Origin of the sequence: Peptoniphilus sp. HMSC062D09 (genome assembly GCF_001811425.1) — a bacterium.
Taxonomy (GTDB): Bacteria; Bacillota; Clostridia; order Tissierellales; family Peptoniphilaceae; genus Peptoniphilus_A.
This window is the reverse complement of record NZ_KV804738.1, coordinates 1-57,671: the sequence shown is the minus strand read 5'-3', so window position 1 is coordinate 57,671 and position 57,671 is coordinate 1. Positions and strand designations below refer to the sequence as shown.

Sequence of the window (57,671 nt, the reverse complement as noted above, 5' to 3'; positions counted from 1 at the left end):
CAATATATCCAGGGCGATAACTATCTAAATATTCTGATGCTGTTTGTAAATAATAATATCTTGTATATTGGTTTTCTTTAAGTCCTAAACGGTGAATTCTATCTCTAGATTGCAACATAAAAGTTAAATTGAAATTATATTCAAAATAAACTGCATCGTGAACTGTTTGATGTAATGAAATCGACTCCCCTAAAGTTTGTGGATTAGAAACTAAAACCTGTACATCTCCATCTCTAAATTCATCAATTAACATCGTTCTCTCAAGCTTATTGGTACCACCATACACTAGGTTAACTTTGATTCCTTTTTCTTTTATGGTGTTCGTTATCTTATAAAGCGTATCAACGAAGATACCCCATACTAAAACCTTTTTGCCTTCTTTAACAAGTTTTTCAACTAATTCAATTCCTTTGTCAAATTTAGGCGATCTCATATTTTCCAAATCTAGGTCTGAGTATAAATTTTCTGAATTCTTTTTCCCATTTTTATACAATAAAGAATTAAATTCCTTTTCTGTTATTGTGTGTATATCTCCGTCATCGTCATAAGACATTAACTCATTATAATTAATTTTTCTATTTACAAGAGCCGGATTAGTTGAGGCTTGAATAAGTCTTATCAATTTTGCTAGACTAGACTCCTCATTTGAATAAATAAGTTCAGCTAAAGCTAGTTGTTCAGGGCTTGCCCCTACTATTTCTATATAATCTTCTTCAGCCACTGGAACGTTTAAATCTTTTTTGTTTGTCCTCCAAAAAAACGGATATAACTTAGAGTTTATATCTTTAATTTGCCTTATTTTTGGATCATATAAATAACCAAGGTCCCATCCAAAATATGAATTGTACTCGTTACCATACAAAATGTGTAGAAAATTATAGATATCTTGATAGGTGTTAGGAATTGGAGTACCTGTTAATACATATTTAAATTTAGGTTTTTTTGATAACTCTAAAGCTTTTCCTGCTCTAGTTCCCTCTGGATTTTTTACTCTGTGAACCTCATCAAATACAAGCATTGTATTAGTATCTATATTTTCATTTAGCTTCGACAAATATTTTGGTAATGACTCGTAATTAACTAAAACCAAATTGCTCACGCCCCAATTAACTGATAAATCATATCCAAAATCTGACGAAGTTTGTGAATCGATTGATCTAAGAACCTTTTTATCACCAAAAACAGCTTTAAATTCTCTTTTCCAGCTATCAAAAGCATTCAATGGAGATACTACTAGCAATCTATCTATCTTTTCATTAAATGGTGCATTTTCTCTATTTAAATACGCAAATACTCCAAGTAACATTGCAGTTTTACCAGCTCCAGGGACAGAAAAGTTTGCAGCTCGGGCCATTTCGTACATAAAGTATGCAGATCTTAAGTGAATTTCATAAAGCGGCCTGCTGACCTCAGACTGAACTACTTTTGAAAATTCTTTATAAAAATCTTTCTTGTCAGTAGGAAAATCTACTAATTCACCTTTAAATACATCTCCTAAGATTTTATATTTTTCTATCGAATATTTATATTGTTGAAGATACTCTGAGACTGCTTTACTAACTATAACTTCTATATTTTTTCTTTCAGCTCTTTCTTCGGTAACTTTAATAATTCTTTCTATGTCTCTATAAGTTGTTGATTTTTTTATAGTAGAATAGTCTTCTTCAAAGAATCTTGATAAGTCACTACCTGGTTTTAATTTTCTGTCATTAAGCGATAATTTGATATCGGTGGAATCAATTCGAATTACAGTATCATTTAAATACTTAAATAATATTGCATTATCATACTGAGCTAATTTGCTATCCTGGTCATCAATCTTAATTATCTCTTTTATATTAGACTGTGATTGATATTTGGCTATTTCTTCATAGGCTATATCAGAAACTTCTACAACCTTAACTCCGTCCTCTTTGTCATTCCATAATCTTTCAAATCTCTCTTGATTAGAATTGATTCTATATTGAACATTCTCACTTGAGTCCCAAGAAGTATCAACACTTATACTCTCATAATTTATTTGCATGCCATTTTCCGTTTCATTGGCAGACCCATTAAAAAATACTTTTTCACTTCCTGACGTAATTATTCCAAATTTATCGTGGAAAAGTCCTTTGTTAGTTAGGGCTATTTTTATTCTAGCCCTTCCCATTGCAATCATAAAGGCTAAATTACCAAGTTGTTGTTGGGTTTTAGAGGTCAGTCGTTCATTTCTTTGTGCAAGATTAAGTGGTTTAATTTCTTCTAGCAAATCATAACCAGCCTTAATTCTGTCATAGTCTTCCTTGCTTATTTCCTTTGAAATAATAAATTCTAAGCTGCCGCCATTTTTTGCTAGTTCTTCTAAACTTTCTGAATATAAATCTAATCCTGATGTACTAAAATATCCAGAAACTCGTTGATATAAATCAGCCTCTCTTAATAAGGGTCTATAAAACTCTTCTACTAAATTAGAAGAATACTCAGGTTTTATTTTATTTTTTATATCACTTGAAAATGCCATAACTACATTTCCTTCTTTAATTTATATAAGATATCAGTAATTTCACTAATTATTTCTCTTACTTCTATATTTTCATCTTGTGTCAATTCTGAAAAATCTTCTGGGTCTATCTCTGATAATGAATCCCTTATATTTTCCAATTCTATTAAAGTCTTAGTCCTTTCATTTTCAATTTTTCCTTTATTGATAAGCCTATCTGTAGACCTAATTAGTTTAGCTGCGCTTTCTCTTGCTTCATTATTCTGCTCAATAACTGTTTTAAGCTCATTAGAAGATTGTATAGGATTATCCTCAAACGTATCCATAATAATATCAATTTTATCATCAGCAGAAGATAAAAAATATTGTAATCTATCATTATCTTTTATTATATTATTTTTTAGGTCTCTCATAATACGAGTAGAATCTTTTTGTTTTTCAATTGTCTTAGATGCTATTAAATACACCAATACAGCATCTTTTATCTCTTCTTTTCTATCAGATTTTAATTTGTTAATTTCACCTTCTATTTCTTCAATAGGTCCATCTAACTTCAAGTCTCTGGCTAAATAAAATTTATCAATAGGATTTCCTCCAGGAGAAACAATTTCTATAAATTTTATAATCAATTCTGCCAGCCTTATGTCTCGATTAATACCTCGAGTATTTTTTGCACCAGATGCCTTTTTATATTCTTCAACAGTCATTAATTTTTCGACTTCTATAGTATTATAGACATCAAAAATACGATCAATAGGATCATAGTTTACTCTTTCCTCGCGTCCTAATTGTAAATCTAACTCTAGTTCTTTAATTATTTTCTCATCAGTTTTTGACTTTTGGTCTAGTGGTAATATTACTGCATTAAAATATTGTGGAATATTGCGTTCTCTTTCAATCATTCGTAAAGCAGTAAATCTTCTATTTCCATCAATTACTCTACCATCTGGTAAAACAACTCCAGGTTCTTGTTGAGACTTGTCTTTAATAGATTGTTTAGTGTCTTTCATTGCTTGAGTGTTAGATTCAAAAATGAATTTTTCAAAAATTTTGTTGTATTCTGAATCTCCTGGTTTAGGACTTATTAATCCATGAGTAGAGCTGTATTTTTTATACAAAGTATTTATACGTCCATTTTGGTCGTTGTAATATAAAAGATATAATGGAATTTCATAAACATCGTATTTATCATCAACCTGGTTTCGTATTGTCAACTTTTTTCTTTCATTTGTTTTTTTTAACTCATTTGCAGCTGCTTTCTGTAACAAATTCATAATACTATACCTATCCTTTCATATCATCGCTATAATTCTATCATGTTTTTAAATATCCTTATTAATTTTTTACAGCCACTTAATTTGTTTTTGAAATTAAACTTATACATTCTGCGTGGCTTGAGTGGTCAGTATGGATAAAATTGTAATTTTTTAGGGAAGCCTCGTATATGGGAACATATCTAAAAATTATTTCTTACAATCCTTGACTTTAAGTATAATTCTGCTATAATTTACTTAAGGAACAAGCCCTTGCCATACGTGGCGGGGCGTTTTTTTATGAGGTGTGTATATGAGTAAACCGTTTAAAACTTATGATGAACAAATTGAAATACTCTCAAATAGAGGTTTAGACATTAATAATCCAGAATATGCTAAGATCATTTTATCACAAGTTAATTATTATAACCTTATCAATGGCTATAAAACTCCATTTTTAGACAATAAATCTTCTAATGAGGTAGAAGATGTATATAAAGCTGGTAGTAGTTTTGAAGAAATTTATGCCCTTCATGAAATGGATCGTGAATTAAAAGAAGTTATTTTTTCTTCTCTACTCCGTTTTGAGAAACTTCTAAAAACATCCTGTGCTTATCATTTTTCAGACTTATACAGAGATGGACTATATCCTTACTTACAAATTGAAAATTATTCTGCATCAAAGCATCAGCTAAATTATGTTTTGAAAAATATAGGGACATTATCCAATGCCATAAGTAGAGAAAATAAAAATTCAAATGGCAAGAAACCTATTAAGCATTATATAAAAAAGCATGACCACATCCCTCTTTGGGTTCTTGTAAATTTCCTTACTTTAGGAAATATATCTTATTTTTATAATTCCCTAGATGAATCTCTTCAAAATAAAATTGCTAGAGATTTTGGTGAAAGATATAAAGATAGTTACCATTCTAAAGAAAAAATTAGTAAAACTGAACTTATAGACATAATTAAAATCTGTAATTTTTTCAGAAATGTTTGTGCCCATGATGAAGTCATGTATTCTTTCTCATTGAATAAAGCTGGTCAAACCGCTATATTTGAAAAGTTTTTTGATGAGAATTATACTGGAAAAAATTTACACGATTTAATACTGGTCCTTAAACTAGTTATTCCCGAAAAAGAATACCAGTCTTTAATCTCATCAATTAGCTCCATCAAAAATAAATATGAGGGCAAATTTACCAGCATCTCAATTGATGATATATTTGAAATTTCAGGATTTTCTAATAAGTGGTTATTAACCTAGCTACTTATTTTTTATTTAATTACGATTATCCTCAATTGCTTATGATAAGATTATACCAATTATATTAAGTCTATTAAGTAAAATCAAAAGACCCGACTTGGTCCGCATTATACTAAGAGGCGTGTCGGGTACTGTTATTTTTATTGTATATTTACTTTTAATACCTGTCAATTTTCTATTTCAACTTCAAGTCCTGATTTGAATATCACTTTAAGACTTTCATCATAAACTATAATCTTCTCTATAAGTTTTCTTACCAATTCTTAATCATAGCTTTCTATTTCTAATTCTTGATTATCTAAAAACTCTTCTAATTCCTTTAGTCTGCTTAGTTCGTTCTTCTCTTCTGCCATATTTAGTAGTATCTTATCTTTTTCATTTCTTAACTCTTCCACCCTTTTTGCAAGGTCTGTGTAGTCTTTTTTGGCATTAGCTACTTTTAAAAGTTCTTCTTGAACCTTCAGCATTTCTTTGTCTATTTCTTCTATTCCACTACTTCTATCACCTATGATGGCTTTTTCTACATTCTCTTTTATTATTTCTTTTAATTCTGTGCTTTCAGCTATAAGTTGATTGATTGCTTCTACGACTGCTTCTTGTAGGTCGTCTTCTTTAATAGTTCTCGCATGGCAGGCATCTGGTCCATGGGTTACTCTTGTGCAGCACCTCCAAACGGTGTACTTTTTCCCTCTGTTATTCCATGCTATTCTCCTGTAAATATCGCCGCATTTTGAGCAGTAGACAATACTTGAAAGGGCATATTTGCTGGAATAAATTCTTCTTTTTCCTTTGCCACTTACCATATTAGCTCGTCTATCCATTTCTTCTTGGACTCGCATGAAGATTTCTTTTGGTATGATGGCTTCATGGCTATTTTCTACATAATATTGAGGTGCAATTCCATCATTTTTTACTCTCTTCTTATTCAGGAAATCCACTGTATAAGTCTTTTGTAAGAGGGCATCCCCCATGTATTTCTCATTAGTTAATATTTGATTGAGGTTCGATACATGCCATTTCTTATTTCCTGCTCCATTTATTATCTTATCTTTCTCTAGCCCTTCCTTAATATCTCGTAGGCTTGCTCCTTCTAAATATTCTCTGTAGATCCTTTTTATAATTTTTGCTTCTTCAGGAACAATGACAAGTTTTCCTTCTTCGTCTTTTGTATAGCCTAAAAACCTATTATGGTTTACTTGGACTTGACCTTGTTGAAACCTATATTGAACGCCTAACTTTACATTTTGAGATAAGGACTGACTTTCCTGTTGAGCAAGAGATGCCATAATGGTAAGGAGGACTTCTCCCTTGGCGTCCATGGTGTTGATGTTTTCTTTTTCAAAATAGACTGGGATGTTGTTTTCTTTTAGTTTACGAATATACTTTAAACAGTCTAGTGTGTTTCTGGCAAATCTCGATATGGACTTTGTAATGATGTAGTCGATATTTCCTTCCATGGCTTCTTCAATCATTTTATTAAAGCCAGCTCTTTTCTTGGTATATGTTCCACTGATTCCTTCATCAGAAAAAACTCCCGCAAATTCCCAATCTGGATTTTTCTTTATATAATTTGTGTAGTGGTCTACTTGAGTGTCATAAGAAGTTGCTTGTTCATCGCTATCTGTTGATACCCTCGCATAAGCTGCCACTCTCAGTTTCTTCTTTTCTGATTCCTTGATGGAATTTCCTTTTTTCTTCTTCGCTGGTATTACTATGACCTTGCTATTCATCATCTATCACCTTGATTAACCTATACTTATAACTCGCTCGTTCAAAGGGATCTAGTGGTAGAACTTCTTCACTTTTGTATCTAAACTTGCATGGAACTCTAATGATCTCTTCTTCCTTTTCCCAAACTCGTCCCATGGCCACTGCCCTTTCTTTTAACATTTGACCTGCTTTTTCAAAGCTTTCTCTATCTATTATCTTGGGATAGATTTCATTTCCTAAATACTTTTTATTGGTAAGGATTCTTTTTACACTGGAGCTGTTTTTCTTCACGCCTGCAAGGTCTGCTGACTTTATAAGGGCATTGCCAGCAAGGTAGTTTTTAAAGATTTTTCTTATATTCTCCGCTTCTTTTTCTTGAATTTCTAATCTTCCGTCTCTTATGGTATAGCCATAACATAACCTAGACATTATTTTTCACTTCCTCTCTAAGTACAAGTCCACACTTTAAATGAAAATCAAGGGTCTCTCTATTAACAACTTGAATGTGGTCAATGATTTCTTCAAACAAGTCATCTTCAAAGTGATCTATCATTTCACTTTTTCCTAAGATTCCTATTAATTTTTCAAGTTCTCTTATTTCTTCATCATTTCCAAGGATGGCTTTTTTAATTCTTTCCTTTTCCCTGAGTAGATAACTTTCTTCACTAGAAATTTCACTGCTTTCTTTTGCGTAAACACTTGCATCTAAAACTCCCGAAGTTATTAGTTTGCTTAGAACCTCTTTTCTTTCCTTTAGTTTTTCTAGTCTTTCTTCAATTCCATTTATCTTCTCGACTTCTTCCTTGCTGTCCACTCTCTTTAAGGATTCTAAGAGTGGTGTAAGGATACTATCTTTTCCAAAGACTAGCTTGTTTACTAAAGTCGCAAATGCCAGTTTTATGTCCTTGTCTTTAATAAACTTCATATAACATTTATTAATATCTTTAAGGTGTTCACTGCAAGTCCAAGCTATATATTTTTCTTTGCCATTATAGTGATGTCTTCTTTTAAAGCTTGAACCACACTCGCCACACTTTATTTTCCCCGATAGGCTATATCTATTTTGGTATCTTTTAGTGTTTTCTCCATTTCCTTTTGCTATAGCCCTTATCCTTATTAGGTCTTGAACTTTCTCAAAGTCCTCTCTACTTACAATGGCTTCATGGTTGTCTATTATCTTATACTGGTCTTCTTCTCCCTTATTCTTGTGTCTATTATAATTTTCATCTGTATAGGTCTTTTGGTAGATGACATCGCCTATATATTTTTCATTTTTTAAGATTCCGTTTATAGTCGATCCATGCCATTTTGCTCCTTTTTGTCCTTTAATCTTTCTTTTATTTAAGTCTTCTGCAATTTTATGTGTTCCCTTACCTGAAAGATACTGTTCAAATATTTCTTTTATGATTTTTCCTTCTTCTTCATTCACTACCATCTTTCCGTCTATATTCTCATAGCCATAGGGTGGACTTGATATGATAAAGGTTCCATTTTGAAATCTTTTCTTTATGGACCATTTGTTATTTTCTGATATCGACCTGGACTCACTTTCTGCAAGGGATGAAAGTATGGATAACATCAACTCGCTTTCCATGGTTCTTGTATCAATGTTTTCTTTTTCAAAATAGATACCAATGTTTAAATCGAGAAGTCTCCTTACGATTTCCAAACAATCTGTCGTGTTTCTTGCAAGCCTTGAGATTGATTTGGTTAGGATAAAATCTATTTTTCCGTCTTCACAGTCTTTTAGCATTTTTAGAAGACCGTCTCTACATTCTTTCTTTGTTCCAGTGATGCCTTCGTCAAAGTATAGGCCTGCAAAAGTATATGAATTGTTCTCTGCTATCATCTTTTCGTAGTGTGCCTTTTGTGTTTTAAGACTCACCAGTTGAGCTTCCTCGTCTGTAGATACTCTTGCATAGGCAGCAACTCTTAATGTAGATTCTTCTTTTTGATTTGCTTCTATTTTTGTTATCTTTTTCATCGTCTCACCTCTCTTTCTCTTAGTGCTATATTCCCGTACAAATGACTATATATCAAGTCTTATAGCAATAATTCTGAAAGAATAGGTCTGAATTTTTTAATGTTCTCTCTCCTAATTTTCCTATATTCTTCAAGGCTAATTTCATCTAAAAGAAAGAGGTCTTGGATGAACTTATCTGATAGATAGAAATTAAGCTCTGCCTTTAAATCCCTTTCAGTATATTCAGTCTTTACAACTTCTTTTTCACATTCAAGCTTCTTTACTCTCATACTCCACCTCCTATATCACAGGCAAAGAAATTAAGGCTATTTTTAACCCTAATTTTCTTTCCTCTATATTCCTTAGGACAAATGGATTAGTTTTGAGTAATGAATTTTCATGAATATCGAAATTCTTGAATAAACAAAAAAGACCTATTAGTATTTCAATTGAAATACTAATAGGTCTAAATAGCTAATTACATTTTTATTTGTTAATTTGTCACTATCAAATAATAGGTTTATATCATTTTTTTAATGCCTTTTTTAAATATAGAGATGCTAGAACCCCTATGAAAAAGAAAATTATACTTATGTAACTGGAAGGTTTACCATCGAAAAAATAATAAATAAAAAATATATTCCACGCTAATGGAAATAATAAAATATACTATCAATATAATTTAATTCCACTAAAAATCCATATAATTGATATTTACCTACAAAAAAGATCGGACTACACGCTAGTATTGTTATAAGTGAAATTGTAAATATTTTATTTTTCATTTGAAATATTCACTTGAATGGAATCTCAGTTTTCTGAATGTTTTGGTCAATTTTTTATGTCGTTTAAGATGTTATAATCCTGACTATTATAAAGTTTTTTATACAGTTCATTCTTTAAAAGCGTCTGATGAGAACCACTAGCAACCATCACACCATGATCAAGCAATATTATTTCATCAACTTTTACAAGATTTCTCAACCTATGCGATATTATAATATTCATTATTTCACCATTATTTTTATTTATCAGATTAAAAATATTTTCTTCAGTTAATGAATCTATAGATGATGTTGGCTCATCCAGAAGCAGAATTTCAGATCTGTTGTACAAGGCTCGTGCTATAGCCACTTTTTGCCATTCTCCTCCAGATAATTCAATCCCTCCAGCTACACTCTTATCAAGTACATTATCATAGTCAAAGTTCAGTTTATCTTTTTCATTATTATAAATATTAATTTGCGAGAGGATCTCATTTATACCATTATCAGAAATTAATTCATATTCTCCTGAATGCGAGCTTCCAATACTTATATTTTCTCTTAACGAAAATGGATACTTTATAAAATCTTGATGTACTGTATCAAAATATTTATAATAGTTATTTTTATTTACATTATTAATTAATACTCCATCGACTTTAATTTCTCCTTCCGTTGGGTCATACATACCTAAAATTAATTTTGTTAAAGTTGTTTTTCCTGATCCATTCAAACCAATTATTCCATAATTTTTCCCTATTTTAAAAGTATAATTAAAATTTTTCAAAGCAAATTTATTACTGTTTGGATATCGAAAACTAACATTTTCAAAAGTGATTTGTTCTACTTTTCTATTCAAATTAACAGTTCCTTCATTACTTTCTTTTAAATTCATTAAATCAAAATACTTTTCAATATATAAACAACTCTCATATGAACTCTCCACTGAACTAAATAAATTTGTAAGTGATTGCCTAACTAATTCCATGGTTTGAAAATACATTATTGCTGACCCAATACTTATTTTAAGTTTAGAACATCTTAATATTATCAAAATTATATTCACAGTATTTGTTATCTCTTCTAATACTGAAATACATATTGATCGCTTAAAATATTTTGATTTTATAGATTTATTATTCTTTAAATTATTGTCATATATTATTGTCATTTTACCTATTAGTATTTTGACAGAACTGTAAACTTTTGTTTCGACAATCCAATTATACTTTGTTAAAATAGACTTTAAAATTTCAATATATCTAATACTTTCTATTTGTTTATTATATTCATTATATAGTTTTTCTAAAGCATCAAATTCATTTATAATATTAAGAATTGAACTAACTATACAAACAAAAAAACATAACATACTAAACTTAATTATTATATACGATACACTGACCATTGTAATAAGATTTCGTATCATATCCATAACTATATCTAACATCATTTTATTTTTAGAAGTAGAGTCTTTGTATACCATTTGTATTAAATTATAAGTCTTCGAATTATCAAAACTCTCCATCTTTAATCTGCTAATCTTTTTACTTATATTTATAGTAAAAAATTTATCTAGCTCATTAAAGTATTGAAAACTATAATAATCATTTATTTGCGTAATAACACGTATTAATAACTTTACCATTGAATATACACAAACTGCTCTTACAAATATGTACGTATCAATAGTAAAGTGTTTGATATAAAATGAAATCCCATCTATAAGATATTTATAAGCAATAACTATAGTAGAATTTAGTATTCCCAAAAATATACTACTCACTAGTATAATCAAAAATCTGATTTTACTCGCCTTATACATAAGGCCAATACTTAAGTATACATACCTAATAATAAAAATGATTTTTTTATACATCTTCATAATATATCCCCCAAAGTCTACTATGAAATAATAATTATCTTTGCGTTTTTTATGTATTGAGACTGAAATAAATTGTAGGACTCTATAGTGATATTTTCAAGACGCAAAACAAATTTTTCTTTATTTATGTGATTTATCGGAATTAATCCATACTTATAAAATAACGAACATGAGTTAAACAAATAGTAAGTATCAGATAAATCCATCTTAAGAAAATCCCTTATATTGTTTAATCCTTTATCGAATTCCCGAATTCCCGCTTCATCATAGATGAGTGAATTTGCTTTTTCTAATATTATGGAGGACAAATCTATATCAGAACATATATTAATTTCAGTAAAAATATTTCCTATCATTATTGCCTTTATATTAAAATTTATAAAGCAATTTATAGTATTCAAATCTATATGTTTTAGCAATTTTTTTAATCGGTCCTTTAATATTTCTTCGTAAATTAAAAATAACAATTCTATCTCTTTATTACCTACTACAGAACCAATATCCAATAAGATTTTTAATTCAAAAAGTTCATCGTCTCTTATTTTATTAAAACTATAGACATCAATATTTTCCACTGTACAACCTCGTAATTTTTTCTTGTATTTTCTTACTTTCCAACACATCCTTCACAATTCCTATATAAAATATATCCACAATATTAAGTTGAAAATATTTTTTAATCTTCTTTAAACTACATGATCTTATTGAATTAGAACTCCCTATGGGCAATTCATCTAGTTTTTGACTTATTAAAACTTCATTAATTTTCAATTGTCTCTTATTAGAAAGAAACTTTTTTTCTATCTCCTTTAACACTTCCTTCTTAGATTCTATAAAACACATATTAGTCCTTATTGCTACTTTTCTTTCATAAAGTTCACTATTATTTATGATTCCAAGTGTGAAAAAAAAGGATTGTATTATAAATAACAAATCTTCAAATACATCAATCTTTCCTATAATTATCTCTATACTCACATAATCAGTCTTTCCTTCAATAAATAATGATTTATTGAAATATTCCTCACTTTCAATCATATTTATAATAAAATGTTCCAACAAATGCGCCCAGCCATCATGAGGTTCTCTAATTTTCATAATAAAAGAAATCCTATAGTTCTTAGATTTAGAATCTACAATAATTGACCCTTGGTTATCTAATATAAGCATATGATTATTTATAATTTTCATAATTTCTTATAGCAAGGATATTTAATATAATACTAAAAATAATTATTATTACTAAACATATCGGCACCATTGCATATGCTTGCAATATATGGATATTAAAAATCCTAAATATAGGCCTGTAATTTATCAATAAAGACTCCCCGTTGTATAAATTTATCATTGATACAGATAATATTTTCTTTAGAACTCTACCTGCCCCTTCATATAAGACTAAAGGGATAAAGTTAAGTGCTAAAACTATCGAAACTGAGATTAATGATTTTTTTGATATTATAGAAACAATCATATTTATTATAATTGAAAAAACTGTTATTAAAACTCCTAGCATCAGAATCAACAAATAAGCCTGTAAAAAAGTTAAATTATACACACTATTCCAATACGTTTGATATAGCTGTATTGGTGCATTAAATCCATCTATTCCAAATAATAATAGAATTACAAAAGCATAGAGTAAATGCGGTAATAAAAACATCAAAGCTCCTGTCCATATGCCTGACTTAATCTTATTTTTTATTATTCTTTTTTTACCCACTGTAGCAAATAAAATTTCATTCATATTATTTGAATAGTCCATTGTAAAGGTATTGGAAACCACCACATTACTAAATATGGCAAACAATATTGAACTTATAAAGAAATCGCTCAATAAAATCTCCCATCCTTTATAATAAGTGTATTCTATTGGTGTTTTTAATTTGTCATTTTCTTTTAATAAAAAATTTTTTTCTCCATCGGTAAATTTGTAATTTTTAAATTCTGTTTTATCTAAATAGGTATTAAGCTTAACTTTTCTATTAGTATAAAATGTATCAAGATCATCAAAAGAAAGGGTATCAGCTATATTGAGATCAAAAGAATTAAAAGGAGCATAAGACTTTGCTATTAAAATCATAATATCATTATATTTTTGTTCATACTTAACATATCTTGATGTATCATCTAAATTATCATATTTCCCACTAATTACATCTTTGTGTATAGAAAGATATTTGCTTAAAAATTCTTCATCAATAAATTTGCCATATATCGAACTTCTATCTTTTTTTTCAGCTTTCGTCGCTGATAATCCTGTCAAATAACTTAAACCATCATTTCTATATACATAATAATTTCTCGCATTTATGTTTTTAAAAGAAATTACAGCTATGTAAATTAAGAACAAAAAAATTGAAATTTTAAATAGCTTGTTTCTATATAGTTTTCTAAATTCAAAATTCATAACTATCATCCTTTTTTTCTGAGTAATACAAGTAAACATCTTCAAGATTTGCGTTGATTTTTATTGAATTATCTATCGGCTTTGATTCAGATAATAAAACTACTTCATAAAACCCACTTTCATCTTCTTTAATTTTTCTTATCGGATATTTGTCTCTAAGAACCTGCAATGTTTTAGCATCTGTTTTAACCATCCATGTCTTTCCGTTCATGGAACTTACAACCTTATTCACACATTCATTTAAAACAACTTTTCCGGAATCTATAATTACTACATTATTAGCAATATCTTCTATGTCTTGTATTATATGAGTTGAAACAATGATTATTCTATTTTCAGCTATATCATTTAAATAATTCTTTAAATTAATACGTTCACTTGGATCTAGACCAGCCGTTGGCTCATCAAGAATTAGTATTTTTGGATTGTTTATTAAAGCTTGTAAAACTCCAACTCTTCTTAAAGTTCCCCCTGACAAATTTTTTAATTTATATTTTAGAAATTTATCAAGAGATAATGTATCAACTAAATCTCCTATAACAGTATTATTTTTATTAGAGATATTTTTTGTCCTTTTTATATAATTTAAAAATTCGATTACGGTAAATTCACCAATCCCTCTAAAATCCTGTGGTAAATATCCTAAATTATCATAATACATCGTTTCATTATCGAATAAATCAGTATCATTTTCTAAATTGATTCTTATTTTTCCAGATGTTAATTTGTAATATTTTGTAATTAACCTAATTAGCGTAGTTTTTCCAGCACCATTTGCTCCTATTAAGCCATTAACCCCCTCTTTAAAACTGAAATTAACAGACTTTATTATAGGCTCATTTGATATTTTTTTTAATACTTTACTTCCTGTAATTTCCAAAACTAACCTCCTCAAAATATGTATGTATTAACCAAACAGAATTGCCTTTTAGGCGTTAAACTACTAAACTTTCAACTTAAAACTAATTGTGTTTTATCCAACTACAGCACTATTTGAATTGTGATTACGTACATTTCCAGGTGCACAAGCACACCCACAATCTCCAGGCCACCAAGCACCAGATTTACCAGTAGAGTGGTTTTGTGCCTGAACATTACAATAGCATCTGCATGAAAATGCTACATCATCAGTAACTTCTTTTTTATACATAGGATCTACAACTTTTAACATAAAAATCCTCCTTATCTAGGCAATATCTGTCTAGTTAATACCTTTTTAATACAAAAATTCATCTTTAAGAATAGAAAAATCCAATTCTTTTTCAAGAGCCTCATGATAAAAAGCCAATTGATTTTTTATTCTCAATCTATTTAAATCACATTTCTTTTCATGGTAATCTTTATCTATTCCATTCTCCAACATATTCACAGCATAACATGTTCCACATAATCTTATTGCCCAACAATTCTGACAATACTTTAGAGAACAGCTCTCATATTCATTTATATAATACTTTTCAATAGATTCATAATCTAAGCCATCATCTATATTGCCTATACTAGGGGACTTTCCAACCCTTTCACAGGGATAAAAAACACCCTTAGTATCTACATATAATCTACGCATACCTGGTAAACAGCATCCATTAAATGGATAGTTGGCCGATACATTGTCAGATATGTATCTAGTATTAATTCTAATTAATTGACTCTTGATATAGTTAAAATATAAATTATTCTTATTATTTGAGTCAAGTCCTTTGTTTTTCATGGTTTTTTCCTCAGACCATTGTTGTAGTGGATCTGAGTATACTAAATCTGATTCATTCACAAAGTACTTTATGTATCTATCGTCGTCTTTTAATGTTTGTAAAAAGCCACCATCATCTAAACTACCTTCATCTGGGTAAGTAATCATAATAGAGAAATCTTTAGGTAGAAAATTTAAACTTGAATAGAAATTATTGACACGATCTAATTTTTCAAATGTATACGGTGGAGTAAAAACCATATTTGCTGATAAAGAAAATGAACTATCAGGTTCTTTATTTGCCTTGTCACAAATTAATTTAAATTTTTCAAATACTACTTCGAATGTATTCGTTCCATCAGCGAATTGTCTATATGAATTTTGACTTTCTCTATCACCATCTAAACTACAAACCAAATTAAAGTTTGGTACACTTATAAAATAATCAATCATCTCTTCAGTTATAAGTGACAAATTAGATGTTAACGAAAAACTTAACATGTTTGATCTATCTCGAAACTTATAAATGGAGTAGTCAATTACTTCTTTTATTAAATCAAACTTTATTAAAGGTTCTCCTCCATAAAAAGTTATAGCTGTATATTTACTATTTGATGAATGATCATAATAGAAATCTACCGCTTTTTTGGCCATCTCTGAACTCATATCTTCATTTTCAAAATTACAATTATGCTGAAACTCTTCATTATATATACAATACTTACATCTAAAGTTGCATCTGCCTGTAACCTTTAATATCAACTGTTCCATTTCATTATTTAAAATTTTTTCTAATTTAAACTTCGAATGATTTTGATGTGAAAAACTACGAGGCTCTATTGCTTGTAATAAATTCTCTTGTTCAATAAAATCTAAAAAATAATTCAAGTAATTTCTATCTGTGTCAATTTTTTCTATTGAATCATTTGTAGACTTAAGTATGGAACTAAGAATATGCTTAGACTCTTTATCAAGTGTGATAACTTTTCCTGTTCCAGTATCATAAAAGTAGCTACTATTTCCAGTATCGAATATTGTACCTAATCTTTTTGCTGTATTATTATTCATTTCCTTATTAATAATTTGAATTAAATTATTTCTACACATGAAAAACCTCCTAAGACACATAATGTTTGTCATCTATTGTTGACATAATTATACACCAAACAATCTATTTTAATCAATAGTAGTTTTTAGTATTATCTAATTAATTTTTGAATAAACCAGATTATGAAAATAAATAATAAAAATATGTGAACTTCATAAATTTATAAATCAATATTATCTGATAGATTCAAAATTAAACGTAACACCATTAAAAAGTAAAAACTCATATTAATCTCTGTGAAATTTTCATAATTGTACGGAGATTAATATGAGTTTTTAATTTATTCCACTAAATACTCAAAATAATCTAGAGAATTTAATGGATATATATTTTTTTAATCGTGATTAATTTAAACTAAATAAGACATAACTGACCTATTTATACTAGATGTATATAACTTAACTCCAGGATAAATATTATCTTATATAAGATTAGCCTAAATAATAAAATAATTCGTATATATTGGATCCAAGTGCTTTTGAAATATCAAACGCAATCTTGACTGATGGTATTTTTTTTAGATTCTCCACATCACTTATATATTGTCTAGTAACGCCTACCATTTCTGATAAATCACCTTGTGTCATGCCCTTTTGTTTTCTAATCTTCTTTGTATTATTACCCACTTAGCTTAATTACCTCTTTCTAATTTTTGATGTATTTCTTTATATTTTAATATTTTAAGTTAATAAAACGGCATTGTCAACAATTGTTGCCTATAATAAAAAATAAGAATTGATTCCTCTAACTTTATATATTAAATTAATTTATTTACTATTTTCTGAACAGCATAATAATCATATCCAGCTTGAGTTAATCTTCTTTTTCTTTCTTCTCCATTTCCCCATTTCCCAATTATAACCTCTCTTGCTAACTCATCGATTGTCTTTCCAGTTGGATAAACTATCTTGCCATTAACATCGAATACTTTTAAACCAAATCTATCGGCACATCTTTTAGCATTTTCTAAATTCTTAAATGCACCTTTCTGACTTTTAACCTCAGACCAGGATTTTCTAACTCTATATAGTCCGCCAGTTTGTTTACTAACAGTTTTATTGCCTCTTAGTCTTTTATTGACTTCGTTTGCAATATATGGAAACTTACTGCCAAGGTATGGTCCTGGGCAGTTAGTACTTTTATACCATTCGTGTTTTTGAAGGACACCATCTTTGCCTCCAGTATAGGTACAAGGATAGATTCCATTTCTCATACAGATGTCTGTTACTAAATCAATTAGTCTATTTAAAACATAATCAGAAACCAACCACTGAGGTCCTCTCGTAGAGTTCCCTACTTCAATTGTGACTGCTCGATTGTCACACCAGGAAGATGAAGTTGTCCACGCTCTGTTCGATTCATCTACTCCTAAAACAATGACTCCATCGGATCCTAAATTGTAGTTAGCCGATGCTCGTCTTGACCTTGGCACAAATACTCCAGCAAGATTTCTACCATTTATAACTCCAGCTGCGTGGTGGATAGCTATTTTAGTAATCTTCTGATTTCTTCTTCCACTATGGTTAGGTGACAGAATTGTTGCTTGTACTAATGGGCTATTACTCATTTATTTCTCCTCCTTGAATTGTTCTAATACTCTTTTTAATTTTTCTGGTACTGGCAAACCTAGTGCTACAGAATTTTCCAAAATAGAAAGCCCTTCATTTGCTATATAAAAAAAGATGATGGCTGTTCTTATCATTGTTCCATCACCTTTAATTAAATTTACATCACATAGGTTTGCTATGCCTACAACTATAAAAATCATAATCTTTTTAGCTATCCCTTTAAATCCTATGGATGAGGATAGCTTTCTTTCGACTCCTGCTCTTAAAACTCCTGTCAAATAGTCAGCTATTACAAAAGCAAGTAGTGTGTAGATAAAAGCATCAACGCTTCCAAGATAAAATCCCAACCATCCTCCGATAGCTGTAAAGCATACTTTTAGTATTTCAAAGAATTTGTTCATTTCATTCCTCCTCAGTTAATGTATAGGTTATTTTCATTGTCTTATCTGCCGTTTTTAATATTGGACTTGCTAGGTTGTTAATTGTTCCAAGATATGGAGTATGAAGAAATAAAAGTTTGTAAAACCTCTCCTCATAACCTCCAAATCCAATGACCAATGGCCCGATTGTCTTTGGATCCATCATTAAATTTGGTATTCCCTCTCCGCTATAATCAGAAACACTGTTTACTATGACTTGGTCTTTTTTATCAATTGCAAATTCATAACCTAATATATAGTCTCCCCACTTATATAGGTAACAGTATTCTCCCCCATATTTCGAAGTCCTAACTTCTTTACCTAATTCTATAACAGAAATATCTACAGGATTATTGATATTAATTTTATAGATTTTATCCGCACTATATGAATTTATCGAATATAGGTAGCCATCTTTAATACAGCTATATACATATCTATGACAGTAACTTCTATTTTTTTCATAGTAACTTCCTAATTTACCTAATCTTATTTCATTTAATGCCCACTCATCTATTTTCGTTGAGTAATCATTTTTATTTATTTTTATTCTTATTAGCTTATCTCTGTAAGTTCCAAAACCATACCAATTTCCATCTTCTCCGTCATAAAAACAACATTCGTTCCAAGTACTCAATTTACTAAAAAACTCTGATACGTCAATTGTTATCCTTTCCTCATTTTTATATCCTTTAGTGTAAATTGGATCATTTAAACCTATATTCGTAAATGGTTCCTTAAGTTTAACTAATTCTATAGATTTGTTGTCTAAAGGCCATATTGAAACCAAGGTGTTGTTTTCAACATCTATTTCAACACATCCGTTATATGCGTCCGAGACTTCTCTGTTTTTCCATAAGCTAATTTTATTTAATAATAAGAAGGGATCTTTACCATGAGTGTCTCCATAAAAATGTTTCCCTCCTCTATAATGTGTTAATGCCAATGAAGAGATTCTTCCGTTTGCCTGTGATGTAGAAAAGTCCCAGACAAACTTGTATCCATTTTCAAGAGGGGTTGATTCATTAAGATTAGCTGAACCTCTTCTTGGGGCATCCGTTGAATTTACATCGTTGGATGCATAACCTATTATTTGGTTATCTGAAGGAGCAAATATTTTATTTGGATCTTCTTCTAATTTATCCTCAAATAAAAGGATTCCACCATAACATTTAGTTGCTATAGGAAATATTTCTTTTTCATATTGAGTAATTCTCGAATCACCCATAGGGTACATTAACCCCATAGGATTGAGCCTTAATAAATCTGGAACTGCATTCGTTATTAAGTTTTCATCTTCATATATCTCCTTCCTATTTGTCCTCACATCAGTTAGTTCAATGACTGATTTACCCTTGAGCATTTTCTTCTTCCCCCTTATCTTTAAATTCTGTAGTTATTTCTTCTTTATATTTTCCAAGCATTAATCCTTGATATTTAAATCTTCCTACCTTTTCATTAAATACTAGTGGCCTTGGGACTTGTCTTTCTACTTTGTATTCAGCCTTCAATTTCCTAAGCACAAATGAATGACTAAGTTCTATTCTCTTCCAAGATTCATCAATCTTAATCTTTCCATCCCAAGCCTCTGTAGAACCTAGAGATTGACCAGATATAGCTGCGATAGCATTATCTTTTCCAATCATTGCTTGACCAGACTCAAGTCGTATTAAAACTGAAAAATTGTTCATCGTCTTTTCCTGAAGTTTAGTTAACGGATAAAAAAGATTTAAAATGTGGTCACCGCTCAGGTAGGTTTCCTTTGGAATGTGATGTTCTATTTTCGTATCATTAAAAACGTAAGTAACAACTATCCTTGTTGGTATTTCTATATTTTCAATAAAGTCTAATTCCTCTACTTCTTCTTTTTCTTCAAACTTTGGAGGATCATAGGATTTTCCATCATTATTTAAAACCTCTACTTGCTTCTTAACCTTTCTTGATATCTTTCTAGTTTTTTCTTCAGTATCACAAATTATATTTAACAAGATAGATGCATTAAAAATTGCCTCTGTTTCTTTATTGGAGGCAAATTCTATACGAATTATTGGTGTATCTGTTGTAGAAAGACTAAAGGCAGAATAATTGGAGTAGGCATGCACTACTAATTTTTCAGATTCTATCTGGTTTAATAGTCCAACTATATTTTTATCATTCTTACTTTTAGCCTTTGATAGGTATGGATTCTTTCCTACACCAAGAATTCTGTGTTTTCCATTTATCTTGTACTCAATGTCAGTAATAAGCCCTTCAATCTTTTCTTCTTCGTAAGAAATAGCTATCCTATCTCCTACATCGAGGCTGGGGTCCCCTATGGTTACCATATCAAAAGGTGTGTGATGAATTTTACAAATTTCAGTAAGAAGAGCCTCACACATTCTTTTTCTTTTTTCTGGAAGTCCTAATTGCATTAAAGGATTTATTCCAAGGTTCATAGTTAATCCATCATCATTTTCTAAAGAATAGTATTCAGCTATTTTAGTCTTTGCATTTGTTGAGTTGATGGCTGTATATCTTGTCTTAAAATCTGATATTGATGAAGAAAATCTTTCTCTTGTTTTAATTTCAGTTGATATGCTTTCTGCATACTTCTTTAAAACCAACTTACCATCACGAGAAACCCCAGCAAAAGCACCAAGGGTCGATGCTATATAGTGAATAAAGTCCCTGTATGTTTCTATATCATGGTCTTGATAAATTGCCAAAACTTCCTCACCATTTACAAAAGCTTTTACCTCATCTTCTGTCATACCTAGTTCTACCATGCACTTCTCACATGAAAGACTTAGTAATTCAAAGGCCGTGCCAAAGGTATCTGTTACTGGGAAATTCTTATCAAACCTAAGCATATAGTCATAACCTTTTAGTTCTAAAATTTTCTTAGACCTATTTGCCTCAGTGACATCAAAGATTCCCATTGGTATGGTTTCTATCTTTTTGCTTTCTAATTCTTGATGGTAAAAAAGTTCTAATTTGGAATCCTCTAAAGAATACCTATCTATATTTGAAAAAAGGCTAATTCCAAACTCTCCAGCATAAACTGTACCTATTTCAAGTTCAGAAGATCCAGAGCATGAACGATGAATGTATCCAGACCCTTTAAGAATATCTTTATTGGTAAATGGAATAGTAGTTTCGTCTTTTAAGATGATATTTCCCGTCCAATAAAATTTACGAGAATTCTTTTTGATTGCTGTTTTATATTCTTCACTTGTAGGGAACAACTTATCACCTCCACTTCTTTACATTAGTCGCTTTTTGACAAATCAAAGATTTGAAACAAAGCGACATCTGACCTACCAACAAAATCATAGATTTTGGGTTAGGTCATTAGTATTCCTCCAATGAAAAAGATACTTCCCACAACCCCTTATAAGAAGTATCTTTTATTAATTTGACTTGAAACTTGTCTATATACATTTGTGTCTCTTTGAGTTCCAATGTTTCTGTATCTAAGTATTTAACTTTAAGATTAGACTTGTTAGAAAGACCACTCAATGTCTTTACAAGATTAGGACTACAAGAAAAACTTACAGAAATACTTGCTACTTTATTTCTAACAATATCCCTTTGAATAGTGCCTGCTTCTGTTTCTCCTCCAGTATCTGCTTCTATATCTCTAAACTCCAAATCATAAGAATTTGGTAGAGGTAGGTCTACTCCTTCAATAATTAAATATGATTGATATTTCATTTCTATCTACCTCCACTCCTTAAATTCTTACGCATAGATGCGTTGACAATAACTTCATCAAGGAGAGTTCCACCAAGATAAACTGGTATGACTATATCTCCAGAATTTTCAGATTTTAAATTTATGTTTGCAAGTGCATCAGATATTTGTCTTCCTATATCAATCCCATTTATATTGGATTCTTTATCATGTCCTCCAATACCTAGAGATGATATATTGGGGCTTAAAACCATATCGCTTGCCACATTTTTCATTGAAGATTGTACTAATCTCCTGCTCTTTTCAATTCCTTTAGATAAACCTTCCATAAAATCAGGCATCCATGATTCATAGTCGGTAAGCGGACCAACATCTGGAACAGAGAAGTGCAGGTAAGACCTAATAGTTGATGCTACATTCGATACAGCCGATGTAACATTGCTAATTGCACTTCTAATCCCTCTAGCAATTCCGTTAATCATATCGGCTCCCCATGTATAAGCTTGAAATGCTAAATTCTTAATGTGATTAACTGCATTATTAAATCCATTTCTAATAGTGGACTGAATATTTGACATGGTCGATGAAATGCTTGATCTCATAGAATTAAAGGCAGACGATACTGCTGACTTCGCGGTATTTACTGCAGATGAAATAGTCGACTTTATGGAATTCCAACCAGATGAAACAAAGGATTTAATATTATTCATTGTTGATGAGATAAAGGTCTTTATCCCATTCCAGATTGATTCAAGGACTGTCTTAATAGAAGTCAAGATAGTCTCAATTGTAGTTTTTATGTTTGTCCAGGATGTAGAAATAAATTCTCCAATAGCAGTAATGACTGTTGTTAAAAACTCTTTTAGTCCATTCCAAATAGTCTCTACTTTTACTTTGATTGCATCAAGAACGGTTGAAATTAAAGTCTTAATACCTTCCCAAGTAGTTCTGATAAACTCTCCAACTGCAGTAAATACTTCTGTAGTTGTAGTTGAAATAGCTGTCCATATATTGGTAAAAGTTGTTTGAATTCCCGTCCAGAGGCTCGTAAAGAACTCTCCTAAACTTTGCCATAGACTCTTTGCTCCCTCAATAAAGGTATTCCAAGATTCAGTTAGAAAAGTTGTTATAGATGTCCAGGTAGTATTCCATCCTTCAGAAAGTCCATTCCATAGGTTGGCAAAGAAGTCCTTGATGCCTTTCCAAGTAGTCTTAACACCTTCAATAAATCCAGACCAGAAGTCTGATAGAAAACTTGTGATTTCAGTCCAGGTATTTGTCCATGAATCAGATATCCCTTGCCATAGGTTTACGAAGAATTCTTTTATTCCATTCCAAATAGCAACAGTTGATTCCTTAATAGTTTCCCATATGGAGATGACCCCTTCTCTAAACCAGTCGCACTTCTTCCATAAAAGAACAAGACCAGCTATTACTGCACCAATAGCAATAGGAACTATACCAATGGCTGATACTACTGCAGTGATTGCTGGTATAAGTGTTCCTGTAAATATTCCTACTATCTTAGTTATTCCTCCTACTATTAAAGGTCCTTTAGTCATGATAGTTCCAATTGACCAGATAAGTTTTCCTACAATCATAAGTACAGGTCCAAGAGCAGCTATAAAAAGACCGATACCTGCAATAATACCTTTTACTGGTCCTGGAAGGGCATTAAGTCCATTTACCAGTTTTGTTAATATGTCTACTGCTTTTCTAACAGCAGGCATTAAGAGTTCTCCAAAGGATATAGCTAATTCTTCTAAGGCAGATTGTAAAATCTTTAATTGGCCAGCTAGGTTATCCTGCATAGTAGCAGCCATCTTTTCAGCTGTTCCATCTGCGTTATATATGGCATCACTTAAGCTGTTGTAGTCTTTTTCACTGGCATTTATAATTGCCAACATTCCAGACATGGCATTTTTACCAAATATCATGGATGCTGCTTGTGCTTTTTGGGTTCCGTCTAAATTAGCAAAGGCTACTCTAAAGGTACTTAAAGTCTCATCAAGTGAAAGGCCCTGTACATCTTCAATAGATAAGCCTAACATAGACATTCCGTTAATAACTTCTTTAGTTGGTGATGCGAGTCTTGTTAGTCCAGACCTTAAAGCTGTACCTGCTTGTGAACCCTTTATTCCTGCGTTAGCCATTAAACCTATAGCTACTGCTGTATCTTCAACTGAATAGCCAAGGGTTCCAGCAATAGGTGCAGCATATTTAAAGGTTTCACCCATTAATGAAACATTGGTATTGGCATTAGATGATGCAGCAGCAAGAACATCAGCAAAGTGAGAAGAGTCTTCAGCTTTTAAACCAAATGCTGTAAGGGCATCTGTTACGATATCTGAAGTAGTAGCTAAGTCCTCACCACTAGCTGCAGCAAGGTTCATGACTCCTTCAATACCACTAATCATATCTTTACTTTTCCAACCAGCCATAGCCATGTAGTTCATAGCCTCTGCCGCTTCAGATGCTGAGAACTTTGTCTTGGCTCCCATTTCACGAGCCTTTTCTCTTAGGGCATCAAAGTCGGACCCTGTTGCACCAGATACTGCTTTTACCTTTGACATACCAGAGTCAAAATCTGACGCAGTCTTTACAGCTGCTACTCCAAGACCTGCTACTGCAAGAGATACTGGCATCATTTTTCTTCCAACATTTTCTATATTTTGCCCTGTGTTTTGCCATTTTTCCCCAGTAATAGCTATGTTTTGAAGAGTTTGATTGGTGGTTGCCCCTTGCCTTTCTAGAGATTTAAGGGCTTGTTCTGTTTCAATAATTTCACGTTTAAGAGCATCATATTGCTCTTGGGAAATTTACCCTCTGCAAGAGCCTGTTCAGCTTGTTTTTGTGCCTCTTTTAAAGATGTTAATTTATTCTTTGTCTCTTCTAATGTCTGTCCTAATAGCTTATGCTTTTGTGAGATGAGTTCAGTGTTGCCAGGATCAAGTTTAAGAAGTTTGTTAACATCACGAAGTTCTGATTGAGTATGCTTAATCTCTGTATTTACTTGTTTTAGTGCAGTCTGTAATTTGGTAGTATCTCCACCAATCTCAACAGTTATCCCTTTTATTCTATTTGCCAATATCTCACCTCCTCTTTAGAGATATATTTATCAGTATTTTTATTGATATTTTTATCAATTTTTGCTATACTTATCTTGAGGTGATAAGTATGAATTTTGTAAAAGAATTATCCAATAAGACTGTATCCATTTCTGAATTTAATCGAGGCCTAGCTGGACGTATTTTCGGTGATGTCAAAGTGAACGGTTCTAAGGTCGTATTAAAGAACAACACTCCTGAGTGCATTCTTGTTTCCCCTGATGAATATACGAAACTCATTGATGAGCTCGAAGATGCAAGAGATCTTATGCTTGCCAATACAAGGATGTCATCAATGGATAAATCCGATTTAATTTCTCAAGATGAATTTGAAGAAGCCTTTCATATCAATTTAAATGAAGTCTCTCCTCTTGATGAGGACGAAATCGAATGAACTATAAACTATCCTTTATAAAAGAAGCCATCCAAGACTATAAGTCCTTAGATGGATCTCAAAGAAAAATTGTCGATAAAGCACTTAAGAGGATCTTGATAAATCCTCTTCCTAATACTGAAGGTGGCTATGGTAAGCCTCTTTCTAACCTTTCTGATTCTAAGCTTGCTGGTCTTATGAAGATAAAACTTAAGAGTTCAGGTCTTAGGATCGTTTATAAATTGGAAAAATCAGATGATGAAGTTCTTGTCATTATTATCGGTGCAAGAGCCGAATCCAAAGTCTATAAAGATGCTGAAAAAAGAGTAGCTAAGCTTGAAGATTAAAATTTATCAAAGTCTTCTTGCGTAGCTACTTCTTTATATTTATAGTCGTCATTATTCTTTTCTGTAAACATATCATTTACAAGTCCAATTGTTAATAGGGATAAATCAGAAACAGAAAGACCAAGTTCCACTGCCCTTAATAGAAACAAGGGTGTAGTCATTGGTCTTTCTGTTGGCCTTACTTTTTTTTAGGAACTTCTTCCGATTTTATATTAAGTCCCCATAATTCAATTAGCTGAGGTAGAATTTGATAAATTGAAAAGGTTGAGAAATTATCCAACCATTCTTCTGGACTATCTGGTACAGATTTATCTCCATGCTTTGCCATTACATAGGCTATATTTTCAAATAGTTCTAATGAGCCTATATCTAGATTGGATTTATCTTCATCATTTTTCTTCATGGATTTTTCAAGTTCCATTAAGTCTTTGAAGATATCCCTACCAAATTTAAGTCTATAGATTCTTGGGATAGCTGCTGATGCACGGAAAACAACTTCTTTCCCATCGATTTGAATTTTCTTGGTTAGTGCCATATTTATTTACCTCCAACACTTGCTCTTGAAGGTGTTACTGTGGTTTCTGTTGGCATATAGACTGACTTGTACCAACCATCATAAGTTTCCTTCGTAGTCTCTTCACCTGTTCTAGCCTTTACATTTCCATTTGGAAGTGGTCTTGCTTGAATAGACAAGGTTTCTGGTTGAACTTCTCTTGATTCTTCATTAGTTTCTCCTTCAAGTGTAGGTCTTGCTGCTGAGCAGTTATACATAACATGACGGATTTTCTTTTGGTCACCATCAAACTCAAATAGAAGTGCAAAGTTTGCAGTTTCAGAATTTGAAGACTCAATTAGAACTTTATTGGAGTCTGATTTTTCCATCAAAACATCAGTCCTAAAGGATTCTGGAATAAGAGCGATTTCCAAATCTCCGTCATATCCCATATTGTTTGAAATAGTGTAGTATTCAATTCCATCTGCATAAAAGCTTTCAGGCTCTCCATTAGGATCCAATGAAATTGAAACAGCACCAGGCATTGGCACTGGTGTCTTATATTTAATAACGCTCTCTTCGACTTTATCAAAGAGAGCGTAATGTACGTTACAAATATTAAATTTTACCTTATTTGCCATAATTATTACCTCCCATAAATTTTAGTGAGTCAGCTCCATCACAATTCTCTTCGCTCCTTATCAGTCGCAGAGAATTGGATTGCGTGACATCTGACCTACCTTCCACTCCCAAGGCTCGTGGGGTTAGGTCATTAACATTACAAATATTAAATTTAACTTTATTAGCCATTTTTTACCTCCATAGTAAATTCATAGAGAACTTCATAGAGTCTTTCTGATTCAATCCAAACTTCAGATTTTTCATAATAGATTTTTTCTCTATCAAGTATCTCTTCTATTTTTTCTTCTAATTTTAAATCTTTCTTATCAGTGTAAAGTTCTAAGTCTATCTGGGTGTTCTTATAGAAAACTACTCCATCTGCACCAAAGTGTTTATTCTTTGGGAATAGATAGACCATAAATGGTGGGTCTGGACTTTCTCCCTCAGCAAAGTGCGAGTATGCAAATGGAAGTCCTATCTTTTCAATTATTTTTAATAGCCTATCCATCTTGTAATTTCCTCATTATATTTTCTTCCAATTCTCTTACTCCTTTCTCTTCAGCTGGTCCAATGTGTGGCTTAGCAGATACTCTTCCTCCCTGCCTAAGAACATGGCCTTTCTCAAGTAAATGAGCCAGTTGATATCTATTCCTTGAGTGAACTACGAGTTCTATTGAGTTTGAAGTTTCTTTCATAGTTTTGACAGACCAAGACTTAGAATATTTCTTTGTTTCTCCTACAGGTGCATTTTCTTGTATATCTTTTCTAATATTGCTACCAGCTTTTTTGACTTCCTTTTTGACTTCATCTGTTGCCATATCAGAATATTCTTCTAAGCCTTTCATTATTTCACTGGCGAGGTTTTCAATTTTTACATTCATCTACTCACCTTCCTACACCTAAACTTTATAAATCTATTTTTATAGTTCATAAAGTCATTTGAGATGATGTTGTACTTTTCATCATCAAATAGAATTCTGTATTCTGAAGTATTAATGTTCTTTAGACTATTTTGAAATCTTACAGTAAAAGAAATATCTGACCTGTCTACTTCCATCCCAAGAAAAACTTCTTCTCCCTTACCTTGAAAAGATATATAGGCTGAAGTTTTCAGATAATCTATCCATACTGATTTATGGTTACCAATTCCATCTACCTCAACATTTTTCTTTTGAAAGGTTATTTTTCTATTTAAATCCGATATCTTCACTAAAACTCAGCCTTTCTCATTCCAAACAATAAAGCCCTTAGAGTTAAGTTTAGTTCAGAATAGTCTGCCTCTTCTCGGTGTTCATAAAGATAAGCGGTCATATATAAGACGGCTATCTTTCCATTTGGATTTTTAGAAAGATCTTCTTCACTATCAACCCTTGCTACATCCATGGAGTGCTTTATTGATGATTGGATGAGAGAATTAATCATCTCATCCTCATCATCAAAATCCACCCTTAAATAGGACTTTGCCTCCTCAAGAGTAATCATAATTTACTCCTTATGCAGTAGCACCGATTTTTAAAAGTTTAACTGCTTCTCTTAAAACTAAAATTCCATCTACTCTTTCTTTACCTAAGAAACCAACCATGCCATTACCAGCAAATAGTTCCTTTAAGTCTTGGAAAGACCTATTTCCTCTATCTCCAATCTTGTAGTAAGAAAAATCGCCAAATGCTACTGCCAATTTTCCTTTTTCAGCTTTTGGAGCAAAGGCTGATGTATAAGCAGGATAACCTAAAAGTCTATCTGGTTCTCCATCTTTAAGTGATGGTTGCCAAATATATGCACCATTAACATCTTTAAGCTTTCTAATCTGAGCAACTGTTGCATCATTTAAAATGAAATCTGCTCTCTTTCTATAAGGTCTGTCTAAAGAGTAAACTAAATCAATGAGTTCATCTGCAGTAATTGTTTGAGTCTTTGTTGTTCCTCCAAGTTCTCCACCCTTTTTAGAGTCAAAAATTCCTGTAGGCTTATTTACTCCGTCACCATTTAAGAAAGCATCCTCTTCAGCATTTGCTAGCGCTCTAGTAAATTCTTCAGTGATGTATTTTTCTAGATTAAAGGCGGCATCATATAAAAGTTCTTCAGTTACTTTAATACCAACATGGAGTTTATGTGCATCAAGTGATACTTGATCAAAAGTACCATCTCCAAAGGTAAGTTGACCACCTTCTTCAACCCATAGGGCTGCTGGTTTAGTAGCTGCAATATTGATTTTATGAAGTCCAGAGGTTTGAACTTTTGTAGCTAGTTTTCTTACAATATTTTCTTCTTCAAGACCATTTACAATATCTGTTTCCATCTCTTCAGGAACTAAGTATCCACCACTTTCATCTGTTCCTACTTTTAATTCATTTGAAATATCTCTAAAGTTAGTTCTTAGTGCTTTCATCATAGATTTCTTATAGATATTTCTTGCTCTCATAGGTTTTTCTTCTTCATTAAAAGTAGCAGGTTCACTTGTTAGTGCTTGAGTAGTAGGTTTTTCCAAGGATTTATCCATTTCTTCTTCCCTCTTCTTTCTTTCAATTTCACGAGTATAATTCTCGATAGTTCTTTCCATCTCTTCATATGTCTTAAAGTCTTCATCAGACATTAGTCCATTTTCATCTTTCTTAGATTCAGCAAATGCCTTTGCCTCATCCCAAGCCTTAGTTCTTTTCTCCATTAATTCTTTTAAATCCATAATTACCTCCAAGTATTTTTAATTTTGTTTAATCTTTCTTCTACCTCACTAATTGAGTGAGTCTTTACTTCTTTATTTATCTTTGTTAAGAGCGAGTTTGTAACTGCTCGCCTTGAAAAGACCATGTTTGTAGCTTTTTCATCTTTTCTTTTGTCAGTGAGAGTTCCATCACAAAAACCCATCTCGATGGCCTTATTCTTATCAAACCAAGTCTCTACATCCATTAGATTAGAAATCTCTTCTCTGGATAAACCTGTCTTAATCTCATAGGCATTAATGATTGATTCCTTAACTTCCTTTAACATATCTATGGCTTTTTGCATTTCTTTTGAGTCGCCAATTGCCACAGTTAAGGGGTTATGAATCATCATTAGTGAGGTTGGACTCATCAACACCTCAGTTCCTGCCATGGCAATTACTGATGCTGCTGAAGCTGCAAGCCCATCAATCTTAATGGTTACATTGCCTTTGTGTTCTAACAGCATGGTGTAAATTCTCGATGCAGCTATACAATCTCCACCAGGTGAGTTGATCCACACAGTTATGTCTCCACTTTTATTTTTTAATTCCTCAAAAAAGAGCCTTGGCGTGATTTCATCATCAAACCAAGACTCTTCTGCAATTACTCCGTCTATATAAATTTCATTTGAATCTTTATTCCAATTCCAAAATATTTTATTGTTCTTCATTAGGACTTATCACTTCTCCTTTCTGCTGATAAAAACTACCTGCCTTATCAAGTGGTAGCATATTTCCATTTACAAGGTATAAATCTCCACCTTCTTCAGCCGATATCCTATCAAGATTTTCTAATTCTCTTATGTCATTTGCGCTCATCCAACCATTCTGTCTTCCTACAGCATATCCATTCATTCTTGATTCATAATCCCCTCTTAGAAGTCCATCAAGATTAAATTTAATAAAGTAGGATTCTTTTTCTTTCTTTGTTAGTAGTGCTCTTTCTAGGGATTGCTCCCAACGAACAATCCAAGGATCGAGAGTGTATTTAACAAATTCAAGTGACTGCTGTTCTATATTTGAAAATGACGACTTCTCCAAGTCTCCAATCATATGAGGTGGTATTCTGAATATCCTTGCTATCTCATTTAACTGAAACTTTCTTGTTTCCAAAAACTGGGCCTCACTTGGTGCTATGGCTATAGGTTGGTATTTCATCCCTTCTTCAAGTACAGCCACTTTGTTGGCGTTCTTAGGCCCCTGAAAGGCAGCATTCCATGACTCTCTAACTCTTTCTGGGTCTTTAATAATTCCTGGATGCTCTAAAACTCCACCTGGTTGTGCTCCATTTTGGAAGAATGACGCTCCATAATCTTCACAAGCCATAGCCATACCAATGGCATTTTTAGCCATTGTAATTGGCGAGTATCCTATGAGTCCATCAAAACCAAGTCCTGGTATATGAAGGACATCTTCTTTTAAAAGATAAACTTCTTCAGATTTGTGATTGTATTTATAGAAGATTTCTCCATCTTCACTTCTTATAACAGTCATTTTGTTTGGCATTAGTGGATAGAGGCCAATAACCTCATTTCTTCCATTACGAATTATCTGAGCATAGGCATTACCCCAAAGTAATAAATGGGTCATTAGTGTTTCTCTAAATACAAATGAAGTCATCTCAGTATTTGGCTCATCGTGCAAAAGAAAATATATGGCATGGTCTTTTGCTTTTTCCTTTGAATTTTGGTCTCCTCTTTTATATAAATGGAGAGGAAGTCCTGCTAAGGTTTCAGCAAGAACTCTCACGCACGAATAAACTGCTGTCATTTGCATAGCAGTAAATTCGTTGACATTCCTTCCTGCTGTTGTTCTCCCAAATAAAAAAGACGATGAAGATATCCTCTCCCCGTCTTTAGGTTTGTCTCTTGACTTGAATATTAAGTTTAAAATGTTTATATTGCCACCTCCTAAAAGTAGGTATAAAAATAGCACTCATCTAAAAGAGTGCTAAATATAATTTATTTTATTTCAAGTATTCCTAGATACTCATCTAACCTTTCATTAACATAAGACGCAAATAAGCTTTCCATTTCGCTCAAGTTATTTTTTACGTGATATTCATCAAATGCCTCATAATATTTTATTCTGTCGGTAAATTTAATATCTATCGGTGGAATACCCTCTTTCATAAGTTCGAGATTAACTAAAAGTCTGCCAGTCCTTCCATTTCCATCAATAAAAGGATGAATCCCCTCGAACTCTATATGAAATTTTGCAAGTTTAGTTATAATATGCTCACTTGATGCTTTATAATTTATTAAAAGTTCCTCCATTTTGGGCTCAATTAAATATGGTTGCACAGGTTCATGACTTGCACCCATTATACGAACAGGAACTTTTCTGTAAACTCCCCTATCTTCTTTTTTATCTCCTAATACAAGATAATGAATTTGCTTTATTAGACTCTCTGTCAATTCTCTATTTTCTTTAACTAAATCTACAACAAAGTAAAAAGCTTCTTTATGAGAAACCGCTTCTATATGATCTTTCAATGGTTTTTTATCAATAGTAAGCCCTCTAAGAACCATATCTGTTTCTCTTAAAGTAAGAGTGTTTCCTTCAATCGCATTCGTATTATATGTGTATTCAATCATGAAATCTTCTAAAAGCCTTGCAACCTCTCCCTCTGTAAGAGGTCTTAGAGTATTTAATTTTGCTAATTTTTCATCAATTATTGGAAGAAGAGTTTTAGGCTTTGTAAATCTTTCATCTGTCGGCTTTATTGCATTTGATGGAATTTTCCATATTTTACCTTCTTTATATGCATTGGGAATTCTTCCTTCACTGCATAAAATTCTAACTCTTCTTTCTGATATGCCCCATTTTTTTGCAATTTCGCTTACTCCTGTAAACATAACTCTCCTCCTATTCATAATTTATGTTATTATTTCATCGGAATAATGTCAAGAGTATCGGAATGGAATATGCCAGTTTTAGGAATAATGCTAAGAGATATTAAAAAACAATCAATCCCCTATCATCATAAACCGATTCACTTGTATCATTCCCACATCTTATTGCCCTATCAAGAGCCATGATTGTGGCAATAACTCCATCTATCTTTTCTGTAGATTTTTCTTTGTCTGCCTTAATGTTTCCAGCAGGATCTGTTCGTATAAAAATATTATCCATCATCCACCTTAGAACTGGATGACCTCCATGGGCTATTTTCCTTTCAAGGGTTAGTTTCATGAGTTCTTTAGTTGGTGGAGACATATCTTTAAATCCTTGACCGAACGGAACGACAGTAAATCCCATACCTTCTAAGTTTTGAACCATCTGAACAGCTCCCCATCTATCAAAGGCAATTTCTCTAATGTTATAAATCTCACCTAAGTCTTCGATAAATTTTTCTATAAAACCATAGTGGACTACATTTCCTTCTGTAGTTTGAATATAGCCTTGTTTTTTCCATAGGTCATAGTTCACATGGTCTCTTTTTACTCTTAGGTCGAGGTTATCCTCTGGCAACCAAAAGTAGGGTAATATTTGATATTTATCATCTTCATCAATTGGAGGAAAGACTAAAACAAAAGCTGTAATATCCGTTGTGCTTGATAGGTCAAGACCACCATAGCAAACTCTACCTTTTAGTTCTTCTTCATTAACAGTAAAATTACATAAGTCCCATTTTTCCATAGGCATCCACCTAATCGCTTGCTTGACCCACTGATTTAATCTTAACTGTCTGAAGGCATTTTCTTCAGTTGGATTTTGCTTAGCTGATTCACAAGCTTGTCTTACTTTTTCTATTGGAACTGTAATTCCTAGAGAGGGATTTGCCTTATGCCATACTTTTTCATCTGTCCAATCATCTTCTCTATCTGCTCCATAAATCACAGGATAAAAAGTTGGATCAGTTTTTCTACCTTCCAAAATATCGACTGCCTTTTGGTGCGTTTCGTAGCAGATTGATTTGGTATCTGTTCCAGCTGTTGTTATAAGAAAATATAAGGGCTGGGTTCTTGCATCTCCAGAACCTTTTGTCATGACATCAAATAACTTTCTGTTAGGTTGAGTATGAAGTTCGTCAAAGACCACACCATGAATATTAAATCCGTGTTTGGAATAAGCCTCTGCAGATAGAACTTGATAGAAAGAATTGGTCGGCTTATACATCATCCTCTTTTGAGACGCTAGAATTTTTACTCTCTTAGAAAGTGCTGGAGACATTCTTACCATATCAGCTGCAACATCAAAGACAATGGTTGCTTGTTGTCTATCGGCAGCACATCCATAAACTTCTGCTCTTTCTTCTCCATCGCCACAAGTAAGGAGGAGTGCTACAGCAGCTGCAAGTTCAGACTTTCCCATCTTCTTTGGTATTTCAATATATGCAGTATTGAATTGTCTATATCCCGTATCTTTTACAATTCCAAATAAGTCTCTTATGATTTCTTCTTGCCAGTCAATAAGCTTGAAATCTTTACCTGCCCATCTACCCTTTGTATGCTTCAGACATTCTATAAAGGTGACGGCATAGTCTGCTTTGTTTTTATCATAACGTGAGCTTTCAAGCATAAATCTAGTTGGTTTATATTTCATTTGACCTCCTTCCTTGAAAAATAGGCATAAAAAATAGCCACCTGATTGTGACTTCTACTACGACAAATAGAGCCTAAACTCTATTTGGAATTTTATTTTTATCTTTGTCTTGCTGTGTTTAATTCTTTGTAAGCTTTTTTAAGTTCTCTTTCTAGTGTTTCTGATTCTGCAAAAAGTTGAAATTCTTCTTCATTTAGGTTTCCTTGTGACTCTTTCCAAAGTTCTTCATGAAGTTGATCTGCACATTTCTTTGCTGTTCCTGCTATGTCTAAAAGGTTAATGGCTGCTCCAATCTTGCCTTCTTTTGATTTTTTTATTGAGTTTTCTGCGTATCTTTTGCAAGCTTTAACTTCTGTTTCTAATCTTTCTAAAAGGTCTTTTTTCATGGTAATGCTCTCCTTTTCTTTTGTTGTACACATATTCCCGTACAACTAGAGATAAGTCAAGCAATTATCTTGCTCAACTCTCTATTTTTATTCTAATTTCTCTTGAAAAGGAGGGCTGGTGCATATTCTTTTTCCTCTTTGCTCTCTTTGAAATTCCAATTAGTCCTTCCTGTATCTATTTCAATTAAGTCTATAGGAAAGTACCCTTTTCTTTTAAAGCTTTTTAACCCTTTCATAAGTCCTGTTGACTGGTCGGAAATTGTAAATTCTTGTATCCCAAATCTTTCAAGATTCTCTATCATATCTTCGTGATTATTTTCAAATCCAATGTCATCAAAGTTTATGATGTCTCGACCTATCCTTTGGGATTCTCTATATGCCCAATAAAACCTGTAGCTGATTCTATTTTCTTCAAATTCTTCTTTTTCTTTAATGTTTTCTAACAATTCAATCTTTTTCATTTTTCGTTCCTCCTCTTTTGTTGTACACATATTCCCGTACAATAGAGGAATAGTCAAGCAATATATGGTTATTTATTTAGATTTTTCAATTATATCTTCCCTAAAAATTACATTTAACATCGAACCATTATCCCATTTTACTAGGATTGATCCAATGGCATCCACCCCATAAACTGTGCCTAAGGTTCCAACTGGAGGTGCTTGGTCATCTTCCATTTGGATTAGTTTTACTCTTGTACCTACTGGATACGTCTCTTTTAATTTTTGTATAATTTCCCTTGAAATCATCTAATCACCTCACATACATATATCACTCAAATACTGATTTATATCAAGTCAGATTAATAACATCTTCATACTTATATTTTTTTCCATCCCTTAATAAGTTTATTTCTTCGTCACTACCCACTAAATTCAAATATCTTTTTACTGCTACATCAACAAATTTAGGCTCTATTTCTATACCATAACAAATTCTATTTAGTTCTTCACAAGCAATCAGAGTCGATGCACTTCCTAAAAATCCATCAAGGACTAATCCATTCGTTTGTGTAGATTGTTTAATTAGATAGGCAATGAGAGGTACTGGTTTTGATGATGGATGACCACATCCTTCTTTTTCTGAATCTTTGATTCCATCAAATTCAAAGACTGCTGTTTGTTTTTGATCTCCATACCAGTTATGTTTTCCATCTTTTCTCCAACCAAATATAATAGGCTCCATATTAAATTTCCAATCTGTTCTCATGAAAGGAGCTCTTGGTTTTTTCCAAATAAGCCCTGCACCAACTTTAAAGCCTGCATCTTCAAAAGCATCATAGAAAACTCTAGCTTTCATAGTTGCATAGAATTCATAAATTGATGCATCCTTAGCCATTGCGTCTTTAAAGTTTGTAAAGACCTTCATTAAAAATTCATAGGCCTCTTTATCATTTAAGTTGTCATTTTTAATCGTTCCCGATTTATTTTTTAATTCAACAAAATATGGTGCATCGGTACATACTAAATTGACCTTAGTTTCGCCTAGTAACTTTTCAAAAGTATCCCATAGAGTAGAATCACCACAAATAACTTTATGTCGACCTAGAGTCCAAATATCTCCTTCCTTGGAAAAAATAGGCTTTTTAAGTTCTTCTTCAACATCAAAGTCATCTTCTTCAGCCTCTACACCAAGGTCAAAGAGCGAAGATAATTCTTCAGTTGAAAATCCTGTAAGCTCTACATTAAATCCATAATCTTCTAGGGATTCAATTTCAACTCTCAATAGTTCTTCATCCCAGCCAGCATCTAAACTTAACTTATTATCAGCAAGAACATAAGCTTTTCTTTGTCCCTCTGTGAGATGATTTTCTAAAATACATGGAACTTTCTTTAGTCCTAGTTTCTTAGCCGCTAGAAGTCTGCAATGTCCTGCTGTAATAACATTCTCATCTGAAATTAAGATAGGATTTAAAAATCCAAATTCTTTTATAGATGCAGCTACCTTATTAATTTGTTCGTCAGTATGCGTTCTAGCATTATTAATATATGGGATGAGTTCATCTACATTTTTTAATTCATATTGTAATAGTCCTTCTTTCATTAGATGAGCCCCCACTTAGCAAATTCCTCAAAACCACCAATAGAATTAATATAGTTTCTAGCTATTTCTACAATTTCAGAATATGGTCTACCATCAACAGTTTCATCTCCGATTGCACAGGATAATTCAATCTCTCTTTTCTCTTCTTGTGCCTTTAGGTGGGCATAAATATTAACTGATACGTCAGCCTTGGATAGGTCTTTACCATGAAGTCCTCCACCAGTTACTGCTCTTCCCATATCAGAGCCGAGTTTTCTATTGGTCGCTCCAGTATCAACATTAAATCCTCCAGTCCAATCCCCTAATGGATTTACGATTGCTCTTGGATAAATAGATTTTAAGATTTCTGTAGATACATTAGATTGGCAGATGATGAGTTTATCTCCACCAAGAATGTACTTCCCATCGTAAGGATAATTAGAATAGATTTCATGAGCAATTAAAGACAGTTTCTTTTCTTCTTCAGATGTAGGTACTCCCTTAAAGATTCCATTGTCACCACATCTTATCTTTTCTTTTTGATTCTTTGATAGGTGGATATCCTGTTCTACAATTTTAATATCTACTTTGACATCTCCAGCTATCCTCTTAATTGCTGTTTCAATTTCTTTCTTATTTAGATTGCAGTCCGTTTCAATAATTACATGACAATTTCCATGCCCCAGCAAAACTTCAACTGCTATTTTAGGATTATCTTTTTCCTTATATGCTAAATCTACAATTGCACCTGCAATACAATCTGCCTGTTTATCAGGGTGCTTTGGATTTACTTTTTCAAACAATATAATTACCTCCTCTGTCTTAGTAATTTTTCCATCATATCTTCTCCGTAGTCTTCATAAACTTCAGTGCAGTTTTCTTTTACGATGTCATAAATCTCGTACCATAAAAGATTAGCTGTCTTTTGAAACTGACTAGACATCTGTACAAATGGAGATGCAATAACTCCTCCTGTAGTAGGATGCTTTCCTAAAAGTCCAAATTGACTTATTGCCTCTTCACATTGGATGTATCTTGCAAAAGCCTGGGAATAGGATTCTAGCAATCTTGGATTAACTAAGTTCTCACAGTTTCTCTGTTTTAACCAAGACCAAGTCTCTTTATATATTTCATCAGCACCAAGTGGTATACCATTCTTTTGCTTTGCAGATAGATAATCACTAGGTGTTGGCATATCTGTTCCATCAAGAACTGCTCCATCTGGTAAGTCAACTGCATCTATTTCTTCTGGAGTGAATGTTGGAATATCATTCATTAGTATTTCTACTTTTTTACCTTTTTCTATTTTTTCAGCAGCAGGCTGTGGTTTCCCTCCTGCTTTTACTCTTCTTCCACCTCTGTATGTTCCGTCTTTAGCGATAGTATCACCTCCTATTTTATTATTTTCTTTAATAGGCCCTTTGAACCTGTTTTTTTGTGCGTGAGAGGGCGGCACCGTTGGTAGGGAAATCAGCTTTTAAGATAACGACTCCCCCTCCCCACGTAAAACTATCCTCCAAACCTATCTCCACTCTTTGCATGAATCTTTGAGTGACAAGATTTACAAAGACTCATAAGATTGTCTTCGTCATTAGTTCCACCACGAGAAAGAGGAAGTATGTGATGTACTTCCTCTACCTTTGTCATTCTATTCTCTTTTAAACACATCTCACAAAGTGGATGCTCTGCTACGTATCTTTTCCTTATAACTCTCCAAGCTTTTCCATAACGCTTATGAGTTTTAGGATCTCTTTTATATTTTTCATAGCTTTTGTTATATTCTTTCTCATGTTTCTTACAGAATCGTCCATCAACTAACTCTGGACAACCTGGATGTGAACATGGTTTCTTAGGTTTTGTTGGCACTTTATCACTCCATAAAGAAAGCCTCGAAGATTAAATCTCCAAGGCTCTTTTAATTATTCTTTTGCTATTTTAACTATACTATAACTACTTACTCTCATTCTATCAACTTTACTCTCCACTTGACTTTTTTCTCAGAAGAAAATATAATTTAGTTAGAAAGTATGAATTTCTAACTAAGGAGGTTTTGTTATGTTGGTTGAATTAAAAGCTAAATCACAAGTTACTATCCCAAAAGACATAGTAAACTCTATGGAATTAAATCAAGGCGACCAATTTGAAGTCATAGAAGATAATGGAAAAATTGTACTTGTTCCAGTTGCAATCTATCCAGAGCATGTCATAAAAAATTTAAAAGCTGAAGTAAAAGAAATTAAAGAATCTATAAAAAATGGGACTCAACCTGTTTTTGATTCTATCGACTCTCTATTTGAGGAGTTAGATAAGTAATGTCCTATAAACTTACTTATTCGAAAGCCTTTAAAAAACATTACAAAAAACTATCTGATACCGAAAAGAATCAAACGAAAAAGAAACTTAAATTTTTCGTAGAAAATCCTACCCATCCATCTTTAAGAACTAAGAAAATACAAGGTACAGATGGCATATGGGAGTCTTCCGTTAACATGGATATTCGCATTATTTGGTTCTATGAAAATAATGAGCTGATATTCCTTTTAGATATTGGACACCATGATATTCTGGACAAGTTTTAAAATTGGTACTATAATAAAAACACGAATTGAAAATGAAAGTTTTACGGGTGATGCATTTATGCGTCACCCGATTTTTTTATATCTCTATATTTTTCAAAGCCTTACTATGAAGTCTAAAGATATGCTGAATTGAGTAATTCATCTCAACCGCTATCTTCTCCCAAGATTCAAAGCAAAGATATCTTTTTTCTAAAACTACTTGAAGTTCTTTATCTTCAATCTTTTTTATTGTTCTTACGATTTCTTTTTTCAAGTCTACCAACTTATCTATATCCCTATTGATTTCTTCTTGAAGGTCTATAATCTTAACAATAGTATCTTCAAGTTTTGATGATCCTCTATTAGGACTCTTAGGCATATCTGATAAGGTCGATGTAGCTTTTGTTGCTAGAGCGTTGAGTGATTCAACTTGCTCCAGCTTTGAGTTTATTCTCTTGTCTAAATAAAAAGCTTGTTTTAAATATTCTTTTGCGTTCATTTCTTACCTCCATAATTTTTTGAGGTAAGTTCTCCATAGAACTCCTGCTCGTATATTAAGCTTATCAAATGTTCTTAGTGACATTCTATGACATCAACTCTCTAGATTTGCTTTCACTGCATCTATAAGTGCAGCTTGTGTTTTATTCTTATTTTCTAATGCCTTCATAACATCTTCATCAATAGTTCCTTTTGCTAATATGTGATGGATTACAACTGTTTCTTTCTGTCCTTGCCTATAAAGTCTGGCATTGGTTTGTTCATAAAGTTCTAAGGACCATGTAAGGGAAAACCAAATAAGTGTTGAACCTCCAGCTTGTAGGTTAAGTCCATGACCAGCAGATGCAGGATGGATAATGGCAACTGGAACCTTACCTTGATTCCATTCTTTAAAGTCCCCACTTGTCTTAAGTTCTCTTACATCAAACTTATCTTTTATTCTTTTTAAATCTGATTTATACCAATAGGCTATCAGAACAGGTTTACCATTTGCACCTTCTATTAAATCTTCCAAGGCATCAAGCTTTCTATCATGGATATGAATCATATTTTTATCTTCATCATATACAGAACCCGATGCCATTTGAAGTAACTTATTAGAAAGGGCTGCAGCATTAACTGCATCTATATCTTTATCCTTAATGCTAACAACCAGGTCTCTTTTTAAGGCCTCATAGATTTCTCTTTCTTTATCTGATAGATTTACAAAGACTTCATTGTTTATCTTCTCTGGCATTTTTAGGTAATCTTCAGCTTTCATAGAAACTGTGATATCTGATATTTTTTCATAGATTGCATCTTCAGCAAAAGGCAGTGGTTTGTAGGAATAGATGATTGGTCCATTTCTCTTATCTGGTTTGAAGTAGATTTCCCTGTACTGACCAATAAATCTTCCAAGTCTTTGACCCATATCAAGTAATCTAAACTCAGCCCATAAATCCATTAGGCCATTAGATGATGGAGTTCCAGTAAGACCAACTATTCTTTTCACCTTTGGTCTAACTTTCATCAAAGCTTTAAACCTCTTTGACCTATGAGATTTAAAGGATGATAGTTCGTCAATTACAATCATATCGTAGTTAAAGGACAGTTCGCTCTTATTTATTAGCCAATCTACATTTTCCCTATTGATCAGATAAATGTCTGCTTGTTTATTTAATGCTTTTATTCTTTCTTTTTCACTTCCTATGGCTACTGAACATTTTAAGATATCAAGGTGAGACCATTTTTCTATTTCCTCCTTCCATGTATCTCTAGCAACTCTTAATGGTGCTATGATTAGAACTTTAGAAATTTCAAAAGAATCAAAGAGTAAATCTTTTATAGCCGTTAAGCTTATAACCGTCTTGCCGAGACCCATGTCAAGTAGAAGTGCTGATTCTTTATTTTCTTTTATAAATTCAGTAGCATAATTTTGATATTTATGTGGAGTGTATTCCAATTAGTCACCTCCAATCCTCTTTATTATTTCATCAATGTTTTCTTTTGAATCAAGAACATAAACCTTAAAACCTAAGTTTTTAAATTGCCTTATTCTTTTTTTCTGAATTGGTCTTGGTTCTCCTCCAGGTCTTTTTGTTTCCACAAATCCTATCTTTCCTTTAGGTAGAAGTATTATCCTGTCTGGTATTCCCGTCATTGAAGGGGATGTAAACTTAAGACATAGGCCCTTGTTCTCTTTTACTCTTTTAACAAGGGAAGATTCAATCTCTTTCTCTCGCAATTTTCATACTCCTTCCACGCTTCTTCAAAAGTCATCATACAGTCATAACAAGCACCCTGGCTTTTTAAATAATTTTTAATCAGTCTTTTCCAGCCTTTAAATTTCCCTGTTTTATTTTTAGGAAAGTCTCTATCTTCCTTCATATCTCTTGCTAAATCTCCTCTTGGAGACTTTTCATTTAAGTGATTTTTCATCATGTAGTTATAGAAATTCATAAATCCTCCATTTTTCTAAAGTGTTGTATAGTGTAGCTTTATATAAACCTTTTACACGAGAGAATAAAAATAATATATAAAAGAAAGTAGGCTATAACTATTCACACCATACAAAATGCGTATATTAAGCCATTCCAGTGTTAAGTCAAGTGTAAATAGTCATGTCTTTTTGTAGTTTAGTGTATGCACTTTTCATTAATTAAGAAAAACTTTTTTCTATACAATCATCTTTATTTAGCCTATAAATGCTACACTAAGATGCATTTATAAAAAGTCGTCTTCCGACTCCATTAAATCATTGATGGCTATACCGGCCCATTCAATTCCCCTATTTGTCCTTTTCTTTTCATAACCTTCTGCTATAAGGGCTCGTGAAAAATCTCTATTGTTCCTAATGTATTCTCCATTTGAACCAGCCCACTCACGATAAACTTGATATAACCTTGCACTCATTTCTTTATAATTTGTTCCTTTTATGCATTTATCTGAAATAAAATGGTTTATCCAGTCATTTTCTTCTTTATATGATCTTTTAGCATCATCTACTACATTACACTTTGGATATTTAAAGCCTGCATCTATATATTCTTTTGCTCCTTCAATCATCCACTGTAGAATTGCCCCACCTGCTTTTTCTAGGAGCTTATCTATATAGTCTGTCTTAGGATTTTTAATGGCGACAGAAAATGGAGCCACCACAATTCTTCTCCAGGTTCCTCGATCATTAGATCCTACCTTTGGTAAATGATTTGTATAGAGAATAGTAGAATGTGTTGGTGTAAATGAAAAGGGTGCATAGTATTTTCTTTCTGCTGAAATATCATCAACACTTGCTATCTGCTTTAGCATAGAACTTGATAACCTTTGACCCTCCTCTGTTTCAGAAGCTAGAATAAATCTCTTACCACATAACTCAGCAAGATCAACCTTCACATTCTTTGCTCTTGTTGTTAAAGACTCAGCTGGGATTTTACCTGCATAGTCTCCAAGAACGTGAGCCTCTGAATTAAAAACTGTAGACTTCCCATTTCCTCCATCTCCGTAAGCTATAAGGAGTGCTTCTTCATAAACATGACCTATTAATGTCGACCCTGCATGGAACTTTAAGAAATTAATAAACTCATCATCTCCACCAGTTACATCCCTTAAAGTATCTATCCACATATCCATATTATCCTTACTTGGAGCTAGGGCAGTAATCTTCGTGCAATAGTAAGACGGGTCATGCTCTTTTATTTCACTTGTTTTTAAATCAATAACTCCAACAGGTGTATTTAAAATAAAAGCATCTGCATCAAGTTTTTCATTTTTAACTTCTAACAAAGACTTAGCTAGTTTTAATATTCCAGATACTTTTCCATGGTCATTCATTTTTTTAGCAAAATTGAGATAGGCTTTTGCACTATTTACCTTTAACTTTGCTTGTGCTTTTTCTTCCTTATTTCCCATCATTTCAGCATCTGCTAATTCTTGATAGACCACTTTAAATTCTATACTTGCATTTTCTAAAACTTTTTTAGCAGTCTCCATATAAAGACTCATTACTTTTAGTTCAGAATCTTCCCACTTCTTGCCCGTCCAATAAAGCCAGCCTTGAGATATCGTGTAGATAGCTTTATCTTTGTTATGCTTAGTAAAGATTTCAGCCATTGCTATATCTGTAAGTTTCTCAGGCTTATATTCCTCATATCTTTCATTGTATTCTTCAGGTGGCACATAATCTTCACTCGCCGCCACCTTTTTATAGAATTTACAAGCAGACCTCCATATTTGTTCTAGTTCATCATCTGGAAGTGGTGGTGAGCAAAGACTAGCTTTTTTATCGAATAATTCTCTTGCCTCATCTGTATTTCCATATCGAATTAGAATCCTACCAGCAAAATGGTTCATAGTTGAATTTCTAGAGCCTTGCTGAATTAAGTCTTGAGAGTTATCGAAGTCTTCAAAGTCATCTTTTAGAATATCAGTTATATATTTCCTTCCCCTAACTATTTCAACGGCAGGATTCTTAACTCCAAAGAAAAACCTCGCTCCATCTAGTGCATTACCATCAAAAAAAGTATAAGTCTCTGCCAAGCTTTCTTTTATTTCTACATATTCAGCTAAATTTGTGATCTTAGGAATTGGAAAATATATGTGCATTCTTGATCTTGCAGCTTTTCCATTTTTTTCTTTTCTATGGTTTCTGCTGTAAACTATGGCAAATTTAACTCCGTCAAATATTCTCTTTAGGTCATTAGCTGAAATCCAATCATCTGGATTTTCTGAATGGTCGTTGTCTATATCCATGGGAACACATTCTGACTCTATAAAATTATCGTTGGATCTGTATGAATTTTTATACTTAGCCATTACATGATCAAAACTCGCAGCTTTCTCAAATGACCTAACATCTACTGTATTGACCTCATTTGGATAAACACAATTTGACTCAACTCCTATTAAATTTGAGGTGTATATTTTCAATTAGGATACCTCCTTTATATAGCGAATCTTCATTTTTCTCTTCTCAGCAACTCTTATTTCTTCATCCATTCCAGGACTTATCTTGTCACCAAAGACCCATACTTCTTCACATTTTCCAAGAAGGACATAATTAAAATGCATGGCAAGTCTTCTCTCACTTTCATCACTCATAAACTGAGGAAATAAAAGATGTGGTGCTATGGGAATATTTCCTTTATCTAAAGCATAGCGAGAATAAGTTTTTGCCTTGATTACATTATTTTCTACATCTCCAGAAAATGGACTGCAGATATATACCAAGGGATAGTACCTCTTCTCTGCATTTTTAATTGCTTGATAAGGAGTGGGATCCTTGCACCCACTCCTGTTGTATAGTTCTTTATTCATAAATATCCCTCATTGTTTCACTACAAGTATTACAGCAAACTTGAGTAGAAACTAAATCTCCTTCTTCCAATACTTCAACTAAATCTACTCGAACTTCTTTTCCGCACTTTGGACAGGTGCAAAAGACATTCTCATCATTTATTTCAATGCTTATTTCCATAGAATCATTTATTTTTTCTTTAACATAAAACATGAATAAACCTCCTTAGTCTTTCTTATAAAATTCACTTTCAAATCCATCTGCATCTAAGATAAGTCCAGGTGCCCAACTAGGAACTAAAGACATAATTTGATTTACTTCCTCGATACTAGATGAATCGCTTTCTATTACAACTTCGTCATGGATATGCATGACGATATTAAATCCTTTTTTCTCAAGTCTCATCATAGCCTCAGCTAAAATATCTCTGGCTATTGCTTGAACTATATTTTCTACAAATTTACCGCCGTAGGATTCTATCTTGTCCCACTTATTTCCAACTACGATTCCTTCATAGACTACTGATTCTCCACCAAATCGATTCATCCCGATTTTTGCTTTTGGATAAGCAAGCCTTCTTTTTGAAGGTAGTTCTATAAATAGGATGCCTTTTTCATAGCTAATAATTAGGTTATTATATTCTTCTTTAGCCCTTGTCTTCACAACTCTTTTTACGAACGAATCTATGTCCCACCAAAGACTCACTATATTTGGATTAGCCTCTCGCCAGGAATCAACTATTGATTGAAGTTCATCTTCAGATAGCCCCATTTCTATAGCACCCATAGCCTTAAGCGCTCCCACAGAGCCACCATAACCACAAGCAAGCGTTGCTACCTTACCTTTTTGTCTTAAGTCTCCATTTACTCCATGTTTTACAACAGGCACACCAAACATCTGACTTGCTGTAGAGCAGTAGATATCTTCTCCATTTTTAAAGGCATTAAGCACCCAGTCTTCTCCCGCAAGCCAAGCTAGAACTCTTGCTTCAATTGCTGAAAAATCGGAAACTATAAATCGGCATCCCTCTTTTGGAATAAAGGCTGTTCTTATCAGTTGGGATAACACATCGGATGGTGAGTCATAAAGCATTTCTAAGCTTTCGTATTCTTTATTTCTTACAAGACTTCTTGCAAGGTCTAAATCTTGTAGGTTATTTCTCCTCAAATTTTGTACCTGGATAAGACGTCCTGAATTTCCTGTAACCCATACTCTTCCATTTCTCCTCACTAAAAAGAAACCTGTTGGAGTCATAGCACAGTAGACCATTCCCGTATAGTCTATTTTCTTTGCTTTTCTTTGTATTTGATGTGCGTTTTTAGGTCTTAACCAAATGTCTAATATATATGCATCTTGCCAATTGTTATGAACTTGCGATCTTTTCTTTATACTCATTTGACATGCTCTACCACTTAGATGAGCAAAGGCCTGTATTATATCTGCATTTTTCCTATTTACTGTAGAATACTGAATGCTGTTTTTAGCACTTTGATATCCGTCCCAATGAACAAGTTCATCAAAGAACACGTCTGCACTTTCATCAAATAGCCATGTTTCAAATGTTTTGTTTTCAAACATTCTAAGCCACAAAGGTAGGTGTCTAGAGTAGATAGTAAAAACATATCTTTTCTTTGACTTATCCATATATTCTTTCAAATTAAAGCAAATTTCTGCTTTTCTCAAAAGACTTTTACATCTTTCAACTTTTCTAAGTTTTGAAAAAGAAAGTTTTATATTTCCTTCTGCAGTATAATGTCCATCCGCTTGAATCATAATAAGAACTCTAAGCTGAATATGATCTAAATTTGACTGAACTTGTCTATATCCAGTAAATGGAATAGCTGGATGTGCATAATTTAGCATCTCGGATATTTCTCCAACTCTCCACTCACTCTTATAATGATTTTTAAAATACATCTTGTGTTCAGTTGTGCTTATTTGAGATATTCTTTTATCTTCATAGAAAACCATTTGTCCACTGAATGGAAACTTAACCATTTCAGACTTTTGAAAAGATATTTTTTCTCCTATGGTATTCCAACAAGCAATGTTCCCTCCATTCCATTTATCAAGTCTAACCCAGCCTTTATCAGTTAAAACTTCGTGATCTCCAGTTAAACAATATCTTCCTGTACGATTTGCCCCATAAAATTGAAGGAGCCCTCTCACACGTTTGTCATTTCCTTTTACATTTTTCATAGCATCATATTTTCTAACTGAAGACTTAGATAGTTCTTGTCTAAGTTCCAGTACTTCTTTAATATGACCTTCAGCATTTTTAAGAGCAGACTCTACATATTTTTTAGCTAAGGAATCTATCTCTAAGCCTTTTTTATTAAGCCATTCTTTTAGCTGTAAAGGAGAGTTTGGATTCTCAAGACCAGTTAATTCTATGGCTCTATCCATATTTTCTTCTCGTAAGATTTCATCAAATTTAATAGCTGAATCAACTAAAACTTCATCTATTAAAATTCCTCTATCATTGATGTTTTGGTCTACCCAGTAGTTTTCCCATTCTGATTGAGGCATAGGAAAGGCTGATAGTTTTTTCTTTATCTCCATTTCTGTTTCCACATCTCTTTTGTTATATTCTTTAAAGGTAGACCACTTTTCTAAGTCGTGATGTGGTAGATTTCTTGTCCTCATACCATTAGTCTTAGTTGGTTTACAAGGAATAGAAAAATATCTTATAAGAGCTTTCCCTTCATTCATCTTTTGCTTATCTAGCTTCAAAACCTCTCCTACTTTTTCAAGAGATAGAGGTAGACCAAGATAAGCTGACCAAATCATGGTACAATACCAGCCTTGAGGTTTTAATCTCTCTCCAAGAAATTTTGATAAACACACCCTTTCAAAATTTGCATTAAAGGCCCACTTTTCTACGTTTTCATCACTAAGGGCTGACAATATTTCTTCAGGAATAACCTCTCCACTTGCCAAATCTATGACCTTAACTTCTCCATCATCAATAGAGTAGGCAAAGAGGAGGATTTCAAAATCCTCACTCTCGGCATATTTGTATACACCACTTTTGCCTAAATCAACTGAAGAATAGGTCTCAAGATCTATGGACAATTTTTTCATAGCTATCACTAAGCTTTGTTAATTCTGCTAAATTATTTTTTCTATCTTCTTTTATTTGTTTTTCTATTTTTCTGATATCTCTATCTAGTTCTTTTAACTGAGCTTGTAAAAATCCAAGCTTATACCATAAAAAGGACCAAATAGCTAAAACTATCGCTGTAATTAAATAGTCCATTTCTACCTCCTATTCTAAGAAATCTTCATCATCGCCCATTGCATCAAAGTCATCTGCTGCATTAGACCTATTTCCTAGAGGTTGACCATCTCTTAGTTTTTGAATATTCCCTAGCCCAACCGCTACGCCCTTATTGCCATTTACATTGTAGGCATAGAAATTAAGGGATACCCTTGCATAAACCCCTGAGTAGACTTCACTTCTATCAAGAATAGGCTCTACATTTCTATCTACAATTTGAGGTGCTGTCATAGAGTTGGCATTTAAGAAATATGCATCAGCATATGCTTCATCATCTTTTTCTGTATCACCATCTCTTAATGGAAGTTTGATAGCTTTCTTATTTGGTTTCTTTCCATTGAATTTAGAAAGTCCTTCATCAATAGCAGCATCTACTGCCTTTTCAATCTTTTCGATTGTCTTTTGGTCGCTCTTTGGGATAATGACAGATACTGAGTATCTTTCTTTACCACCATTGATTGACTTTGGTTCCCATCCGTTAAAATATGATAATCTAACTTCACCTGTAATTACTTTTGTTTTATTTTGCATAATTTTCCTCCTGAATTATATTTAATTTTGCAAATCTACCATGATACTTTTTTGCCGCTTCGTTGTACGCCATTGCAGCGTCTACTTCTTTATCAAAACTACCTAAATAAATATGCTTTTCATTTATTCTGATGCACGCTTGCCAACATCTATCTCTAATATGAAAAGTAACTCCCTTATATCTAGAGTGAGATTTCATGTTAAACTTTTTTCTATTAAAAGAATTTTCTTGTCTAGTTGCTAGCCTCAAATTAGATCGTCTATTATCTAATCTATTCAGATTTATATGATCTACTTCCATATTCTCTGGAGCATTTAGAATTTGCCTATGCATTCTAATATGGCGAGATTTATTCTCTGGATTGTGTCTACAGGCATATAACTGACCTGGATGACCGCTGGCAAACCACTTATATTTTGATAGTTCTTTGTAATCTTCATCGTCAACTAATGCATAAAGTCCTTTTGTAAGTGGTATTTTTTTCATTCCTTAACCACTCCAAATTCTTCTTTAACATTGTCAATTTTTACTTCTTCTCGCTTGTCATCAATACTTACTAAGGTCAACTTTCCTTTTGGTTTTTCTAATAAGTTGCTGATATTTTCATCAAAGACTTTCTTACCTAGTAACTTAGTCATAGCTGTGATGCCAAGTAACTTTTCTTCAAAGGGATTAAATCCCAGTTCTTTTACTTTTTTTACAACTTCATCTTCATCTCGGTATTTTCTATTTGACCTACCTTCGACAAGTTTTAGGTTCTTCCATCTATGGCCCTTCATTGCTCTTTCTAAAGCATAGGCCTTGATATCTTTGACCCATTGCTCCATTTCGTCTAGTCTTGGTAGAATCTCTTCAATTTCATCGTCAGATAGTTCTGGTGGTAGAGTAAATTCATCTTGTGCTAGTTTCAGATTCTCTTCTGCTCTTTTCCTGCATCTGTTCTTTGCTTTGCAAAAGATGCACCATTCTCCACGTGAGAATTCTCCTTCTCCTTTGTAAGCTTTCTCTGCAATCTCTCGTACAGATTCTCCCCACTTATAAAGTTCTGTCTTTTTAATTTCATAAGTTGATATGTTACATCTTCTTGGTTGATAGATATGAAGAACTACTTTCTCGATATCATAAATTCCATCGAAGAGAGTCAGAGCACCAAGTCCGTATAACATGAGTTGTGTGTTTTCTTCAGCATCTACTAAAACTCCCTGACCATACTTTAAGTCAATTACATGAAGGTCTTTTCCTCCAACAACTACACAGTCAGCAGTTCCAAAGGACTCCTTAACATAGTCTGATAGGTCAAGTCTTTCTTCCACAAAGACGGCTGGACTTTCGTATCTACTTACTACTTCTGTCACATATGAAGCATATCCCTCAGTTAGCTCATCCATTTCTTCATCATAAAAATCTAAATCCTCTGTCGGGTCTTTAGTATCTAAACCTAATAACTTCTTTAGTTTATATTCTGCTAAGGCATGAGCCGATGTGCCTTCAAGTGCATAGGGACTAACTTCATCTTCGTATTTTTGAGAGAGCCTAACGCTTGGCGGACAGTGAATCCATCTATTAGAAGATGATGCTGATAAAATAGCGTGAGCGCCCATTACAACTTCTCCACATCTGCTACCAAGCTTTTATAGTTACTTGGATCAATCTCAGATAACTTTTTAGCCCCATACTTTTCTAAAAGTTCTCTTATTTTAGCTGTATGGCCTAATCTTGATTTATCGGCTAGTATCTTTCTAACATCTTCAATCTCGTAGGCCTTTTCTTCTTGTTTTACCTTTTCATCTTTAGGCAGTTCCTCATCACTTTCTAGTGCTGTTAGAAGGACACCTATACTAGATGCAAGATTCTCTGCATCTTCTTTGATTTCCATCAGTAGCTTTATTCTTGACACTTTTTTCTCCTTTCTCTGGTTGCATTAATTCCATAGCTATCTTCTTGGCAACAATTGAGATGGCTATTAAACTTTCTGCCATCTGTTCGTTTTTTACTAAGTCCACTTTGTTCCTCCTTTCATACTCCTTGGGACATTCATTAAATTTTTGAGTAAGATTTCTCCTCTCATACTCCTTAGGACATTTGCCTTCATTTTGAGTAAGTTGTATATCCTCATACTTCTTAGGACATCCTGTTTGTATTTGAGTAAGACTTCTTCCCTCATATTCCTTAGGACATCTAGTAAGTTTTTGAGTAATTATTTTTTCCAAGGTCTCAATTTCTCTTGAATCTTTGGTAAATGCTTATTTTTGATGTTATTAACTGTTTTTTGGGATATTCCTACTACTTCTGCGACTTCTCTTTCTTTCATTTCGTAGAGAAAAAGTAGTTTTAGAACTTTTTTATCTCTTTCAGAAAATTCACTAATGACTTCTAAGAATGCTTCTTCTAGAAGTTTGTACGTTACTATATCCTCAGTATTTTTAACGCTAGTTACTTCAAAGTCGTATTCTTCTTCTGCGACATCAAGGGATAAGGGAAGACCATATTCTTTTGTTTCGACAAAGCCTGTTTCTAAACTTCCTGCTTGGACATAGTTTCCATTTTTCTCAGCCGCTGTTTTAATTCTGTCTTTATCTTGTAGTTCTTCTAAATTCTTATAAGCTCTTTGGATTCTCTTTTTTTCTCTCCAGATTGGTTTCATATATTCTTTGTAGACTTCTTCACTAACTTCGATTTCTTTGCCATTTATTTCTAAATATCTTTTCTTTGCCATCTTTTGCCTCCTTGCAAAATCTCTAGATCCGCAAGAAGGCCATCCGTAAAAACAAAAAAAGACGGCAATAGAAAACCATGGTTTGGTTTTCCGACTGCCGTCTAGCGTTCTTGCGGATATCTTTTACTTATTTAAAATTTTAATTTCGCCTTTAACTACATAGGCTATGGTTGTACTTTTACCTCGCCTGATAGTAAGCTTTTTCTTGTCTTCACTAATATCACAGACTCTTTTTCCTTCTTTGTTTCTTATTTCTATAGGATCACCTCCTTAATATAAAAATAGCCAGATGAGTTTCCTTTTGAATACTCATCCGGCTATTTGATAGTTACATTTACTTCTTTGCTCGGTATGGTTTTTTCTTATTTTTGTTTGATATTTCCAGTGTTGAGATTTTCCCACAATGTGGACATTTTGCTGCTATCTCTATTTTCTCTAAAGGAATTCTTGATACATCAAAAAATCTCTTTTTACAGACTGGACATGCCATTTGTTCCATAATACCTCCTTATCTTTCCTTGTTAGCTTCTTTGCTAATTTCTTTCTTAAAAAAATATAGCTAAGCTATATTTTAAAAACTAAATTCGTTATATAGTTCTTTTGTTAATTCAAAGTCATTAGGTGCATAGCCTAATACTTTTAATCGAACTAATGCTGCTGTTTTTGATACTTGGAATTGCTCTGATACTTTCATGATGAAATCAAATAGATAAGTCTCATCCTTAATATGCTTATCATAGCCCAGATAGTATAAATACTTTATAATCGCTTTTTTATTCATCAAAAGACAAGAAGCAAATGTATTCCCCTGCCATTCTATTGTATCCATAAATCCCCAGCGCTTAGTTTTCTTCTTTTTAACATCGCCAGTTCGACAAGCTAGTGAAGCAGGCTTTTCTTCTTCATTAAAAAAAGATAGTTGGTTTGGATCTCTGTAAAATACACACGGATGAATTACACCATGTCCACATTCATGAGCTAGGGTAAATCTTCTAAATCCTTTATCTCTTGGATTGTCTAATTGCTTATCTATTAGAATAGTATTGGCTCTATCTGTAAGATATTCTAGTTCCCATTGTCCAGTTTCAACATTTGGCATTAGGCTTTTCATTGTTCGTATTACTTGGTCATCATTAAAGACCATCATTCCTGCATAGCATCCGTTATGAGATAAGTAGGCATACTCAACATTAAACCCTAAATCAAATTCTGCCAGTCCCTCAATATCTACTGCTTCAAAATTCTCTATTGCAGAAGGACAATATTTATTAAGAATATTCTCGGTCAGTGATTCAATTTGATCTAAAGTGATAAATGGAGCACCTGTACTTGATTTGCTGAAGTTATATTGATACATGCCTACCTCTCTTTTTCAATTTCTTCAATGAATTTTATCCACTCTTCTTCTTTAACATCTAAGTCTCTAGCCTTTCTCAAAGCTACGCTTAAGCCTTTAGTCTTTAAAATATACTCTGGCAAATCAGGTGCCACCGTATTTCTTTGCTTTCCAGCTAAATCCATCATAATGGATGATTCTTCTTCATCCAAGTTTAATATTTTAGCAATTTGGTTCAACCTATCTAAGTCAAAAGAATCTCTTTTTCCTTTCTCTACATCGCTTAGATACGGTGAGGAAATATTAAGCCTGTCCGCCATATCCTTTAAGGTGATTCTTAAATCCTTTCTCTTCTGAGAAATAAAATTCCCAAAAGTCAGTTCGTGATTGTTCATGATTACCTCCTATTACTTTATTAGCTAATCTGCTAACTTGTTTATATTTTACAACTTATTAATTGCTGTGTCAAGTCCTAATATCTATTCTGTTCACTCTCCCTATAAATATCTATCCTGTCTACACACCCCTACGATTTTTACTATTAATATGTTCCCACAAGGTATTTTTCAAATAGAAAAATGGCTTTTAAGATTTCTTCTAAAATCCTAAAAGCCATTGATTTCAACAGTCTTATAACCTCTTATCTCCTTTTCTTGACATCAATACTACACTCTCCACGTGTGATAGTTAGGTTATATTCTACCTTGTTTTTATTTCATAAAACCGCTAATTATTCTTGTTTTACATCATTATCGTCTACACCAACTAATTTTTTGATTAGGCTAATATATGACTCAACTATAGAAAATGCTAAAAAGTAATTATTATTTCGTTATAAGCTCTCTCATAAGATTTTATCTATATAGTAATGAGTTGTATTTTACCAACTTTATTTCTGGTGTATTCCCACGAGAAAAGTCGAGATACCCTAAAATTGCTATATCATATTCTTTAGTCTCATCTATTTTATCTTCAAATCTTCCACGAAATACTTTTGTTTTATATCCCCATGTCTCCTCTCTTCTTTTGGTATAAATCAATAGTTTGAAAAATTCTTCAGATGGCTTGACTTGTCCCTCTTGCTCTGCTTGTTTCACTAGCTCAACCTTTAATTTAACTTTACCATAAAATATAAAAACTTTGCCTTCATATTCTTTATCTAACCACATACTAAGACTCTTTCTTGGGATTGTTCGTTGTATTGAATTGCCCCCGTTAGAACTTTTTATAATAAGTGGATTATCTCTTTGTGCCTGGCTATTTATATTAATGTCTTTTGATGTGTCTCTATTCATCAGCATATTTAATGCTGATTCGAGCTTATCTCGAATTTGATTATCATTCATTGTTTCTACATACTCAATTATTTGTTTTTTACTAGCATAATCATAATTATAAGAACAATTGTCTAAATGATTTGAAGTAGGCTCTTTTGATAAGTATTCACGGTTCTTTGATGTTTTGTGTGTAAAAGCTAGTCTGGCTTCTTTACATTCTGGACATCTCATATCTCCTTTATAATAAGATATGTCACCGTTATTTTTTTCATAATGCGCTTGAACTTCATCTAATTTATGAATTTGACCGTCTTTAACAAAATAAAAATCATCAAATTGTTTTCTTTTCACTATCTCACCTCATTTATTCCTTCACTTTTGTATTTATAGTTGATGCATTATCTCCTATATTTATTTATAGAGCTATATTTTCTACTCTTTCTATTATTCTCCTCATCAATATTACTCCTACTTGATTTTTCTTCTTGAACTTTATTAAATACTTCCTCTGTAATAATTGCTTCGTGATTATCTTTTAGAAGATAATAATTTTCTTTATTTACTGAATCTAATAATTTTACAGAACCTATATACTTTTCATTTTCTAACATGGTTTCAATACTTCTTTTTGGCCATTTGTTTTTCCCTGTTGGGGATTTAATCTTTTCTTTTTCAAGTTCTTTGACAATGCCTATGATACTTTTCCCATCTAAGTACCAATTAAATATTTTCCTGACTACTTTTGCTTGTTGGAAGTTTATAATTAGTTCTCCATTCTCATCATGATCATAGCCATAGCACTTTCGATTATAAAGTTTTGATGTGCCTTGTGCTGCTCTTTGCTTTAGACCCCATTTTATATTTTCACTTCGCTGTTCGTTTTCTGATTGTGCCAAAGATTCCATAATGGATATGATCATATCAGTATCATCTTCTTGGCTATCTAAGTTTTCTTGTTCAAAGATAATTCTTGCACTGGCTTGCTTAATTACTTTTAATGCTTCTAAAGCATCTACTGTATCTCTACCAAATCGACTCACGCTCTTTGTAACGATTATATTAACGTCTTCTTTCTTTATGCCTTCAAGCATTCTGGAGAATTCTTTTCTACTAGATTTAGTTTTTCCTGATGCAATATCAATATAAATATCTACAAGCTTCCAATTGGAATAATGGGAGGTAAGTCTAGTTAAAGCAGATATTTGTGCCACCAAACTATTTAACTGGTCTTTATCTGTCGTACTGACTCGTGCATAGATTCCTACTCGCTGGATTTGGAATTGTTTTTTAGGTAATATCAGATTTATTTTTTTATTCATATTGAACTCCTTAATTCAACCTAATTATTATTATATCATTTTTATTATATGATAAGTAGCCTGATATTATCTATCCTGTTCACTCTCCCTAAAATATACATAGTGTCTACACACCCTGCAATAATCTACACTTGAAGTGTTCCCACAAGGTGTTTTTCTAATATAAAAATGGCTTTTAGGATTTCTTCTAAAACCCCAAAAGCCATTGATTTCAACAGTCTTATAACCTCTTATCTTATTTTCTTGACATCAATACTACAGTCTCAACGTGCTCATCATTGTCCAAACCTATGTTGAGATTTTCTTCTATAATCGGAAGCTTGAAAGTAATTGATTTTAGCCATTGTCCGTTAGGCTGTTTTTCTTCATAAACTTGAATTTCAGAAATCAAAGCTGTAATTAACTGTCTACGCTCTACATCATTCATGACTTTATAGAGCTTATCAAAATAGATCAGAACCTTATATATGTTATCTCCTGTAAGCTTTTCAGCTTCAATAGTCTGTTTCTTTGCTTTCGCATCAATTAGTGATGATTCTAATTCATCTATTTTGTCATACATGCGATAAAGTCTGTCGTCTAAATCCTGTTTCCTTCTCTTATAGTGCTTATCTTCAACATCTAAATTATCTATTTCCTCAATTAGCTTAAACTTTGTAGAATGACACTTCCTCAATTCCTTTTGGTAATTATCTATTTCTGTTTCTATTTCAGAGGTATCCACCTTCATGTTGATTTTCTCTTGCATCATAGAAGCAAATTTCGGATTACTTACAATCTTGACAATTACCTCTGCAACAGCATCATCTAACAATTCTTCTCTAATTTGCTTACGGAAAGTACACTTATGACCTCTTATCATCTGCCTATGTTTACAACCATAGTAATAAAAATCTTTATACTTTGTGCCATCTTTCTTTTTCTTGATACACTTGTTTCCAAACATTCCCACTCCACATATCGGGCATTTTACAATTCCAGAAAGCAAGTGTGTGCGTGTATCTTTTCCTTTATTCACATGCTCATATTTCTTTGCTTGAGATTTTAGCTTAACCTGAGCAGCTTGCCAAACTTCATCGGAAACTATAGCTTCATGTATCCCTTCAGATATTAGATACTCATCTTGTTCAACCTGCTTATATTCATTTCTTGTACCATGAACTTTTTCTAAAGTTCTTCTTCCAAATGCTATTTTCCCATTATATACAGGATTCTTTAATATCTTTCTTATAAGACCTGCATCAAACAAAGGATTCTTACCATTCTGTCTTGGGATTTTTCTAATTCCATGATTCTCTAAGTATTTAGATATCCCATTGGCTCCTATCGTAGTATTTACATACTGGTCGAAAATCGTTCTTATGGCAATTGCCTCTTCCTCATTTATAAATAGCTTGCCATCTTCAAGTTTATATCCATACGGAGCAAAGCCGCCATTCCATTTTCCTTCCCTTGCTTTTTGAATGCGACCTTCCATTGTTTGAATACGTATGTTTTCTCTTTCTATTTCAGCCACAGCTGATAAAACAGAAATCATTAGTTTCCCGGCATCTTTAGATGAATCAATGCCATCTTCAACGCAAATAAGATTAACTCCATAATCCTGCATTATCTGAAGTGTAGAAAGAACATCAGCGGCATTTCTTGCAAATCTTGATAACTTAAACACAAGAACAAAAGACACTCCATCTTTTCCAGATTTTATATCTTCCATCATTTGATTGAACTGAATTCTACCTTCAATAGACTTGCCAGACTTTCCGGCATCTTCATACTCTCCAACAATTTCATAATCGTTGTAAATAGCAAAAGCTTTCATTCTTGATTTTTGTGCCTCTAACGAATACCCCTCTATCTGTATTGACGTAGATACTCGTGTATAAAGATATACTTTTATTTTTTCTTTTGACATAGCATTAACCTCAATATAATTTTTCTATATCATATATAAATTTTTGAATTTAAGTTTGGACTATCATTTCAAGTATATTATAACACCTTTATTAGTCCGCCTCAATTAGTGTTTTTGCCATGTCAAAACTATTTTTAATCTCTTGATTTTTTGCTGGCGTTGGATCGGGCAGATTATCTAAATCTAAAACACCAGCATATTTTGTAATCAGATTTGCTATTAAATCAGCCAATCCATTCCAGTCACTATCCACAGACACCCCTCCTTCCTTTACAAACTTTCTATAATCAAAATATGTTTTCTTCTATAATTTAAGTTTAACGACTTTGGTAGGTGCTTGGCAGCAACATAGGAATCTCACCTCCGCCTCTTATTCCAGACGAGCCGGCTTAAACTATTGAAGTATCATTATCACTACTTGCTTCATTGAACAGGTTGCCAAATCTGTTTTTATGTATTCTTATTTATCGCTCGCTTTCTTGTTTCCTTGATTTCTCAGTATTCATAAAACCGAAATTATTCTCAGCAGAAAGGTCATGGCGTAAGTCATAATCCTCCACAAGTAGATAAAGTCCTACCTTGGTCTATTCAGTTTTCAAGGAACAATAGCCTAACGGCTTTAAGAGAGATTCTCTTCAACTTTATGATTTTCATCACTTCCTTAAATAAAATATAAG

The 57,671-nt window shown here is 32.6% G+C and carries 67 protein-coding genes and 1 pseudogene (1 of these 68 running past the window's edge); 5 read left to right on the top strand and 63 right to left on the bottom strand.

Going from position 1 to position 57,671, the window contains the following annotated elements:
* A protein-coding gene (locus tag HMPREF2801_RS07495; protein ID WP_070611530.1) for an SNF2-related protein crosses the window boundary here: on the bottom strand, window positions 1–2,503 show its 5' portion. 158 nt of this gene lie to the left of the window's left edge; 2,503 of the gene's 2,661 nt are visible here — the first part of the coding sequence; it begins with the start codon at window positions 2,501–2,503; the stop codon falls past the left edge of the window.
* 2 nt (window positions 2,504–2,505) lie between these two features.
* The gene (locus HMPREF2801_RS07490) at window positions 2,506–3,756 is read right to left on the bottom strand and encodes a ParB N-terminal domain-containing protein (protein WP_070611528.1); all 1,251 of its coding nucleotides are present in this window, start codon (window positions 3,754–3,756) and stop codon (window positions 2,506–2,508) included.
* 292 nt (window positions 3,757–4,048) lie between these two features.
* Between HMPREF2801_RS07490 and HMPREF2801_RS07485 the strand changes: the two genes are divergently transcribed.
* The gene (locus tag HMPREF2801_RS07485; protein WP_070611525.1) at window positions 4,049–5,005 is read left to right on the top strand and encodes an Abi family protein; all 957 of its coding nucleotides are present in this window, start codon (window positions 4,049–4,051) and stop codon (window positions 5,003–5,005) included.
* 167 nt (window positions 5,006–5,172) lie between these two features.
* On the opposite strand, the pseudogene HMPREF2801_RS07480 reads toward HMPREF2801_RS07485, so the two are convergent.
* From HMPREF2801_RS07480 to HMPREF2801_RS09495, 19 genes and pseudogenes are all read right to left on the bottom strand, one after another.
* Window positions 5,173–6,735, bottom strand: a pseudogene (locus HMPREF2801_RS07480) (recombinase family protein).
* On the bottom strand, window positions 6,728–7,144 hold the full coding sequence (locus HMPREF2801_RS07475; protein ID WP_019131795.1) for a recombinase family protein: 417 nt from the start codon (window positions 7,142–7,144) through the stop codon (window positions 6,728–6,730). The pseudogene HMPREF2801_RS07480 and the gene HMPREF2801_RS07475 overlap by 8 nt, the downstream one beginning before the upstream one ends.
* A complete protein-coding gene (locus tag HMPREF2801_RS07470; RefSeq protein ID WP_070611523.1) occupies window positions 7,137–8,699 on the bottom strand; it encodes a recombinase family protein in 1,563 nt (520 codons plus the stop codon). The genes HMPREF2801_RS07475 and HMPREF2801_RS07470 overlap by 8 nt, the downstream gene beginning before the upstream one ends.
* Before the next feature lie 59 nt (window positions 8,700–8,758).
* Window positions 8,759–8,968: an SHOCT domain-containing protein gene (locus HMPREF2801_RS07465; RefSeq protein ID WP_070611521.1), complete on the bottom strand. Its 210-nt coding sequence runs from the start codon at window positions 8,966–8,968 to the stop codon at window positions 8,759–8,761.
* A gap of 541 nt (window positions 8,969–9,509) precedes the next feature.
* A complete protein-coding gene (locus HMPREF2801_RS07460; protein ID WP_070611519.1) occupies window positions 9,510–11,327 on the bottom strand; it encodes an ATP-binding cassette domain-containing protein in 1,818 nt (605 codons plus the stop codon).
* 20 nt (window positions 11,328–11,347) lie between these two features.
* Complete coding sequence (locus tag HMPREF2801_RS07455; RefSeq protein WP_070611517.1) at window positions 11,348–11,902, bottom strand: hypothetical protein; 555 nt, start codon at window positions 11,900–11,902, stop codon at window positions 11,348–11,350.
* Complete coding sequence (locus HMPREF2801_RS07450; protein WP_148130089.1) at window positions 11,889–12,425, bottom strand: hypothetical protein; 537 nt, start codon at window positions 12,423–12,425, stop codon at window positions 11,889–11,891. Before HMPREF2801_RS07450 ends, HMPREF2801_RS07455 begins: the two co-directional genes overlap by 14 nt.
* A 76-nt stretch (window positions 12,426–12,501) precedes the next feature.
* Window positions 12,502–13,740, bottom strand: a complete 1,239-nt coding sequence (locus HMPREF2801_RS07445) for a hypothetical protein (RefSeq protein ID WP_070611513.1) — start codon at window positions 13,738–13,740, stop codon at window positions 12,502–12,504.
* Window positions 13,730–14,620: an ATP-binding cassette domain-containing protein gene (locus tag HMPREF2801_RS07440; RefSeq protein WP_070611512.1), complete on the bottom strand. Its 891-nt coding sequence runs from the start codon at window positions 14,618–14,620 to the stop codon at window positions 13,730–13,732. The genes HMPREF2801_RS07445 and HMPREF2801_RS07440 overlap by 11 nt, the downstream gene beginning before the upstream one ends.
* Window positions 14,621–14,713: 93 nt before the next feature.
* Window positions 14,714–14,911: a hypothetical protein gene (locus HMPREF2801_RS07435; RefSeq protein WP_019131803.1), complete on the bottom strand. Its 198-nt coding sequence runs from the start codon at window positions 14,909–14,911 to the stop codon at window positions 14,714–14,716.
* A gap of 45 nt (window positions 14,912–14,956) precedes the next feature.
* Window positions 14,957–16,537 carry a radical SAM/SPASM domain-containing protein gene (locus HMPREF2801_RS07430; protein ID WP_070611510.1) on the bottom strand — a complete coding sequence of 527 codons (1,581 nt, stop codon included), beginning with the start codon at window positions 16,535–16,537 and terminating at the stop codon, window positions 14,957–14,959.
* 432 nt (window positions 16,538–16,969) lie between these two features.
* A complete protein-coding gene (locus HMPREF2801_RS07425; RefSeq protein ID WP_070611507.1) occupies window positions 16,970–17,164 on the bottom strand; it encodes a helix-turn-helix transcriptional regulator in 195 nt (64 codons plus the stop codon).
* Window positions 17,165–17,295: 131 nt separating this feature from the next.
* A complete protein-coding gene (locus tag HMPREF2801_RS07420) occupies window positions 17,296–18,105 on the bottom strand; it encodes an N-acetylmuramoyl-L-alanine amidase (protein WP_070611505.1) in 810 nt (269 codons plus the stop codon).
* On the bottom strand, window positions 18,106–18,507 hold the full coding sequence (locus tag HMPREF2801_RS07415; protein WP_034439180.1) for a phage holin family protein: 402 nt from the start codon (window positions 18,505–18,507) through the stop codon (window positions 18,106–18,108).
* 1 nt (window position 18,508) lies between these two features.
* Window positions 18,509–19,888, bottom strand: coding sequence for a hypothetical protein (locus HMPREF2801_RS07410; RefSeq protein WP_070611503.1), 1,380 nt, complete (start codon window positions 19,886–19,888; stop codon window positions 18,509–18,511).
* Entirely contained in the window at window positions 19,875–21,749 is a 1,875-nt protein-coding gene (locus HMPREF2801_RS07405) for a hypothetical protein (protein ID WP_070611501.1), read from the bottom strand. Before HMPREF2801_RS07405 ends, HMPREF2801_RS07410 begins: the two co-directional genes overlap by 14 nt.
* Before the next feature lie 106 nt (window positions 21,750–21,855).
* Window positions 21,856–22,218 carry a hypothetical protein gene (locus HMPREF2801_RS07400; protein WP_070611499.1) on the bottom strand — a complete coding sequence of 121 codons (363 nt, stop codon included), beginning with the start codon at window positions 22,216–22,218 and terminating at the stop codon, window positions 21,856–21,858.
* Between the two features lie 2 nt (window positions 22,219–22,220).
* On the bottom strand, window positions 22,221–24,845 hold the full coding sequence (locus HMPREF2801_RS07395; RefSeq protein ID WP_246830000.1) for a phage tail tape measure protein: 2,625 nt from the start codon (window positions 24,843–24,845) through the stop codon (window positions 22,221–22,223).
* A gap of 101 nt (window positions 24,846–24,946) precedes the next feature.
* Entirely contained in the window at window positions 24,947–25,285 is a 339-nt protein-coding gene (locus HMPREF2801_RS09495) for a hypothetical protein (RefSeq protein WP_246829999.1), read from the bottom strand.
* A gap of 179 nt (window positions 25,286–25,464) precedes the next feature.
* Between HMPREF2801_RS09495 and HMPREF2801_RS07390 the strand changes: the two genes are divergently transcribed.
* Both HMPREF2801_RS07390 and HMPREF2801_RS07385 read left to right on the top strand, forming a co-directional pair.
* Entirely contained in the window at window positions 25,465–25,698 is a 234-nt protein-coding gene (locus tag HMPREF2801_RS07390; protein WP_246829998.1) for a type II toxin-antitoxin system Phd/YefM family antitoxin, read from the top strand.
* Window positions 25,695–26,024, top strand: coding sequence for a type II toxin-antitoxin system RelE family toxin (locus HMPREF2801_RS07385; RefSeq protein ID WP_019117842.1), 330 nt, complete (start codon window positions 25,695–25,697; stop codon window positions 26,022–26,024). The genes HMPREF2801_RS07390 and HMPREF2801_RS07385 overlap by 4 nt, the downstream gene beginning before the upstream one ends.
* Here HMPREF2801_RS07385 and HMPREF2801_RS09365 read toward each other — a convergent pair.
* The 20 genes from HMPREF2801_RS09365 to HMPREF2801_RS07290 all read right to left on the bottom strand — a co-directional run bounded on the left by HMPREF2801_RS09365 (window position 26,021) and on the right by HMPREF2801_RS07290 (window position 38,661).
* Complete coding sequence (locus HMPREF2801_RS09365; protein ID WP_004816339.1) at window positions 26,021–26,185, bottom strand: hypothetical protein; 165 nt, start codon at window positions 26,183–26,185, stop codon at window positions 26,021–26,023. The genes HMPREF2801_RS07385 and HMPREF2801_RS09365 overlap by 4 nt on opposite strands.
* Window positions 26,186–26,202: 17 nt before the next feature.
* Window positions 26,203–26,559, bottom strand: coding sequence for a hypothetical protein (locus tag HMPREF2801_RS07380; protein ID WP_019117844.1), 357 nt, complete (start codon window positions 26,557–26,559; stop codon window positions 26,203–26,205).
* Window positions 26,560–26,561: 2 nt separating this feature from the next.
* A complete protein-coding gene (locus HMPREF2801_RS07375) occupies window positions 26,562–27,158 on the bottom strand; it encodes a major tail protein (protein WP_070611494.1) in 597 nt (198 codons plus the stop codon).
* A complete protein-coding gene (locus HMPREF2801_RS07370; protein ID WP_070611492.1) occupies window positions 27,148–27,327 on the bottom strand; it encodes a hypothetical protein in 180 nt (59 codons plus the stop codon). Before HMPREF2801_RS07370 ends, HMPREF2801_RS07375 begins: the two co-directional genes overlap by 11 nt.
* Window positions 27,320–27,646: a hypothetical protein gene (locus HMPREF2801_RS07365; RefSeq protein WP_070611490.1), complete on the bottom strand. Its 327-nt coding sequence runs from the start codon at window positions 27,644–27,646 to the stop codon at window positions 27,320–27,322. The genes HMPREF2801_RS07370 and HMPREF2801_RS07365 overlap by 8 nt, the downstream gene beginning before the upstream one ends.
* Entirely contained in the window at window positions 27,639–28,019 is a 381-nt protein-coding gene (locus tag HMPREF2801_RS07360; RefSeq protein ID WP_070611488.1) for an HK97 gp10 family phage protein, read from the bottom strand. The genes HMPREF2801_RS07365 and HMPREF2801_RS07360 overlap by 8 nt, the downstream gene beginning before the upstream one ends.
* Window positions 28,016–28,348: a phage head closure protein gene (locus HMPREF2801_RS07355; RefSeq protein ID WP_070611487.1), complete on the bottom strand. Its 333-nt coding sequence runs from the start codon at window positions 28,346–28,348 to the stop codon at window positions 28,016–28,018. Before HMPREF2801_RS07355 ends, HMPREF2801_RS07360 begins: the two co-directional genes overlap by 4 nt.
* Window positions 28,348–28,620, bottom strand: coding sequence for a head-tail connector protein (locus tag HMPREF2801_RS07350; protein ID WP_068370105.1), 273 nt, complete (start codon window positions 28,618–28,620; stop codon window positions 28,348–28,350). Before HMPREF2801_RS07350 ends, HMPREF2801_RS07355 begins: the two co-directional genes overlap by 1 nt.
* 10 nt (window positions 28,621–28,630) lie before the next feature.
* A complete protein-coding gene (locus HMPREF2801_RS07345) occupies window positions 28,631–29,821 on the bottom strand; it encodes a phage major capsid protein (RefSeq protein WP_070611484.1) in 1,191 nt (396 codons plus the stop codon).
* 2 nt (window positions 29,822–29,823) lie between these two features.
* The gene (locus HMPREF2801_RS07340) at window positions 29,824–30,510 is read right to left on the bottom strand and encodes a head maturation protease, ClpP-related (RefSeq protein WP_070611482.1); all 687 of its coding nucleotides are present in this window, start codon (window positions 30,508–30,510) and stop codon (window positions 29,824–29,826) included.
* Window positions 30,497–31,738, bottom strand: coding sequence for a phage portal protein (locus HMPREF2801_RS07335; protein WP_371327452.1), 1,242 nt, complete (start codon window positions 31,736–31,738; stop codon window positions 30,497–30,499). The genes HMPREF2801_RS07340 and HMPREF2801_RS07335 overlap by 14 nt, the downstream gene beginning before the upstream one ends.
* Window positions 31,739–31,800: 62 nt before the next feature.
* Window positions 31,801–32,697 (bottom strand): Fic family protein, encoded by an 897-nt coding sequence (locus tag HMPREF2801_RS07330; RefSeq protein WP_009431964.1) that lies wholly within the window; start codon window positions 32,695–32,697, stop codon window positions 31,801–31,803.
* A gap of 100 nt (window positions 32,698–32,797) precedes the next feature.
* Window positions 32,798–34,387: a terminase large subunit gene (locus HMPREF2801_RS07325; protein WP_070611478.1), complete on the bottom strand. Its 1,590-nt coding sequence runs from the start codon at window positions 34,385–34,387 to the stop codon at window positions 32,798–32,800.
* 98 nt (window positions 34,388–34,485) lie between these two features.
* Window positions 34,486–34,773, bottom strand: coding sequence for a transcriptional regulator (locus HMPREF2801_RS07320; RefSeq protein WP_070611477.1), 288 nt, complete (start codon window positions 34,771–34,773; stop codon window positions 34,486–34,488).
* A 92-nt stretch (window positions 34,774–34,865) separates the two neighbouring features.
* Entirely contained in the window at window positions 34,866–35,234 is a 369-nt protein-coding gene (locus HMPREF2801_RS07315; RefSeq protein ID WP_060802111.1) for a DUF7698 family protein, read from the bottom strand.
* Window positions 35,235–35,306: 72 nt separating this feature from the next.
* Window positions 35,307–35,522, bottom strand: coding sequence for a DUF4314 domain-containing protein (locus HMPREF2801_RS07310; protein WP_070611475.1), 216 nt, complete (start codon window positions 35,520–35,522; stop codon window positions 35,307–35,309).
* Between the two features lie 43 nt (window positions 35,523–35,565).
* Entirely contained in the window at window positions 35,566–36,816 is a 1,251-nt protein-coding gene (locus HMPREF2801_RS07305) for a site-specific DNA-methyltransferase (RefSeq protein ID WP_070611473.1), read from the bottom strand.
* The gene (locus tag HMPREF2801_RS07300; protein WP_070611471.1) at window positions 36,816–37,598 is read right to left on the bottom strand and encodes an S-adenosylmethionine synthetase N-terminal domain-containing protein; all 783 of its coding nucleotides are present in this window, start codon (window positions 37,596–37,598) and stop codon (window positions 36,816–36,818) included. The genes HMPREF2801_RS07305 and HMPREF2801_RS07300 overlap by 1 nt, the downstream gene beginning before the upstream one ends.
* Before the next feature lie 5 nt (window positions 37,599–37,603).
* Complete coding sequence (locus tag HMPREF2801_RS07295) at window positions 37,604–38,176, bottom strand: P27 family phage terminase small subunit (protein WP_151409016.1); 573 nt, start codon at window positions 38,174–38,176, stop codon at window positions 37,604–37,606.
* Window positions 38,177–38,304: 128 nt separating this feature from the next.
* A complete protein-coding gene (locus HMPREF2801_RS07290) occupies window positions 38,305–38,661 on the bottom strand; it encodes an HNH endonuclease (RefSeq protein WP_070611467.1) in 357 nt (118 codons plus the stop codon).
* Window positions 38,662–38,850: 189 nt separating this feature from the next.
* Between HMPREF2801_RS07290 and HMPREF2801_RS07285 the strand changes: the two genes are divergently transcribed.
* On the top strand, window positions 38,851–39,108 hold the full coding sequence (locus tag HMPREF2801_RS07285; RefSeq protein WP_002834889.1) for an AbrB/MazE/SpoVT family DNA-binding domain-containing protein: 258 nt from the start codon (window positions 38,851–38,853) through the stop codon (window positions 39,106–39,108).
* On the top strand, window positions 39,108–39,374 hold the full coding sequence (locus HMPREF2801_RS07280) for a type II toxin-antitoxin system RelE/ParE family toxin (RefSeq protein ID WP_070611465.1): 267 nt from the start codon (window positions 39,108–39,110) through the stop codon (window positions 39,372–39,374). Before HMPREF2801_RS07285 ends, HMPREF2801_RS07280 begins: the two co-directional genes overlap by 1 nt.
* Window positions 39,375–39,450: 76 nt before the next feature.
* Here HMPREF2801_RS07280 and HMPREF2801_RS07275 read toward each other — a convergent pair whose 3' ends face one another.
* The 22 genes from HMPREF2801_RS07275 to HMPREF2801_RS09225 form a co-directional block, all read right to left on the bottom strand.
* The gene (locus HMPREF2801_RS07275) at window positions 39,451–39,852 is read right to left on the bottom strand and encodes a DUF1492 domain-containing protein (protein WP_070611463.1); all 402 of its coding nucleotides are present in this window, start codon (window positions 39,850–39,852) and stop codon (window positions 39,451–39,453) included.
* A 93-nt stretch (window positions 39,853–39,945) separates the two neighbouring features.
* Window positions 39,946–41,292, bottom strand: a complete 1,347-nt coding sequence (locus HMPREF2801_RS07270) for a DEAD/DEAH box helicase (protein WP_070611461.1) — start codon at window positions 41,290–41,292, stop codon at window positions 39,946–39,948.
* Window positions 41,293–41,574 carry a VRR-NUC domain-containing protein gene (locus HMPREF2801_RS07265; protein WP_070611459.1) on the bottom strand — a complete coding sequence of 94 codons (282 nt, stop codon included), beginning with the start codon at window positions 41,572–41,574 and terminating at the stop codon, window positions 41,293–41,295. It lies immediately after the preceding gene.
* Window positions 41,532–41,789 (bottom strand): sterile alpha motif-like domain-containing protein, encoded by a 258-nt coding sequence (locus tag HMPREF2801_RS07260; RefSeq protein ID WP_070611457.1) that lies wholly within the window; start codon window positions 41,787–41,789, stop codon window positions 41,532–41,534. The genes HMPREF2801_RS07265 and HMPREF2801_RS07260 overlap by 43 nt, the downstream gene beginning before the upstream one ends.
* Window positions 41,790–42,053: 264 nt before the next feature.
* Entirely contained in the window at window positions 42,054–44,255 is a 2,202-nt protein-coding gene (locus tag HMPREF2801_RS07255) for a phage/plasmid primase, P4 family (RefSeq protein WP_070611455.1), read from the bottom strand.
* Window positions 44,256–44,642: a DUF7768 domain-containing protein gene (locus tag HMPREF2801_RS07250; protein WP_070611453.1), complete on the bottom strand. Its 387-nt coding sequence runs from the start codon at window positions 44,640–44,642 to the stop codon at window positions 44,256–44,258. It lies immediately after the preceding gene.
* Window positions 44,635–44,835: a hypothetical protein gene (locus HMPREF2801_RS07245; RefSeq protein ID WP_060802384.1), complete on the bottom strand. Its 201-nt coding sequence runs from the start codon at window positions 44,833–44,835 to the stop codon at window positions 44,635–44,637. Before HMPREF2801_RS07245 ends, HMPREF2801_RS07250 begins: the two co-directional genes overlap by 8 nt.
* Before the next feature lie 12 nt (window positions 44,836–44,847).
* On the bottom strand, window positions 44,848–47,706 hold the full coding sequence (locus tag HMPREF2801_RS07240; protein ID WP_070611451.1) for a DNA polymerase: 2,859 nt from the start codon (window positions 47,704–47,706) through the stop codon (window positions 44,848–44,850).
* On the bottom strand, window positions 47,681–47,881 hold the full coding sequence (locus tag HMPREF2801_RS07235) for a hypothetical protein (protein ID WP_070611449.1): 201 nt from the start codon (window positions 47,879–47,881) through the stop codon (window positions 47,681–47,683). The genes HMPREF2801_RS07240 and HMPREF2801_RS07235 overlap by 26 nt, the downstream gene beginning before the upstream one ends.
* Before the next feature lie 9 nt (window positions 47,882–47,890).
* Complete coding sequence (locus tag HMPREF2801_RS07230) at window positions 47,891–48,433, bottom strand: DUF2815 family protein (protein ID WP_070611447.1); 543 nt, start codon at window positions 48,431–48,433, stop codon at window positions 47,891–47,893.
* Window positions 48,423–48,920 (bottom strand): HNH endonuclease, encoded by a 498-nt coding sequence (locus HMPREF2801_RS07225; protein WP_070611445.1) that lies wholly within the window; start codon window positions 48,918–48,920, stop codon window positions 48,423–48,425. Before HMPREF2801_RS07225 ends, HMPREF2801_RS07230 begins: the two co-directional genes overlap by 11 nt.
* A complete protein-coding gene (locus HMPREF2801_RS07220; protein ID WP_070611443.1) occupies window positions 48,917–50,035 on the bottom strand; it encodes a DUF2800 domain-containing protein in 1,119 nt (372 codons plus the stop codon). Before HMPREF2801_RS07220 ends, HMPREF2801_RS07225 begins: the two co-directional genes overlap by 4 nt.
* Complete coding sequence (locus tag HMPREF2801_RS07215; RefSeq protein WP_070611442.1) at window positions 50,035–50,331, bottom strand: hypothetical protein; 297 nt, start codon at window positions 50,329–50,331, stop codon at window positions 50,035–50,037. Before HMPREF2801_RS07215 ends, HMPREF2801_RS07220 begins: the two co-directional genes overlap by 1 nt.
* The gene (locus tag HMPREF2801_RS07210; RefSeq protein ID WP_070611440.1) at window positions 50,273–50,644 is read right to left on the bottom strand and encodes a hypothetical protein; all 372 of its coding nucleotides are present in this window, start codon (window positions 50,642–50,644) and stop codon (window positions 50,273–50,275) included. Before HMPREF2801_RS07210 ends, HMPREF2801_RS07215 begins: the two co-directional genes overlap by 59 nt.
* Window positions 50,632–51,150: a sigma-70 family RNA polymerase sigma factor gene (locus tag HMPREF2801_RS07205; protein ID WP_070611438.1), complete on the bottom strand. Its 519-nt coding sequence runs from the start codon at window positions 51,148–51,150 to the stop codon at window positions 50,632–50,634. Before HMPREF2801_RS07205 ends, HMPREF2801_RS07210 begins: the two co-directional genes overlap by 13 nt.
* Before the next feature lie 334 nt (window positions 51,151–51,484).
* On the bottom strand, window positions 51,485–51,649 hold the full coding sequence (locus HMPREF2801_RS09360; protein WP_002834910.1) for a hypothetical protein: 165 nt from the start codon (window positions 51,647–51,649) through the stop codon (window positions 51,485–51,487).
* A gap of 72 nt (window positions 51,650–51,721) precedes the next feature.
* Window positions 51,722–52,507 carry an ImmA/IrrE family metallo-endopeptidase gene (locus HMPREF2801_RS07200; protein WP_070611436.1) on the bottom strand — a complete coding sequence of 262 codons (786 nt, stop codon included), beginning with the start codon at window positions 52,505–52,507 and terminating at the stop codon, window positions 51,722–51,724.
* A gap of 2 nt (window positions 52,508–52,509) precedes the next feature.
* Window positions 52,510–52,881, bottom strand: a complete 372-nt coding sequence (locus HMPREF2801_RS07195) for a helix-turn-helix domain-containing protein (RefSeq protein WP_009431575.1) — start codon at window positions 52,879–52,881, stop codon at window positions 52,510–52,512.
* Window positions 52,882–53,340: 459 nt separating this feature from the next.
* On the bottom strand, window positions 53,341–54,114 hold the full coding sequence (locus HMPREF2801_RS07190) for a hypothetical protein (RefSeq protein ID WP_070611434.1): 774 nt from the start codon (window positions 54,112–54,114) through the stop codon (window positions 53,341–53,343).
* Window positions 54,115–54,161: 47 nt separating this feature from the next.
* Window positions 54,162–55,082, bottom strand: coding sequence for a recombinase family protein (locus HMPREF2801_RS07185; RefSeq protein WP_009430130.1), 921 nt, complete (start codon window positions 55,080–55,082; stop codon window positions 54,162–54,164).
* A 235-nt stretch (window positions 55,083–55,317) separates the two neighbouring features.
* The gene (locus HMPREF2801_RS07180) at window positions 55,318–56,994 is read right to left on the bottom strand and encodes a recombinase family protein (protein WP_070611432.1); all 1,677 of its coding nucleotides are present in this window, start codon (window positions 56,992–56,994) and stop codon (window positions 55,318–55,320) included.
* Window positions 56,995–57,085: 91 nt separating this feature from the next.
* On the bottom strand, window positions 57,086–57,247 hold the full coding sequence (locus HMPREF2801_RS09225) for a hypothetical protein (protein WP_000376605.1): 162 nt from the start codon (window positions 57,245–57,247) through the stop codon (window positions 57,086–57,088).
* Window positions 57,248–57,671: the final 424 nt, after the last annotated feature.

Coding starts and splice junctions, on each gene's coding strand:
- HMPREF2801_RS07490 (WP_070611528.1), bottom strand. CDS start 3,756: ATGAATTTGTTACAGAAAGCAGCTGCAAATGAGTTAAAAAAAACAAAT.
- HMPREF2801_RS07485 (WP_070611525.1), top strand. CDS start 4,049: ATGAGTAAACCGTTTAAAACTTATGATGAACAAATTGAAATACTCTCA.
- HMPREF2801_RS07475 (WP_019131795.1), bottom strand. CDS start 7,144: ATGTCTAGGTTATGTTATGGCTATACCATAAGAGACGGAAGATTAGAA.
- HMPREF2801_RS07470 (WP_070611523.1), bottom strand. CDS start 8,699: ATGAAAAAGATAACAAAAATAGAAGCAAATCAAAAAGAAGAATCTACA.
- HMPREF2801_RS07465 (WP_070611521.1), bottom strand. CDS start 8,968: ATGAGAGTAAAGAAGCTTGAATGTGAAAAAGAAGTTGTAAAGACTGAA.
- HMPREF2801_RS07460 (WP_070611519.1), bottom strand. CDS start 11,327: ATGAAGATGTATAAAAAAATCATTTTTATTATTAGGTATGTATACTTA.
- HMPREF2801_RS07450 (WP_148130089.1), bottom strand. CDS start 12,425: ATGAAAATTAGAGAACCTCATGATGGCTGGGCGCATTTGTTGGAACAT.
- HMPREF2801_RS07445 (WP_070611513.1), bottom strand. CDS start 13,740: ATGAATTTTGAATTTAGAAAACTATATAGAAACAAGCTATTTAAAATT.
- HMPREF2801_RS07435 (WP_019131803.1), bottom strand. CDS start 14,911: ATGTTAAAAGTTGTAGATCCTATGTATAAAAAAGAAGTTACTGATGAT.
- HMPREF2801_RS07430 (WP_070611510.1), bottom strand. CDS start 16,537: ATGTGTAGAAATAATTTAATTCAAATTATTAATAAGGAAATGAATAAT.
- HMPREF2801_RS07420 (WP_070611505.1), bottom strand. CDS start 18,105: ATGAGTAATAGCCCATTAGTACAAGCAACAATTCTGTCACCTAACCAT.
- HMPREF2801_RS07415 (WP_034439180.1), bottom strand. CDS start 18,507: ATGAACAAATTCTTTGAAATACTAAAAGTATGCTTTACAGCTATCGGA.
- HMPREF2801_RS07410 (WP_070611503.1), bottom strand. CDS start 19,888: ATGCTCAAGGGTAAATCAGTCATTGAACTAACTGATGTGAGGACAAAT.
- HMPREF2801_RS07400 (WP_070611499.1), bottom strand. CDS start 22,218: ATGAAATATCAATCATATTTAATTATTGAAGGAGTAGACCTACCTCTA.
- HMPREF2801_RS07395 (WP_246830000.1), bottom strand. CDS start 24,845: ATGATGCCAGTATCTCTTGCAGTAGCAGGTCTTGGAGTAGCAGCTGTA.
- HMPREF2801_RS07385 (WP_019117842.1), top strand. CDS start 25,695: ATGAACTATAAACTATCCTTTATAAAAGAAGCCATCCAAGACTATAAG.
- HMPREF2801_RS09365 (WP_004816339.1), bottom strand. CDS start 26,185: ATGACTACACCCTTGTTTCTATTAAGGGCAGTGGAACTTGGTCTTTCT.
- HMPREF2801_RS07380 (WP_019117844.1), bottom strand. CDS start 26,559: ATGGCACTAACCAAGAAAATTCAAATCGATGGGAAAGAAGTTGTTTTC.
- HMPREF2801_RS07375 (WP_070611494.1), bottom strand. CDS start 27,158: ATGGCAAATAAGGTAAAATTTAATATTTGTAACGTACATTACGCTCTC.
- HMPREF2801_RS07370 (WP_070611492.1), bottom strand. CDS start 27,327: ATGGCTAATAAAGTTAAATTTAATATTTGTAATGTTAATGACCTAACC.
- HMPREF2801_RS07365 (WP_070611490.1), bottom strand. CDS start 27,646: ATGGATAGGCTATTAAAAATAATTGAAAAGATAGGACTTCCATTTGCA.
- HMPREF2801_RS07360 (WP_070611488.1), bottom strand. CDS start 28,019: ATGAATGTAAAAATTGAAAACCTCGCCAGTGAAATAATGAAAGGCTTA.
- HMPREF2801_RS07350 (WP_068370105.1), bottom strand. CDS start 28,620: ATGATTACTCTTGAGGAGGCAAAGTCCTATTTAAGGGTGGATTTTGAT.
- HMPREF2801_RS07345 (WP_070611484.1), bottom strand. CDS start 29,821: ATGGATTTAAAAGAATTAATGGAGAAAAGAACTAAGGCTTGGGATGAG.
- HMPREF2801_RS07340 (WP_070611482.1), bottom strand. CDS start 30,510: ATGAAGAACAATAAAATATTTTGGAATTGGAATAAAGATTCAAATGAA.
- HMPREF2801_RS07330 (WP_009431964.1), bottom strand. CDS start 32,697: ATGTTTACAGGAGTAAGCGAAATTGCAAAAAAATGGGGCATATCAGAA.
- HMPREF2801_RS07325 (WP_070611478.1), bottom strand. CDS start 34,387: ATGAAATATAAACCAACTAGATTTATGCTTGAAAGCTCACGTTATGAT.
- HMPREF2801_RS07320 (WP_070611477.1), bottom strand. CDS start 34,773: ATGAAAAAAGACCTTTTAGAAAGATTAGAAACAGAAGTTAAAGCTTGC.
- HMPREF2801_RS07315 (WP_060802111.1), bottom strand. CDS start 35,234: ATGAAAAAGATTGAATTGTTAGAAAACATTAAAGAAAAAGAAGAATTT.
- HMPREF2801_RS07310 (WP_070611475.1), bottom strand. CDS start 35,522: ATGATTTCAAGGGAAATTATACAAAAATTAAAAGAGACGTATCCAGTA.
- HMPREF2801_RS07305 (WP_070611473.1), bottom strand. CDS start 36,816: ATGAAAGAAGGACTATTACAATATGAATTAAAAAATGTAGATGAACTC.
- HMPREF2801_RS07285 (WP_002834889.1), top strand. CDS start 38,851: ATGTTGGTTGAATTAAAAGCTAAATCACAAGTTACTATCCCAAAAGAC.
- HMPREF2801_RS07280 (WP_070611465.1), top strand. CDS start 39,108: ATGTCCTATAAACTTACTTATTCGAAAGCCTTTAAAAAACATTACAAA.
- HMPREF2801_RS07275 (WP_070611463.1), bottom strand. CDS start 39,852: ATGAACGCAAAAGAATATTTAAAACAAGCTTTTTATTTAGACAAGAGA.
- HMPREF2801_RS07260 (WP_070611457.1), bottom strand. CDS start 41,789: ATGAATTTCTATAACTACATGATGAAAAATCACTTAAATGAAAAGTCT.
- HMPREF2801_RS07250 (WP_070611453.1), bottom strand. CDS start 44,642: ATGAATAAAGAACTATACAACAGGAGTGGGTGCAAGGATCCCACTCCT.
- HMPREF2801_RS07245 (WP_060802384.1), bottom strand. CDS start 44,835: ATGTTTTATGTTAAAGAAAAAATAAATGATTCTATGGAAATAAGCATT.
- HMPREF2801_RS07240 (WP_070611451.1), bottom strand. CDS start 47,706: ATGAAAAAATTGTCCATAGATCTTGAGACCTATTCTTCAGTTGATTTA.
- HMPREF2801_RS07235 (WP_070611449.1), bottom strand. CDS start 47,881: ATGGACTATTTAATTACAGCGATAGTTTTAGCTATTTGGTCCTTTTTA.
- HMPREF2801_RS07230 (WP_070611447.1), bottom strand. CDS start 48,433: ATGCAAAATAAAACAAAAGTAATTACAGGTGAAGTTAGATTATCATAT.
- HMPREF2801_RS07225 (WP_070611445.1), bottom strand. CDS start 48,920: ATGAAAAAAATACCACTTACAAAAGGACTTTATGCATTAGTTGACGAT.
- HMPREF2801_RS07220 (WP_070611443.1), bottom strand. CDS start 50,035: ATGGGCGCTCACGCTATTTTATCAGCATCATCTTCTAATAGATGGATT.
- HMPREF2801_RS07205 (WP_070611438.1), bottom strand. CDS start 51,150: ATGGCAAAGAAAAGATATTTAGAAATAAATGGCAAAGAAATCGAAGTT.
- HMPREF2801_RS09360 (WP_002834910.1), bottom strand. CDS start 51,649: ATGGAACAAATGGCATGTCCAGTCTGTAAAAAGAGATTTTTTGATGTA.
- HMPREF2801_RS07200 (WP_070611436.1), bottom strand. CDS start 52,507: ATGTATCAATATAACTTCAGCAAATCAAGTACAGGTGCTCCATTTATC.
- HMPREF2801_RS07195 (WP_009431575.1), bottom strand. CDS start 52,881: ATGAACAATCACGAACTGACTTTTGGGAATTTTATTTCTCAGAAGAGA.
- HMPREF2801_RS07185 (WP_009430130.1), bottom strand. CDS start 55,082: ATGAATAAAAAAATAAATCTGATATTACCTAAAAAACAATTCCAAATC.
- HMPREF2801_RS07180 (WP_070611432.1), bottom strand. CDS start 56,994: ATGTCAAAAGAAAAAATAAAAGTATATCTTTATACACGAGTATCTACG.